The 53964-nt window shown below is 46.8% G+C and carries 74 protein-coding genes (2 of these 74 only partly in view); 50 read left to right on the forward strand and 24 right to left on the reverse strand.

All coding sequences use genetic code 11. The features are described 5' to 3' along the window. On the forward strand, positions 1 to 1191 hold the 3' portion of the coding sequence (locus LU290_RS04885) for an ABC1 kinase family protein (protein WP_277809421.1). Its footprint begins 99 nt before the window's first position; the window shows 1191 of its 1290 coding nt (coding positions 100-1290); its start codon lies off the left edge, out of view; its stop codon occupies positions 1189 to 1191. 5 nt (positions 1192 to 1196) lie between these two features. Here LU290_RS04885 and LU290_RS04890 read toward each other — a convergent pair whose 3' ends face one another. From LU290_RS04890 to LU290_RS04965, 18 genes are all read right to left on the reverse strand, one after another. After that, positions 1197 to 2606 (reverse strand): GTPase/DUF3482 domain-containing protein, encoded by a 1410-nt coding sequence (locus LU290_RS04890; protein ID WP_277809422.1) that lies wholly within the window; start codon positions 2604 to 2606, stop codon positions 1197 to 1199. Positions 2607 to 2738: 132 nt separating this feature from the next. Further along, positions 2739 to 2936 (reverse strand): helix-turn-helix transcriptional regulator, encoded by a 198-nt coding sequence (locus LU290_RS04895; protein ID WP_277809423.1) that lies wholly within the window; start codon positions 2934 to 2936, stop codon positions 2739 to 2741. Positions 2937 to 2949: 13 nt separating this feature from the next. Next, positions 2950 to 3357 (reverse strand): hypothetical protein, encoded by a 408-nt coding sequence (locus tag LU290_RS04900; RefSeq protein WP_277809424.1) that lies wholly within the window; start codon positions 3355 to 3357, stop codon positions 2950 to 2952. Next, entirely contained in the window at positions 3287 to 3517 is a 231-nt protein-coding gene (locus LU290_RS10660) for a DUF551 domain-containing protein (protein WP_370688555.1), read from the reverse strand. Before LU290_RS10660 ends, LU290_RS04900 begins: the two co-directional genes overlap by 71 nt. Positions 3518 to 3610: 93 nt before the next feature. Further along, entirely contained in the window at positions 3611 to 3841 is a 231-nt protein-coding gene (locus LU290_RS04905) for a helix-turn-helix domain-containing protein (protein WP_277809425.1), read from the reverse strand. After that, positions 3838 to 4827 carry a RecT family recombinase gene (locus LU290_RS04910; protein WP_277809426.1) on the reverse strand — a complete coding sequence of 330 codons (990 nt, stop codon included), beginning with the start codon at positions 4825 to 4827 and terminating at the stop codon, positions 3838 to 3840. Before LU290_RS04910 ends, LU290_RS04905 begins: the two co-directional genes overlap by 4 nt. Next, positions 4824 to 5099 (reverse strand): hypothetical protein, encoded by a 276-nt coding sequence (locus LU290_RS04915; RefSeq protein ID WP_277809427.1) that lies wholly within the window; start codon positions 5097 to 5099, stop codon positions 4824 to 4826. The genes LU290_RS04910 and LU290_RS04915 overlap by 4 nt, the downstream gene beginning before the upstream one ends. Before the next feature lie 10 nt (positions 5100 to 5109). Then, positions 5110 to 5913, reverse strand: coding sequence for a PD-(D/E)XK nuclease-like domain-containing protein (locus LU290_RS04920; RefSeq protein WP_277809428.1), 804 nt, complete (start codon positions 5911 to 5913; stop codon positions 5110 to 5112). A 10-nt stretch (positions 5914 to 5923) separates the two neighbouring features. After that, the gene (locus LU290_RS04925) at positions 5924 to 6160 is read right to left on the reverse strand and encodes a hypothetical protein (RefSeq protein ID WP_277809429.1); all 237 of its coding nucleotides are present in this window, start codon (positions 6158 to 6160) and stop codon (positions 5924 to 5926) included. Continuing rightward, positions 6157 to 6327, reverse strand: coding sequence for a hypothetical protein (locus tag LU290_RS04930; protein WP_277809430.1), 171 nt, complete (start codon positions 6325 to 6327; stop codon positions 6157 to 6159). The genes LU290_RS04925 and LU290_RS04930 overlap by 4 nt, the downstream gene beginning before the upstream one ends. 354 nt (positions 6328 to 6681) lie before the next feature. After that, positions 6682 to 6831 (reverse strand): hypothetical protein, encoded by a 150-nt coding sequence (locus LU290_RS04935; protein WP_277809431.1) that lies wholly within the window; start codon positions 6829 to 6831, stop codon positions 6682 to 6684. Positions 6832 to 6979: 148 nt separating this feature from the next. Continuing rightward, complete coding sequence (locus LU290_RS10665; protein ID WP_370688546.1) at positions 6980 to 7213, reverse strand: ImmA/IrrE family metallo-endopeptidase; 234 nt, start codon at positions 7211 to 7213, stop codon at positions 6980 to 6982. Continuing rightward, positions 7185 to 7529 carry a hypothetical protein gene (locus LU290_RS04940; protein ID WP_277809432.1) on the reverse strand — a complete coding sequence of 115 codons (345 nt, stop codon included), beginning with the start codon at positions 7527 to 7529 and terminating at the stop codon, positions 7185 to 7187. Before LU290_RS04940 ends, LU290_RS10665 begins: the two co-directional genes overlap by 29 nt. Further along, positions 7529 to 7879, reverse strand: coding sequence for a helix-turn-helix domain-containing protein (locus LU290_RS04945; protein ID WP_277809433.1), 351 nt, complete (start codon positions 7877 to 7879; stop codon positions 7529 to 7531). The genes LU290_RS04940 and LU290_RS04945 overlap by 1 nt, the downstream gene beginning before the upstream one ends. A gap of 136 nt (positions 7880 to 8015) precedes the next feature. After that, positions 8016 to 8630: a hypothetical protein gene (locus tag LU290_RS04950; protein ID WP_277809434.1), complete on the reverse strand. Its 615-nt coding sequence runs from the start codon at positions 8628 to 8630 to the stop codon at positions 8016 to 8018. Next, entirely contained in the window at positions 8627 to 9085 is a 459-nt protein-coding gene (locus LU290_RS04955; RefSeq protein ID WP_277809435.1) for a hypothetical protein, read from the reverse strand. The genes LU290_RS04950 and LU290_RS04955 overlap by 4 nt, the downstream gene beginning before the upstream one ends. Then, positions 9082 to 10140, reverse strand: coding sequence for a hypothetical protein (locus LU290_RS04960; protein ID WP_277809436.1), 1059 nt, complete (start codon positions 10138 to 10140; stop codon positions 9082 to 9084). Before LU290_RS04960 ends, LU290_RS04955 begins: the two co-directional genes overlap by 4 nt. A gap of 47 nt (positions 10141 to 10187) precedes the next feature. Further along, positions 10188 to 10934 (reverse strand): helix-turn-helix domain-containing protein, encoded by a 747-nt coding sequence (locus LU290_RS04965; RefSeq protein ID WP_277809437.1) that lies wholly within the window; start codon positions 10932 to 10934, stop codon positions 10188 to 10190. 155 nt (positions 10935 to 11089) lie between these two features. Here LU290_RS04965 and LU290_RS04970 point away from each other — a divergent pair, with 155 nt between their 5' ends. The 23 genes from LU290_RS04970 (at position 11090) to LU290_RS05080 (ending at position 25517) form a co-directional block, all read left to right on the forward strand. After that, positions 11090 to 11311: a Cro/CI family transcriptional regulator gene (locus LU290_RS04970; protein ID WP_253223501.1), complete on the forward strand. Its 222-nt coding sequence runs from the start codon at positions 11090 to 11092 to the stop codon at positions 11309 to 11311. A 2-nt stretch (positions 11312 to 11313) separates the two neighbouring features. After that, entirely contained in the window at positions 11314 to 11475 is a 162-nt protein-coding gene (locus tag LU290_RS04975) for a hypothetical protein (protein ID WP_277809438.1), read from the forward strand. Further along, a complete protein-coding gene (locus LU290_RS04980) occupies positions 11475 to 11978 on the forward strand; it encodes a DUF1376 domain-containing protein (protein WP_277809439.1) in 504 nt (167 codons plus the stop codon). The genes LU290_RS04975 and LU290_RS04980 overlap by 1 nt, the downstream gene beginning before the upstream one ends. Next, on the forward strand, positions 11975 to 13051 hold the full coding sequence (locus LU290_RS04985) for a DUF1376 domain-containing protein (RefSeq protein WP_277809440.1): 1077 nt from the start codon (positions 11975 to 11977) through the stop codon (positions 13049 to 13051). The genes LU290_RS04980 and LU290_RS04985 overlap by 4 nt, the downstream gene beginning before the upstream one ends. Beyond that, the gene (locus LU290_RS04990) at positions 13020 to 13622 is read left to right on the forward strand and encodes a hypothetical protein (RefSeq protein WP_277809441.1); all 603 of its coding nucleotides are present in this window, start codon (positions 13020 to 13022) and stop codon (positions 13620 to 13622) included. The genes LU290_RS04985 and LU290_RS04990 overlap by 32 nt, the downstream gene beginning before the upstream one ends. A 172-nt stretch (positions 13623 to 13794) precedes the next feature. Then, positions 13795 to 14205, forward strand: coding sequence for a hypothetical protein (locus tag LU290_RS04995; protein ID WP_277809442.1), 411 nt, complete (start codon positions 13795 to 13797; stop codon positions 14203 to 14205). Beyond that, positions 14205 to 14375: a hypothetical protein gene (locus tag LU290_RS05000; RefSeq protein ID WP_277809443.1), complete on the forward strand. Its 171-nt coding sequence runs from the start codon at positions 14205 to 14207 to the stop codon at positions 14373 to 14375. The genes LU290_RS04995 and LU290_RS05000 overlap by 1 nt, the downstream gene beginning before the upstream one ends. Next, positions 14359 to 14628 carry a DUF3310 domain-containing protein gene (locus tag LU290_RS05005; RefSeq protein ID WP_277809444.1) on the forward strand — a complete coding sequence of 90 codons (270 nt, stop codon included), beginning with the start codon at positions 14359 to 14361 and terminating at the stop codon, positions 14626 to 14628. Before LU290_RS05000 ends, LU290_RS05005 begins: the two co-directional genes overlap by 17 nt. 47 nt (positions 14629 to 14675) lie before the next feature. Further along, complete coding sequence (locus LU290_RS10700) at positions 14676 to 14984, forward strand: Mor transcription activator family protein (RefSeq protein WP_277809445.1); 309 nt, start codon at positions 14676 to 14678, stop codon at positions 14982 to 14984. A gap of 54 nt (positions 14985 to 15038) precedes the next feature. Further along, positions 15039 to 15548 (forward strand): phage protein Gp27 family protein, encoded by a 510-nt coding sequence (locus LU290_RS05015; RefSeq protein ID WP_277809446.1) that lies wholly within the window; start codon positions 15039 to 15041, stop codon positions 15546 to 15548. After that, positions 15545 to 16759: a terminase large subunit domain-containing protein gene (locus tag LU290_RS05020; RefSeq protein WP_277809447.1), complete on the forward strand. Its 1215-nt coding sequence runs from the start codon at positions 15545 to 15547 to the stop codon at positions 16757 to 16759. Before LU290_RS05015 ends, LU290_RS05020 begins: the two co-directional genes overlap by 4 nt. A 72-nt stretch (positions 16760 to 16831) precedes the next feature. Continuing rightward, positions 16832 to 18250, forward strand: a complete 1419-nt coding sequence (locus LU290_RS05025) for a DUF935 domain-containing protein (RefSeq protein ID WP_277809448.1) — start codon at positions 16832 to 16834, stop codon at positions 18248 to 18250. Position 18251: 1 nt separating this feature from the next. Continuing rightward, positions 18252 to 19499, forward strand: a complete 1248-nt coding sequence (locus LU290_RS05030; RefSeq protein ID WP_277809449.1) for a phage head morphogenesis protein — start codon at positions 18252 to 18254, stop codon at positions 19497 to 19499. Positions 19500 to 19598: 99 nt separating this feature from the next. Then, positions 19599 to 20081, forward strand: coding sequence for a phage virion morphogenesis protein (locus tag LU290_RS05035; RefSeq protein WP_277809450.1), 483 nt, complete (start codon positions 19599 to 19601; stop codon positions 20079 to 20081). An 86-nt stretch (positions 20082 to 20167) separates the two neighbouring features. Then, positions 20168 to 21139 (forward strand): hypothetical protein, encoded by a 972-nt coding sequence (locus tag LU290_RS05040; RefSeq protein ID WP_277809451.1) that lies wholly within the window; start codon positions 20168 to 20170, stop codon positions 21137 to 21139. A 39-nt stretch (positions 21140 to 21178) separates the two neighbouring features. Beyond that, positions 21179 to 21562: a hypothetical protein gene (locus LU290_RS05045; RefSeq protein WP_277809452.1), complete on the forward strand. Its 384-nt coding sequence runs from the start codon at positions 21179 to 21181 to the stop codon at positions 21560 to 21562. A gap of 15 nt (positions 21563 to 21577) precedes the next feature. Then, positions 21578 to 22105: a hypothetical protein gene (locus tag LU290_RS05050; protein WP_277809453.1), complete on the forward strand. Its 528-nt coding sequence runs from the start codon at positions 21578 to 21580 to the stop codon at positions 22103 to 22105. 9 nt (positions 22106 to 22114) lie between these two features. Continuing rightward, positions 22115 to 22438 carry a capsid cement protein gene (locus LU290_RS05055; protein ID WP_277809454.1) on the forward strand — a complete coding sequence of 108 codons (324 nt, stop codon included), beginning with the start codon at positions 22115 to 22117 and terminating at the stop codon, positions 22436 to 22438. A 13-nt stretch (positions 22439 to 22451) separates the two neighbouring features. Further along, positions 22452 to 22703, forward strand: a complete 252-nt coding sequence (locus LU290_RS05060) for a hypothetical protein (RefSeq protein ID WP_277809455.1) — start codon at positions 22452 to 22454, stop codon at positions 22701 to 22703. Position 22704: 1 nt separating this feature from the next. After that, positions 22705 to 23115, forward strand: coding sequence for a DUF1320 domain-containing protein (locus LU290_RS05065; RefSeq protein ID WP_277809456.1), 411 nt, complete (start codon positions 22705 to 22707; stop codon positions 23113 to 23115). Then, on the forward strand, positions 23100 to 23609 hold the full coding sequence (locus LU290_RS05070) for a Gp37 family protein (protein WP_277809457.1): 510 nt from the start codon (positions 23100 to 23102) through the stop codon (positions 23607 to 23609). The genes LU290_RS05065 and LU290_RS05070 overlap by 16 nt, the downstream gene beginning before the upstream one ends. Before the next feature lies 1 nt (position 23610). Further along, positions 23611 to 25005, forward strand: coding sequence for a phage tail sheath family protein (locus LU290_RS05075; RefSeq protein WP_277809458.1), 1395 nt, complete (start codon positions 23611 to 23613; stop codon positions 25003 to 25005). After that, a complete protein-coding gene (locus LU290_RS05080; RefSeq protein WP_277809459.1) occupies positions 25005 to 25517 on the forward strand; it encodes a phage major tail tube protein in 513 nt (170 codons plus the stop codon). Before LU290_RS05075 ends, LU290_RS05080 begins: the two co-directional genes overlap by 1 nt. 33 nt (positions 25518 to 25550) lie before the next feature. On the opposite strand, the gene LU290_RS05085 is transcribed toward LU290_RS05080, so the two are convergent. Together LU290_RS05085 and LU290_RS05090 are read right to left on the reverse strand one after the other, a co-directional pair. Then, complete coding sequence (locus LU290_RS05085; RefSeq protein WP_277809460.1) at positions 25551 to 26345, reverse strand: hypothetical protein; 795 nt, start codon at positions 26343 to 26345, stop codon at positions 25551 to 25553. Between the two features lie 3 nt (positions 26346 to 26348). Continuing rightward, entirely contained in the window at positions 26349 to 26564 is a 216-nt protein-coding gene (locus LU290_RS05090) for a hypothetical protein (RefSeq protein ID WP_277809461.1), read from the reverse strand. 192 nt (positions 26565 to 26756) lie between these two features. Between LU290_RS05090 and LU290_RS05095 the strand changes: the two genes are divergently transcribed. Then, positions 26757 to 27083, forward strand: a complete 327-nt coding sequence (locus LU290_RS05095) for a phage tail assembly protein (protein WP_277809462.1) — start codon at positions 26757 to 26759, stop codon at positions 27081 to 27083. 174 nt (positions 27084 to 27257) lie between these two features. On the opposite strand, the gene LU290_RS05100 is transcribed toward LU290_RS05095, so the two are convergent. After that, entirely contained in the window at positions 27258 to 27551 is a 294-nt protein-coding gene (locus tag LU290_RS05100; RefSeq protein ID WP_277809463.1) for a hypothetical protein, read from the reverse strand. Between the two features lie 47 nt (positions 27552 to 27598). On the opposite strand from LU290_RS05100, the gene LU290_RS05105 reads away from it, so the two are divergent. From LU290_RS05105 to LU290_RS05130, 6 genes are all read left to right on the forward strand, one after another. Beyond that, positions 27599 to 31003, forward strand: a complete 3405-nt coding sequence (locus tag LU290_RS05105; protein ID WP_277809464.1) for a phage tail tape measure protein — start codon at positions 27599 to 27601, stop codon at positions 31001 to 31003. Then, on the forward strand, positions 31003 to 31902 hold the full coding sequence (locus tag LU290_RS05110; RefSeq protein ID WP_277809465.1) for a phage tail protein: 900 nt from the start codon (positions 31003 to 31005) through the stop codon (positions 31900 to 31902). Before LU290_RS05105 ends, LU290_RS05110 begins: the two co-directional genes overlap by 1 nt. An 8-nt stretch (positions 31903 to 31910) precedes the next feature. Further along, entirely contained in the window at positions 31911 to 32126 is a 216-nt protein-coding gene (locus tag LU290_RS05115) for a tail protein X (RefSeq protein ID WP_277809466.1), read from the forward strand. Then, positions 32114 to 33193 carry a phage late control D family protein gene (locus LU290_RS05120; protein WP_277809467.1) on the forward strand — a complete coding sequence of 360 codons (1080 nt, stop codon included), beginning with the start codon at positions 32114 to 32116 and terminating at the stop codon, positions 33191 to 33193. The genes LU290_RS05115 and LU290_RS05120 overlap by 13 nt, the downstream gene beginning before the upstream one ends. After that, a complete protein-coding gene (locus LU290_RS05125; protein WP_277809468.1) occupies positions 33190 to 33771 on the forward strand; it encodes a phage baseplate assembly protein V in 582 nt (193 codons plus the stop codon). Before LU290_RS05120 ends, LU290_RS05125 begins: the two co-directional genes overlap by 4 nt. A 74-nt stretch (positions 33772 to 33845) precedes the next feature. Next, entirely contained in the window at positions 33846 to 35522 is a 1677-nt protein-coding gene (locus tag LU290_RS05130; RefSeq protein ID WP_277809469.1) for an SNIPE associated domain-containing protein, read from the forward strand. A 17-nt stretch (positions 35523 to 35539) separates the two neighbouring features. Here LU290_RS05130 and LU290_RS05135 read toward each other — a convergent pair whose 3' ends face one another. Further along, complete coding sequence (locus LU290_RS05135) at positions 35540 to 35776, reverse strand: excalibur calcium-binding domain-containing protein (RefSeq protein ID WP_277809470.1); 237 nt, start codon at positions 35774 to 35776, stop codon at positions 35540 to 35542. A 382-nt stretch (positions 35777 to 36158) separates the two neighbouring features. Here LU290_RS05135 and LU290_RS05140 point away from each other — a divergent pair, with 382 nt between their 5' ends. The 11 genes from LU290_RS05140 (at position 36159) to LU290_RS05190 (ending at position 43108) form a co-directional block, all read left to right on the forward strand. Continuing rightward, positions 36159 to 36920 (forward strand): KilA-N domain-containing protein, encoded by a 762-nt coding sequence (locus tag LU290_RS05140; RefSeq protein ID WP_277809471.1) that lies wholly within the window; start codon positions 36159 to 36161, stop codon positions 36918 to 36920. Between the two features lie 141 nt (positions 36921 to 37061). Further along, positions 37062 to 37406, forward strand: coding sequence for a GPW/gp25 family protein (locus tag LU290_RS05145; RefSeq protein WP_277809472.1), 345 nt, complete (start codon positions 37062 to 37064; stop codon positions 37404 to 37406). Further along, complete coding sequence (locus LU290_RS05150; protein ID WP_277809473.1) at positions 37406 to 38518, forward strand: baseplate assembly protein; 1113 nt, start codon at positions 37406 to 37408, stop codon at positions 38516 to 38518. Before LU290_RS05145 ends, LU290_RS05150 begins: the two co-directional genes overlap by 1 nt. Next, complete coding sequence (locus tag LU290_RS05155) at positions 38511 to 39065, forward strand: phage tail protein (protein WP_277809474.1); 555 nt, start codon at positions 38511 to 38513, stop codon at positions 39063 to 39065. Before LU290_RS05150 ends, LU290_RS05155 begins: the two co-directional genes overlap by 8 nt. A 13-nt stretch (positions 39066 to 39078) precedes the next feature. Continuing rightward, positions 39079 to 39210, forward strand: a complete 132-nt coding sequence (locus tag LU290_RS05160; protein ID WP_277809475.1) for a hypothetical protein — start codon at positions 39079 to 39081, stop codon at positions 39208 to 39210. Positions 39211 to 39222: 12 nt separating this feature from the next. Continuing rightward, positions 39223 to 41040, forward strand: a complete 1818-nt coding sequence (locus LU290_RS05165) for a phage tail protein (RefSeq protein WP_277809476.1) — start codon at positions 39223 to 39225, stop codon at positions 41038 to 41040. Positions 41041 to 41049: 9 nt separating this feature from the next. Continuing rightward, positions 41050 to 41769: a DUF4376 domain-containing protein gene (locus LU290_RS05170; protein WP_277809477.1), complete on the forward strand. Its 720-nt coding sequence runs from the start codon at positions 41050 to 41052 to the stop codon at positions 41767 to 41769. Further along, positions 41762 to 42202, forward strand: a complete 441-nt coding sequence (locus LU290_RS05175; protein ID WP_277809478.1) for an enoyl-CoA hydratase — start codon at positions 41762 to 41764, stop codon at positions 42200 to 42202. Before LU290_RS05170 ends, LU290_RS05175 begins: the two co-directional genes overlap by 8 nt. Positions 42203 to 42205: 3 nt before the next feature. Continuing rightward, positions 42206 to 42493, forward strand: coding sequence for a phage holin family protein (locus tag LU290_RS05180; RefSeq protein ID WP_277809479.1), 288 nt, complete (start codon positions 42206 to 42208; stop codon positions 42491 to 42493). Further along, positions 42490 to 42726 (forward strand): hypothetical protein, encoded by a 237-nt coding sequence (locus LU290_RS05185; RefSeq protein ID WP_277809480.1) that lies wholly within the window; start codon positions 42490 to 42492, stop codon positions 42724 to 42726. Before LU290_RS05180 ends, LU290_RS05185 begins: the two co-directional genes overlap by 4 nt. Then, a complete protein-coding gene (locus tag LU290_RS05190; RefSeq protein WP_277809481.1) occupies positions 42719 to 43108 on the forward strand; it encodes a TIGR02594 family protein in 390 nt (129 codons plus the stop codon). Before LU290_RS05185 ends, LU290_RS05190 begins: the two co-directional genes overlap by 8 nt. Before the next feature lie 149 nt (positions 43109 to 43257). On the opposite strand, the gene LU290_RS05195 is transcribed toward LU290_RS05190, so the two are convergent. After that, positions 43258 to 44499, reverse strand: a complete 1242-nt coding sequence (locus LU290_RS05195; RefSeq protein ID WP_277809482.1) for a tyrosine-type recombinase/integrase — start codon at positions 44497 to 44499, stop codon at positions 43258 to 43260. 380 nt (positions 44500 to 44879) lie between these two features. On the opposite strand from LU290_RS05195, the gene LU290_RS05200 reads away from it, so the two are divergent. From LU290_RS05200 to sodA, 5 genes are all read left to right on the forward strand, one after another. Further along, positions 44880 to 45476 (forward strand): 6-pyruvoyl trahydropterin synthase family protein, encoded by a 597-nt coding sequence (locus LU290_RS05200; protein WP_277809483.1) that lies wholly within the window; start codon positions 44880 to 44882, stop codon positions 45474 to 45476. Positions 45477 to 45502: 26 nt separating this feature from the next. Continuing rightward, entirely contained in the window at positions 45503 to 45943 is a 441-nt protein-coding gene (tsaE, locus tag LU290_RS05205; RefSeq protein WP_277809484.1) for a tRNA (adenosine(37)-N6)-threonylcarbamoyltransferase complex ATPase subunit type 1 TsaE, read from the forward strand. Then, positions 45936 to 46988, forward strand: a complete 1053-nt coding sequence (gene miaA / locus LU290_RS05210; protein WP_277809485.1) for a tRNA (adenosine(37)-N6)-dimethylallyltransferase MiaA — start codon at positions 45936 to 45938, stop codon at positions 46986 to 46988. The genes tsaE and miaA overlap by 8 nt, the downstream gene beginning before the upstream one ends. 69 nt (positions 46989 to 47057) lie before the next feature. Further along, positions 47058 to 47702, forward strand: coding sequence for an RNA chaperone Hfq (gene hfq / locus LU290_RS05215; protein ID WP_277809486.1), 645 nt, complete (start codon positions 47058 to 47060; stop codon positions 47700 to 47702). A gap of 213 nt (positions 47703 to 47915) precedes the next feature. Continuing rightward, complete coding sequence (gene sodA, locus LU290_RS05220) at positions 47916 to 48530, forward strand: superoxide dismutase [Mn] (protein ID WP_277809487.1); 615 nt, start codon at positions 47916 to 47918, stop codon at positions 48528 to 48530. Positions 48531 to 48676: 146 nt separating this feature from the next. On the opposite strand, the gene lon is transcribed toward sodA, so the two are convergent. Then, complete coding sequence (gene lon, locus LU290_RS05225) at positions 48677 to 51094, reverse strand: endopeptidase La (RefSeq protein WP_277809488.1); 2418 nt, start codon at positions 51092 to 51094, stop codon at positions 48677 to 48679. A gap of 312 nt (positions 51095 to 51406) precedes the next feature. Here lon and LU290_RS05230 point away from each other — a divergent pair, with 312 nt between their 5' ends. The 3 genes from LU290_RS05230 to ftsY form a co-directional block, all read left to right on the forward strand. Beyond that, positions 51407 to 52729: a Na+/H+ antiporter family protein gene (locus tag LU290_RS05230; protein ID WP_277809489.1), complete on the forward strand. Its 1323-nt coding sequence runs from the start codon at positions 51407 to 51409 to the stop codon at positions 52727 to 52729. Between the two features lie 302 nt (positions 52730 to 53031). Further along, complete coding sequence (locus LU290_RS05235) at positions 53032 to 53259, forward strand: hypothetical protein (protein ID WP_277809490.1); 228 nt, start codon at positions 53032 to 53034, stop codon at positions 53257 to 53259. Between the two features lie 109 nt (positions 53260 to 53368). Next, positions 53369 to 53964: the 5' portion of a signal recognition particle-docking protein FtsY gene (gene ftsY, locus LU290_RS05240; protein ID WP_277809491.1), read on the forward strand. 340 nt of this gene lie beyond the right edge of the window; the window shows 596 of its 936 coding nt (coding positions 1-596); its start codon is at positions 53369 to 53371; its stop codon lies beyond the right edge, outside the window.

Here is a 53964-nt window from a genome sequence, read left to right on the forward strand (position 1 = left end):
GTGGCAGGTCTGTCAGCACTTCGGGTAGCGACTGGCGAAAAAATGGATGCCGAACTTTTAAAAGAGTCGTTTGAGCAGATGGGGGTGACTTACATCAAGCTTGGGCAGTTTATTGCAAGTACACCGTCTATATTTCCCAAAGACTATGTTCTTGCATTCCAAGATTGTTTGGATGCGACGACGCCTGTGCCTTTTAATGAAATTTTGGCAGTGCTGCGTGAGGAGCTGGGGCAGGAGCGGGGGCTTGGAGATATTTTTGAGCACATTGACCCCAAGCCTTTGGCATCGGCAAGCATTGCGCAGGTACACCGAGCGACACTCATCGGCGGCAGGCAGGTGGCATTAAAAGTACAAAAACCCAATGTCGGCACGGTCATTCATACCGATCTTAGCGTGCTGCATGGCGGCTTTTGGTTGGCTGAAAAGCTGGTGCCGTCGATGAAGGCAGCGAATTTGGCACCGATTTTAGATGAAATTCGCTCACGCATGATGATGGAGACCGATTTTTTGGCGGAAAGTCGTCACATCGAGCGGTTTTTGGGCTTTTTAAAACAAACGGGCAATACCAAAATCACCGCACCCACCGTGCATCAAGCGCTGACCACCAAGCGTGTGCTGACGATGGATCTTTTGGTGGGTAAGTCGCTCATCGATGAGACGCTGGGGCTTGCCAAAGACGAGGCATCGGCACGCCAGACGATGAGTGATGTGCTTGACACTTGGTTTTTGTCGTTGATGATGACAGGTGAGTTTCATGCCGATTTGCACGCAGGAAATCTCATGATGCTTGATGATGGGCGCATTGCTTTCCTGGATTTTGGTTTGGTGGGGCAGATTGAGCCAAAGAGCTTGCAGGCGTGTTTTGCTTTGGTGCAAAGCTTGCAGGTCAATGATTATCAAGGCATGGCAAAAGCGATGGTTGAGATCGGTATGACGCATGATAAAGTGAGTATTGATCGGCTGGGTGAGGATTTGCACCGCATGCTTGGTAAGGTTGGCAAAGACAGTCAGCCTGAGAGCCTAAATGCCATGATGCTTGAACTTTCTGAGATTGGCAAGCGGCATGGCATTCATTTTCCTAGGGATTTTGCGCTGTTATTAAAGCAGCTGCTGTATTTTGACCGCTTTATGGTGACGCTCGCCCCAGAGATGGAGCTGTTTGAAGGCGAGCGATTAAAGATGGTGGGCTAGGTGTTTTATGTAGGATTTGCCAGTTTGGTTTGCAAATGGTCGAGCAGCAGGACGCTCAGTCTGTCGCTTAGCTCTTGGCGAAGCGACATATTGTCTTCATAGCGCCCCTCAAGACTAGAATAATGCGGACGGGCACGAGCTTTTTTGAGAGCGTTAGGCAGTTTGCCAGTTTGCCACGGTAGGGCGGTGTCGGTAGCGTCAGACTTGATGGCGTGCAGGCTTGCATGCCCACGGTGGCGCAAGGTGTGGTGCAGGTGCTGCGCTCGTGTGGCAAGCAAAGTCAAAGTGGCGTCATCAATGGTGAGTGTCTGTACGCCCATCGCCTTATCACGGATGGTACTTGTGTTTGGCAAAAGACCGCCAAGCACGCCGCCCAGCGCTGTGCCAAGCCCAAGACTTGCCCCAAGCGTCGCCATGTCGATGCCTGCGCCAATCACCATGCCAGTCACACTGCCTCCTGCGGTACGAATGCCATAGCGAGTCAGTAGCTCACCATCAAACAAATCTTGCTCTTTGCCAAGGATACTCACCTCATCGTCGTCAATGTGCGCATGATAAAACTGATACAAGTGTAAAAGCTTGCTTTGCATGATGTCCTCAGATTGTCTGACGGCGGTCTGCATGGCGCTTAAAGTTGGGGCGGGGTCTTCGTTTTCCTCGATTTTCTTACTAAAACTTGCCACATTCACCAAAAAATCAGCGATGATGGCGGTACCTACCTCCGCCATGTCCTGCCATGTCTCTTGGCGTTCATGGCGTAAAGTGATTAGACTTTGATGATCCATGCTAAGCGTCGCAAGATTTTGCCAAAGCGCCATCTCACCTTCAAAATCAAAAGCGACAGTGTCAAAAGCGTGCGTCACATGCAAAGCACGCCGAGACAGCATCTCACGCCATGTTGCCATATTCTCTTCGTTGCCTTTAATGAAGTTGAACACTGGCAGAACAGGCGTACCACTGCTTGCCAAGACCGCAAGCTCATCTTTATATTTGGACAATACAGGCTCTCTGGCGTCGATCACATACATGGCGATGTCCGCAGCGATGAGACTGCGAATTACTTTCGCCTCTTGACTAAAATCCTCACTTAGGCGTGGGTCGGACGACGCCACCGCCTGCAAAAAAACCTGCAAACGCTCGACACCATCAGCACGCCCGTCAGTATGATCCTGCAAAAAATCCATCACCCCTGTGGCATCTTCAAGACCGGGCGTGTCGTGCAGACCAATCAAAACCTTGCCGTGCTTATCAAGAATATTGACAGCTGCGACATGACGCGTGGTGGCAGATTCATTTTTAACCTCGCCAAATTCTGCGTCTCTCAATAAGGTGCGCATGAGTGAGGTTTTGCCGACATTGGTATGTCCAATAACCGATATTGTAACTAAGTATTTGTTTTTACTTGATTTATTCATTGAGATTTTTTCTTTATTTTAAATTATGTACACCATTATGTACACAAAATGGTGGGCTGCTGTGTTTTTAAATGAGTCATTGTGTTGCATTATAGCTTTTTGATGGACGAAAAAAAAGCCCATTTCTGGGCTTTATTTGTTGGTGTGTTTTAGCTCCCATTCGTGGACTTCTTGGGTTAAGTAGCGTTTGATGCCGCCGCCCATGCCACCGCCAAGCACATGCTTTGGGAATGGCTCGCCATGTGGATAATGCTTTTCCCAGCGGTGCAGGGTCATTTTGCTGATGCCAAAGATTTCACAAACTTCATTAGATGTTAAATACTTTTTCATAATCTAGCTCCATTTATGTTCTAATTCTCGCAAAACTGCGATAGCTGTCTGGGCTTAGCTGTGGGTTTTGCTCGTACAATTCATCCAAATGATTGACCACCACGCCGTAAATATCTCCAAAATTGCAGGGTTCGGTGCGATAGCCATCGACAAAAGTGCGATTGACCACCTTTTCTTTAATCACAATCTCAATGTGATACACGCGCTTGCCTTGTGGTGGCTTGTCTTGTTGCCAATCACCAAACCAAGTGCTACGGGAAAAGACTTCACGGGCGCTGACACCGTACAGGGGGAATTGACAATAGCCAAAGCGTTCTGTGCCAAGCTCTAATTGTAGTCTGATTTCATGGTCAAGCTTGCGCTGATAATTGCGCAGGCCTTGTTTGGCTTTTTTGGCAAGTTTTTGTTTGCGGAATTTCATGTGAGTAGCTCCGTGATGGGCTCATCTTTGGTGGACTAGGCAATGGCATCCAGTGGGTGACTATCAAATCAGTATATTTATCAAAAAGAAAACAATTCTCGCCAAAGATAAAATTATCAATAGAAATGCAACTACCAGTCCCCTTGGGTGTATAAACCATAACTTCTACTTCTTTTCTGTTAATCTCATGACGACTGAAAACAAAACCATCTTTTTTCTGTTGGCAATCTATCTTTAACACTAATCCAATCACTCATACCGCTTGCTCCTTTTGGCTGTGGATATAGTCAGGCTCAAGCCAATAGATGGCATGGCGTTTGCCGCTTTTGGCGGTGACCATCTGTGTTTTGACGGGGATGCCTTCTTTTTTGAGATCGGTGATGCGCTGAGACAGGGCAAAGCACCCAAACAGGTTGAGTGCTTTGATTGGGTCTAGCGTATCGCTTGCCATCAGATGGTCTAAAATCTGTGTGCGATAGCTCATTTCTGTTGCTCCATCAGTTGATTGAGATGATAATCCAAATGATTGTCCAAGCTCTCAAAGTCATCTGGCGATAGCTTGGCTTGGTTGTCATACACCATACGGCGAGCGGTCTCGGCTTCATCGAGCATCACCTGCGCGATGTCATCACGCATGGTCAGATATAGCTTGCGTGCCTTGAATGCATTGCCAAGGATCGTGCGCTCATCGTCATTGATTGCCCCTGTTTGGCGGTACTGACCGATGGTCTGTGCCAGTGCGTCTAGGCTTGTGATGTCATCGGCTGTGACGATTTGCTCGGCAAGCTTGGCGGTGTCCATCTGCTCAATCTGCGCGACAGGTGCAGTGGGTACGCTCACCTGTGCCACCGCTTGATTTACCATGGCATTGATGTCAGTCACGGTCGCATTGATGGGCTTTGGCTCTCGTGCGGTATCTGCCAGCTCATCAGGGGTATAAACGCCCAAGATGACATCAGGGCAGTGCAGGCGTGCCCAACGCTTGGCACCCAGATAGGCAAGCTGTTGGCGTGGGTCGGCAGTCCAAAGTGGCGAATTTCGCACTGTGCCCACCTGCGCCATGCTGATCGATAGCGTGGTCGGCTCGCTCTCGCCTTGCATGATGGCTGATACCACCACGCCGACATCATCGGATTTATCATCTTTGGATTTGACCTTTGACCAATCGCCAAAATACTCAAACTTAAGCCGCCCAACAATCGGTGCTTTGGCATTAATCACGGCAATGACCAGCTGTGCTTCATAGCCAAGTGTGCCATTGACCAGATGGGTCTTTTGGGCAACGGCATAAGGGTCCATGCCCCAACGGATTGACTGACCGATGATGGCAAAGCAATCGCCCACCTTGCCCTGTAGGTGCTTGGGGATGGTGCATGAGCCTGATGCCATAATCTCAGCTAGGCGGTGGCATTTGTCAAACAGTCCATCATCTAGGACGATTTGGTTTTGGGTGGTGGCAAGTTCGTTCATTGCGTAACTCCTAATTTATGTTCACGATAGGTTTGGATAAAGTGGCTGATGACAGCACCATCTGGGTGCATGATCATCAAGTCCATCTCACGGATGATGCCAGCCAGTTCATTGATGGCTTGGTTGCCTGTGCTGACTTCATCCTTTAGGTCTTGGATATGCAGGTTCATGGCGTGATTGGCGTTTTTAAGCTCTTCAATCATGCGATGGGCTAGGGTAAGCTGTTTTTTGAGCCCAGTGATAAATTGCTGTTGGGCGTGTTTTTTATTCATGACTTTCTCCTCATGCCCACTTCGGCAAATCAATCGCCATAATCTCACTGCCGTAAGCAGGGTAGCTGTCTGCATCACGGCAAGCCTTGAGCCGTGCCAGGGCGGTGTCTAGGTCGGCTTTGCCACGCTCTAGCATCTCATCGCTCGGTGTGTAGCTTGCCACCGCATAGGGTGCATCTCGCTCAACCACCAGCCAAATATAGGCAGGGCGTACGCCAAACTCGGCTTCATAGCCATCAAGATACATCGCCGCTGACAGATGATAGCCAAAATTGGTAATCGTACGCATAAACGCTGTTGGGCTGGCGTTGTCCGTGGTCTTTAGGTCCACAATCAAGCCATTTGGGAAAGCATCACACGGCTTAATCATAAAGTCAGGACGCACACGGCAATCAATACCTGTGGCAGGGTCGGTATAGAAAATCGACGCTTCGCAGGCTGTCTCATTGACCTTGAGTAGCTGTGCCACTCGGCTGGTCGCTAGGCTGTCCGTCATATTGATGGCGGTGTCCATCTGCTCGGCGGTGATGGCCGTCTTGTGACTGTTGTGCTCAAGCCAGGCTTCATAGTCTGCCTTACCTTGCTTGGTGCGGCGGTCAAACTTGGGCATGACGGTGTACTCATCATCGATCAGATGTGGCTCAAGCAGTAGCGTATGCACCAGTGAGCCCAATTTCATTGCTTCGGTCGGCTCTTTGGATGTCTCAAGGCTTGCCTTAAAGTGTGCTGGCGTGCGTAGCATATGCTTGAGCTGGCTTGATGAGACAGCAGGGTGGGCGTGGTATTCGGCGTTGGATAGGTGGTAATGGATCATGCGACTGCTCCTAAATGTGGAATACATCTTGAAAAAATACAAAATCTTGTAGATTGAGTAGCTTGGTGTAGTGTTCTCTAGTTTCTTTTTGATTGCAGATTAGATACTGAGGTTCACTACCGCACTTTAAGTCAATCAAGATTGAGTGAATGACTTTTTGCAATGTGATGGGTGTTACACTATATCGCACGATAAAAGTAACGATATCACGATCAATGTGGCGTTCACGAAGTTTGTTAGTTTTCATGGGTTTGGGTTCTCCTGTTGTAGGCGGATGGATTCTTGATAATACTGGCGTCCAAGCTCTTCTTGGATTTGCATCTCTTTGTCAAAGGCATGTAGACAGCCTTTCATCAGTAGCATCATGCCAAGTAAGCTAAGAATGAGTTGTACTGGGCGGATAGGGTTTTGCATGGCGTATCTCCTTAGTTAACCTGACACTGGCAACCAAAGCGATTGCCAGTAGCTGATTAGCTTATTTGCCTCCGTTTGTTGTCTATCACGGTGGGCTCGATAGGATCTATGCTGTTAAATAATTTGGGTCAGTTTCATTGGCTGATGGGCGTATTATACCATAGGTTTAATTTATGTAAACCCATTTTAGCCCAAAATATAAACTTTGGGTTTAAATATTTTATAAACCATTGGTTTTATTGAAATTTTGGAAATAAAAAAAACCGCCCAATCAAAGGGCGGTGAATTTGGGGGGGTAAAAAAACGACCTTGTATTCACAAGATCGTCCAAGCAGTGCTTGTATTACAGGTCAATCAACATCGCACTAAAAAGCACCATGCTTCATAACCGTAGTCGTGCGCATCCAGAACTTTGCCAGATGACCCTCGCACTTTTCGAGTGCGACAACAGACCCATTTAAAGCCTTTTGGGGCGGGCTTATTCGCCACATTTTTTAAGTTCATAACCGAACTCCTATTACAAAAATGTAACCGAAGTTGATTTATGACCCAAAAACTTGATACAATATTGACTCTCACATCATGTTGTATAGTTTTTTGAGCGTGCCGCTCGGTTACTTAACAGCACCCAAGCCGATAGCTTAGCAATAAGTTATCGGCTTTTGCATTCTTTATACCTTAGTGCTGCGCACTGGTAGCTGATATTGTATTTTTTCATTATTTCATCAATAGATAGCCCAACACACCCATCTAGAGGTGCTAATAACTCAGCAGCAAACTGGTTGGCTTGCCATTCACTGTCTTCGTAAGGTTTGTGTGCTGATGGGTTGCTGCGATTCAGAGTGGTTGCGACACCTTTATGCATGAACAAATGGCCAAAATTCATGAGCTATAGTAAATCTTGCACGACTGTCATTATTATACAAGGCGTCAAATACATCTTGTCTAATGTACATTACCATATCATCCGGTGATACAGACGCTTCCACATCTTTCATGTAGCCTTTTTCCTTTGGTTCAAAAGAAAAATCATAGGCTGTGGCTTTGGGCAAATCAATCTCAAGGCAATTTAATACATCAAAGGGTTTGTGTATGTCGTCTTGAAAATGCTGACGAACAAGACGGGCAAAGCCTCTAATCTCATGCTTGCTTCGTGGTTTGACACGCACGCCTTTATTGTATAAATGCAGATTATTTAACATTATACCTCCTTTAAAAACTGCATGATTTTTTTAATGTCTAGTGTTTGATTGTCTAGTTTCCGTGCAAACATTAATGCCAGCTCTGCCTCACAGTCATTGGCGGGCTTGATGACAATATCCTGATCAAGCGTACTTGCTACTGCAACAAGTTCATTGGCTTGTTGTGCGGATAGCCCAAGATAGTCAATAATTTTGTTTAGCAAATTGGCATTAATTGGCTTTTTGCCGGTCTCAATTGCTGACAAATAAGGTGCAGATACGCCAATATTTTCCGCCATGGTTTTTAGCATGATATTATGTTCAATGCGTAATATTCTAAGCATTTTACCAAATTCTGTAACGGTTGCCATAAAACAGCTCCTAATGATGATTGAGCAAGAAATAAATCTTGTCAGATATATATTATCCTATAGGATAATTATTTGTCAAGAAAAAATCTTAAAATATGTTAAATAAAAAACCACCCGCGGGGGTGGTTTGGTGGGCTTAGGCTTTGGGATTGTGTGAAAGATTTACCCAAAAGTGACGGATGTGGTAATCGTAACCAGAATAAATGTGGTTATGGGTGCTATCGAAGTATAGCTTGCGATTCGGAATGTTGGAACAATCAATTACAGGATCTTTAATGCTGCCAATATAGTCTCTCCAACCCTGTAGAGAATCAAGTGCGGTTTTGTGTGAATTCTGGTGATAGACGATAATTCCGCCTCTGTACTCGCAATCATTGCCACGGCTATAACGCGTGGTTAGTTGATTGAAGCCTTTATAAGTGTTCTCATCTCCTTTTTGGAGCTTGCATTCACCAAGCCATTTGAATTTTCCACATTGAATATTGATGTCCACATGGCCATTGTGATTGCTATCGTGACTAGCATTATACCCCATGGCCTTTAATGCTGTGACCAAGCAAGTGGTAATTTGATCTTCTCCAGCCTTATACCACTGGTTGGCATTTGATGTCAGCTCATAAAGTTGAAATTCAACATCTTTATTTAATTGGTCTGTAAACCCATCATAATCACCCTCACTAATAGCTTTTTTGCGGTTAAACAGGCTTTGTTCGAGTGGATCTGTTAGGTCAAATTGGAAGCTAATCATCAAGACATCACCTCTTGGCAAAAATCTTGAGAGATTTTAAAATAGCTAGTTACAGCATCCGAGAAAGTCTTAGCATCCACTTCCTGCTCGGTAATTGGGTGGATATATCGTGAGCCATCGATAATATATTGACTAAATTCCTGAAAGTCCATGGAGATGCTTTCATTTGATAAATCATTATGTACTTCAAACATCTGTTCTAGTACATTGATTTGTGGATCAGATAGTATATATAGTGTAAGCTTGAGAATACGAACACTGCTTTCATCATCGCCTTGTAGTTGGGCTATTTGCTTTAATCGATGATAATTAAGATAGAGCAGGGTGTTTGGACGTGCGTGATTTGCCAAAAAATCTAATATATTTCTTAGCGAAGAATATGTTTCAGACTCATGGGTGCAGCCATGTGTTTGACTGATTTTGTCAAGGTACAGCTGCACAATATCATGTTTTGTCATTTTTTCTTAGAGAAGGTGACGAGCTTATTTATTATATCACAAAATCCCTGATGGCTCTTGCATGAAATTTTGGCATAAGACACAACCAATATATCTTTTTGAAACTGCTGCCACGGCATACCAATGCTAACTTCATTTTCTTTCTGATATGCCTTATATATGTCATATACACTGACATCCGCAGCCTTAGCACCTGCCGTATGATAAGCAGTCTCTCGAGCATCTTCAATGCCATGTCTGACTTTTGCTCGATGTGATACACCTTCATCATCAGCAAATGCCATTTCTTTCACTTTGCCAACTGGCTCCTTGTATAGATTCTCAATACAGGGAAATAAGTCAATCCCCAGATCCTTGATTACTTGTCCTGCAGAATCATTATTGGTAGCATTTACTTCTGAGCGAATAATACGCACCAGTTTGGCAATTTGAGCTTGAAGATTTTCAACTGGTGATTTGCTTGCTAAATCTGCAGAAAGAATCAAGCGTTTGTTATTCTTGTCAAATATCAGCATGTCAAAAGCTGTAATTTCAATTGTCTTGTAAGCAATAACACGCTCAAAATCTTCATCCAAGTGTTCTGATTTAAGTGCATAAACACCAAGGTCAATCTTGACAGGTAGTACCCTTTCTGACTTATAAAGATAGAAATCGATGCCATCCTCTTGTATTTTTACACAGTTAAAATCCACCGTCTTGTCCATAATGGAGCTGTAGTCGTTATTGAATGGTGTGGACGCATTATTAATAGCAGAATGGATTTCATCCAAGTTTTCTAGATCTTCATAGATAAACGCAATCTTATCTCGATACAAGATAACTGACATCAAATCTTGTGCGATTTCAGAAGTGATTTTTGCAATAATGTCATTATTGATATCAGATTCGGATAGATTGTCAATCATGCGAATGGTATCATCCCATGAACGCTTGGTTGCCAATCCAGCTTTTTCTAATATGGGATTAATATCATTTCTTAGTGTATATCCGCGATTTTTATAGAAGTTAATCGCTTGTTTGATGAAAAATTTTCTATCTTCAAAGTTTGTCTGCATATCTCACCTCAATGTTTTATTAATATTGAAAATTGATAGTTAAGGAATCAATACTCCACCAACTTCCCAACCACCTTACCCACCAATCGGCATTCGCCCATCGGTAGCATCTTTTGTTCTGGCCAGTCAGGATTGAGTGGCTTTAGGTACATATCGGATTCGGTTTCACCAAGTACGAGCTGCTTAAATGTCGCTTCGGTGTCATCATTGCACTGCACCACGATCAAATCCCCGTCTTTGAGCGCAAGCGTTGAGATATTTGGCTCAACATAGATGATGTCATCAGGCTCAAACTTGGGCAGCATTGAGCGACCACGCACCTTGAGTGCAAAGCCGTCGGCTGATAAATTGCGTGGGCGTGGATAATAGCCCAAGGCATCATCTAGGGTCACAGGTGAAACTTCTGACCATGAGCCAGCCGCCACCCAGCTGATGAGTGGTACATCATTGGCAGGCATGGCAATGCGCACTGTATCGACAATGTCATGCGCCTGCTCATCGGTCAATATACCGCCAGTCTGTAGTGCGGCAATCTGCGCTTTTAGGTCATTAAGCACATCGGATTTATCGGCTTGGGGTGGGGTATCGGCGGTCATTGAGCCTTGGCCGGTCAAAAGCCAACCAACATTAACACCTGTTACTTGTGCGAATTGCTCAAGCGTATCTTTGCCAATCTGACCCTTTTTCCACTTGGATGCAGCTTGGGCGGATTTGCCCGCTTCGATGGCTGCTTTTGACCAAGATAAGCCTGAATGATCCAAAGCCTGCTGCATTCTTGAAACAAGATCTGACATGGTGTTAGTCCTCAAAATTTACTATACCTTAAGTATAATATTATACCAAAAGTATAGAAAAATAAAGCAACCAAAGGTATATTTATTCTTGACTTTTGTTTAAACTTAGGGTTTAATTAGCGATATTATTGGTTTAATCATATCAAGGTGAAAGAATGAATAAAAACCCAGTCCGAGATGTGGTCAAGCATTTCGGCGGTCGAGAGAAAGTTGCCAGCATTACGGGCGTTACCTATATGGCGGTGAAAAAGTGGGAAGAGCGTGGCTATTTCCCACGCACCGACTACACAGGTGAAACGACACACGCCCAAAAGCTTGCAACAGCCAGTCAAGGTGCATTCTCAGAAAGCGAACTGTTGCCGAAGTATCAAGGATGAATATGACCACCTTCAGCCGTCCAAAAGACCAGTCCTGCGTCCGTGAATCGGATGCATGGCTGGCACGCCATGGTAATGGTATGGATAGGATTGCAAAGCCAATCTCGCCTGCCATCAGTGCCGCCCATCACAAACGCCAACGCAGAAAACAAAAGGGGGCGTGATGCATTTTTATAATTTCAACATCAAAGACTATCGGGCAAAAACCGCCCATCTGTCACCAGTTGAGCACTACATCTATCGGTCGCTACTTGACTGGTACTATCTGACTGAAAAGCCATTCCCTTGTGATATCACCCATATCGCACGCAAACTGCTATTGTCCAGTGATGATGAAATGCAAGCACTGCAAAATGTGCTGGATGAGTTTTTTGTGTTCAAAACAGACGAACATGGAAAGAGTTGTTATCACAACAAGCGTATTGACCGAGAATTGGGTATAGGTGAGCGCATGCCATGGCATAAATGGAAATATGTCAGAATGAGAGTATTTCAACGAGATAATTTTACATGTGTTTATTGTGGCGTAAAAAATGTTCAGCTTGAGTGTGACCACATTCTTCCAATTTCAAAAGGTGGCTCGGATGATATTGACAACTTAGCCACCGCTTGCAAAAGTTGCAACTGTAGCAAAAACAACAAATTGTTGGAGGATTGGCTGAAATGACAACTATTCATTATATCAACCACAATTTTAGTGATTGGGACAGTCAAACCAAACACATGAGCCGACTTGAGCGCAGTATCTATCTAGATTTACGAACATTATATTTTAGTGATGCGAGTGCAAATAATGGCAAAATTGATGTAAGCGATTTTGAATTATTGTGCTATCGCCTGTCATGCCGTACCGAAGAAGAAATCAGCGCCCTAAAATTACTGCTCAAGGACAAATTTAAGAAGAATGGAAATTCTTACCGTCATGCTGATTGGGATAGACAAATCAAAGCAATTCAGTGGGAAATCAAGAAAGGTAACACTGGTAACACTGGTAACACTGGTAACACTGGTAACACTATTGGTAACGCATTGGGTAACGATGGTAACGGTGATGGTAACGCATTGGGTAACACAGGGAAACCACTGAGTAACGCAGAACGCACAGCAAAAGCCAAAGCTGAGCGCAAAAAACTACTATCTGATTTGGCTACTGCAGGTGTTGAAACGCCAGCAAATACACCAATTGCAGAACTAAGAGCATTGCACGAGCGACATTTTGCAAACACCGTCGGTAATAACGATGGTAACGCATTGGGTAACGATGGTAACGCTCAAAAACCGTCTAATAACCAAGAACCATTAACCAATAACCAAGATATAAATACACACACAAACGCGCGCGAGAAAATTTTTGAAAAAATCGGCGATTTGATGGCTTGGCAAGCACCACCCATCGAAGAAATGCAATCAGAGCTGATCAGATCAGGGATTAATCGCACGCTGAGCCAAGCTCAGTATGATACTGCCATTGGTGATTTTAAGGCGTACTACGAGCAGCAAGCACAGCTTGGCAAACCGCTCAATACCGATGCCATCCGCAAATCCAAGCTCAGGCAGTGGCTTGCTCGTGAAAAACCACAGGCACTGCCCACCAACCGCATGGATGAGCTACGAGCTTTGGCAATGATAGCACCAGTCAATGAATTTGGTGAGTTGCCATCTGAGCATGATTTGAATTTTTATCAATCAACCGTCAATGGGGTGAGTTATGAACAATCTGGTACCAATCAACAACACTGAGCATCTGACCGCCATGATCAAATCCATCGTACCACGCTCATTTGAAAAAACCTTTGATGGGCTTGCCATGCCCGAGATTGTCGCAGGATATCGCTTTTGTGTGCAGGGATTGACCCAAGCTCAGCTGAATGTCGGTCTTGATAAAATCAAGCAGATGGGCTATTGCCCTGATCCTGCCATGTTTGCCAAGTGGTGCAGGGGCTTGGATGGATTTGATAATGCCAATGCCATCGCCGATGGCTATGTCGATAAACACGCAGCATTGCACCGCCTAGAAAAATGGCTGGCCGACCCATCACAGCCGATCACTGTGGCCATCAAACAAGCCTATGATGCGACTTATCAGGCTTGGCGATATATTCATACTGCCAGTGACCGCACTAAGGCGGAATTGGCGTTTAAGGGCGAATATCAAGCCATCATCAGTCAGCTTGTGCGTGATGGCATCACCTGCCAAGAGTATCAAGCGCCCATCGCTATTACGGCGCAGGCGAGTCAAAAACCACACATCCCTGCAAGTGATGAGTTTGTCAATGAGATATTTGCAAAACTTAGAGGGCAGAGAAAATGAGACCTAGACAAGAAATTGATATCAAGCTTTGGCACAGCATCACAACATTGGATTATGACGATGTGATGTGCAAGCGAAATATGTACTACAGCGGTGTCAGAAATGATGAAACGAGAAAGGCTTGTAGCGTTTATAAATTTTATCGTGCAAGGCTAAAAGATGGAGATAGAACATGATTTACATTGGTATCGACCCTGGAACGAACACAGGCTTTGCCAAGTCATTTGATGGCGTGCTATACGAAGTCAAAACCTACAGCATCGTACAAGCGCTAGAAGCCGTCGCACACACTGCCAAATGGGCTAAGAGCCAAGACCAATCGCTTATCGTCTATATCGAAGATGCCAGACAGCGTAAATGGGTTACCAGTGGCCGTGAGAAGCTACAGGGCGTGGGTTCGGTCAAGCGTGACTGCGGTATCTGGGAAGAGTTCTGCGTGCATCACGACATCCAATTTGAGCTTATCGCACCCAAGAACAACAAAACCAAGCTGAGTGCTGATGCGTTCAAGCGATACACAGGCTGGGCACATCGCACCAGTGAGCACGCACGAGATGCGGCCATGCTGATCTGGGGGCGATGATGCGTTATTACTACAACCCTAAAACCTGCCAATACGCCAAGGTGCTGGGCGTGAATGACAGAACAGGCATCGCCACTGTCATCATCGATAACAAGAAAGATGAGATGGATTGGGATGAATTTATCAGTGAGTTTAAACAGTTGAGAGATAAAGATGAAAGAAGTAACTGAAATCAAAGATGACGAAATCATCTATCAATCTGCACCTGTGGCACACGACCCAATCAATCATCCTAAGCATTACACCAGTCAACCAAGTGGGATTGAAACCATCCAAATCACTCGCCACATGAACTTCAACCGTGGTAATGCGGTGAAGTATCTGATGCGCGCAGGACTCAAAGACCCTGCCAAAGAAGTGGAAGACTTACAAAAAGCGGCGTGGTATATCCAAGACGAAATCAAACGGCTAAGCCAAGAATAAAAGGGGGTGTTATGACCGGTAAATACAGCCAACAAGGCAATCAGTGCATGGATGACATCAGAAGCTATGGAGCGATAGCGATGATGGATGCACTGGGCATTGATGCTGCCATCGCAGAGCAGGTGGCTAATGAGATCGCTTATCGATTGTCCGAGCATTGGGATGGGTCGATGATTTATATCACCAAAACACCCTGTGGCAGGCGCGTCAGCGAGATCATGAGATCATACAGGCATTTACAGGGCATAATCAGCATGAGCTGGCTAAGCAGTTTGGTTTGTCCTTGCAATATATTTATACAGTGCTGGCTAGGGCAAGAAAACAGCAGCAGCCCAATCTTTTTTAAAGTTGTTTAAAAGACAGAATGGGGAATTTGGGATACAGTGGGTTTGGATGATTTTTGGTGAGTTATGGCACAAAAAACAGCAATTGATCAGCTCAGTGATGAGCACAGACAGCAACTGAACGAACGGCTAATTAGCGAAGGCTTTTTTGGATATCAAGCCTTGGCAGATTGGCTCAATTCGCTTGGCTATCAAATCAGTCGCTCCAGTGCTCAAAGATACAGCAAAAAGCTTGAACGCAAGGTGCAAGCCATCGAAGATGCGCTATTGACCGCCAAAATCATCAACGAGCAAGTGGGTGATGACAAGGATTTGCTGTCTGAAGCGACGGTGCGATTTGTGCAGTCTGAGATTTTCCAGGGTTTGATGGCGCTTGATGTGCCGCCCGAAGAGGCACTGCCGTTGTGTTTTAAATCTGCCAAAGCGGTGAGCGAGCTTGCCAAAGCCAGCCGTGATACCAAGAAATTTCAGCAGGATATGGCTCGTTTGCAGGCAGAGCTTGAAGAAGACCCGAACAACGATAAGCCAACGCTTGCCACTGTCTTTGACCATATCAAGCAGGTGTATGGGCTGTGATTTTATACCCGTACCAAAAACGCTGGCTGAATGATGAGAGCCGTTTTAAGGTGGGGATGTTTGCACGGCAAACGGGCAAAACCTTCACCACCACATTAGAAATCGTGCTGGATTGTATGCAGGCGGAGCTAGGCGGCAAAAAGGCACGCTGGGTGATTCTGTCTCGTGGTGAGCGCCAAGCCAAAGAAGCCATCAATGAAGGGGTAAAGCGGCATTTAGAAGCGCTTGGCATTGCTTGTCAGATTATGGAAGTGCCATTTAGCCCAACCATCAATGCGCTTGAAGTCATCTTGCCAAATGGCTCAAAGATTACTGCACTGCCTGCCAATCCTGATACGGCTCGTGGCTTTAGTGCGAACGTGTTCTTGGATGAGTTTGCCTTTCACGCCGATAGCCGTGAGATTTGGAAGGCGCTTTTCCCTGTGATATCGGCAGGGTGGAAGCTAAGAGTGGTGAGTACGCCCAATGGCAAGGGCAATAAGTTTTATGAGCTGATGACCGATGACAATCCGCAGTGGTCCAAGCATACGGTGGATATCTATCAAGCGTTGGCGGATGGTTTGCCACGACAAATTGATGAATTAAAGCAAGGCTTAAATGATAGTGATGCTTGGCAACAAGAGTTTGAGCTGGAGTGGCTGGATGAAGCGTCGGCTTGGCTGTCTTATGAGCTCATCGACAGCGTGGAGCATATCGATGCTGGTAAGCCTGAGCTGTACAGTGGCAATCCGTGCTATGTGGGCGTGGATATTGGCGCTCGCAATGACTTATTTGTCATCTGGGTCATCGAAGAAGTGGGTGATGTGTATTGGACGCGAGAGCTGATCACACGGCGTAGGATTAGCTTTGCTGAGCAAGATGACTTGCTTGATGATGTCTTTAATCGTTATCGGGTCATCCGCTGCTGTATCGATAAGACAGGTATGGGCGAAAAGCCTGTCGAAGATGCGCAAAAACGCTATGGCAGCACCCGTGTCGAAGGGGTGATGTTTACCCTATCATCCAAGCTTGCGATGGCAACAATCGGCAAACAGGCCTTTGAAGATCGTAAAATTCGCATACCGCAAGGCGATGGCGAACTTCGAGAAGATTTGCATAAGCTCAAAAAACAAAGCTCTGCCACAGGTGCGCCACGATTTGTCGCAGAGTCAGATAGTAGCGGTCACGCCGATAGGACATGGGCGTGTTTTTTTGGCATTGAATGCCGCTAGTAATGATACAGGGCAGGTGCGTGTCGGCAGCCGTCCTGTGCGTCGAAATAGCCGACTTACCCAAGGATTTTTATGAAACCAAAAGCATCCGTATTAACAGGACATATTGCCAACTTAGAGTACAATTTTTTGGGTCAGTACTTCGGTGCTTTGCCCAATCCTGATTTGATTTTACAAAAGCTTGGTCGGTCTGTGAGCGCCTATCGTGAGCTACTTATCGATCCGATCGTGGCAGGGGCGGTACGCAGACGCAAGGCGGCGGTATCTCGGATGAGCTGGCGCATTGATGGTGATGATGACAAACAAGTCAGTCTGCTAACAGACGCCTTAGAAGCGCTTGATGTGCCATCATTGATTGAAACTATGATGGACGCGGTGCTGTTTGGCTATCAGCCGATGGAAGTGATTTGGTCGCTTGATCGGTATTGGTTACCGACGGCGGTGATTGCCAAGCCACAAGAGTGGTTCGGCTTTGATGTTGATGGTGCGCTGATTTATCTCAAAGACAGCAAGCAGCTGCCCGTCCCTGAGTTTAAATTCATCTGCCCTAGGCATGGCGCAAGCTTTACCAATCCTTATGGTACAGCCGAGCTATCTAGCGTGTATTGGGCGACTATCTTTAAGCGGGGCGGATTGAAGTTTTGGGCGGAGTTTGCTGAGAAATTTGGTTCACCGTGGATTATTGGCCGTGAACCACGCAGTAATACCGATGAAGACATCATCCGCCTACTGGATGCACTGGAGAATCTGATGGGTAATGCGGTGGCCACCATCCCTGATGATAGTAGTGTCGAGATCAAGGAAGCTACTGGCAAGACAGGCTCATCACAGGTCTATGATGACTTTATCCGCTATTGTCGCAGTGAAATCAATATCGCACTGCTGGGTCAAGACCAGTCCACCGAAAAAGACTCCACCCACGCATCAGCGACCGCAGGGCTTGAAGTCACAAGCGACATCCGTGATGCTGACTGTCGCATCGTGTCACAGGCGTTCAATGCACTGCTTGAGATGATTGATACGCTAAACTTTGGCGCTGGTACACCGCCGAAGTTTGTGCTGTATGAAGAAGCGCTGGGCAGTCGAGAATTGGCTGAGCGAGATCAGATCCTAGGCAATCTTGGCGTGTCATTCACCGATGTGTACTTTGAGCGAGCCTATAATCTATCTGCCGATGAGTTTCGCTTAGCGCCTGTACCGACCAAATCGGCAGAATTTGCCGAAAATGCAAGCCTGCCAGCAGATTTATCCGACCGTCTAAGCTTAGGGATGCCAAGCGATGATGCGCTGCAAGCACAGCTTAGTGCCATGCTGACAGAGTTTGGTGAGCTTGATGGTGCGCTGGATAATGAAACGCTGCTGCTTGAGCGTTTGGCGGCACTATATCCTGCGATGACTATTGATGAATTACAAGACAAGCTGACGCAGATGCTGTGGATTGCTGACACCTTATCACGCTTACAAGTGATGGATGAAGTGCAAGGGGTGTAAGATGGATAAACTTAGCAACCAAGACATCAAAGCATTGTTTGATCTGCCGCCTAGCGATGCCATCGCTCATCTAAAAGCCAAAGGCTTGCACATCGGCTGGGATTATCAAGATACGCACGCCATCGCACACGCTCGCAGCTTCACCATCGCCAAGATGACATCGCTTGAGCTGTTATCCACCACCAAAAAAGCCATTGAGCAGGCGATGGGTGATGGCATAGGCTACAAGGGCTTTGAACAAAGCATCAAGCCTGAATTGCAAAAGCAGGGGTGGTGGGGCAAAAAAGTGGCAACCAATCCCCAAGGGCGTGACGAACTTGTGCAACTTGGTAGCTTACGCCGCCTTAAGACCATCTACCACACCAACCGTCGCACGGCAGTGATGACAGCAAGATATGCAGCGATGAAAGAAGTCAGCGATACGCATCCTTATTGGCAGTATTCGGCGGTGCTAGACAGTCGCACTCGTGCCAGTCATGCGGCGCGTCATGGCGTAGTGTATCGGCATGATGACCCATTTTGGGCGCATTCGTTTCCGCCTAATGGCTATGGCTGTCGCTGCACGGTCAAGGCAGTGCGTGAATCGATGGTCGATACGGTGAGTGTCAGCGATGCCAATACCCAAAGCTTGGCTGATGATGGCTTTTTTCCTGCACCACTGGCCAGTCATTTGTTTGACAAGCTGTGGTATGACAAGGCAAGGGAGGTCTTTGGACAGCCAAAGGCACTATCGGTGATCGCTCAAGATATGGCAGACCCTGTGCGAGTGGCAGGGTTCTTGGCGTGGGTCAGACAGTTGCAAAATAGTAAGCAGTTACGGGGCAAAACTTATGGTGTAGGCTTGCTATCGGAAGCATCTTTATCAAGATTGGCAATGGAGTATGGTGTGAATAGCCAAGAGCTATCACCCGTGGTCGGATTAAAAGATACTGTTGTTGCTCGTAAAAAATATGATAGACATACCAAAAGTGGTGATGCCTTAGACATGACTGCACTGACAAAAATCATTTCAGACTTTGGCAAACCTGACCGTCAGCTATGGGATAGTAAAAACAAAACCATACTGCTTATTTATAAGACAATACAAGGCAAAACCATCAAACTGGCAGTCAAGCTAGATAAATCAGAAACACTCGTGGTCAGTGGCTATTATGTGGATGAAAGAGATATCGATGGGGGGTTGCGGGTGGATTTTATCAAAAAGTCCAATAAAAAAACCTTGCTGTTTCGCCTGAATCGAACAGGTTAAAGTCGCAGTTAGGAAAAATCCTAAGCTCACCACCCAGACTCCACGCCTGACCCCACAGCAAGGTATGCTTCATTATACCAAACTTAGGACAATTTGCAAATGCTGACCATTACCATCGATGATGCTGATGCCCTGAAAGGGCTCAATACCCTAATCAACAATGCCAAAGACAGCCATCGCATGATGAAGTCACTGGCAGAAGAACTAAAGACACTGACCACCGAGAACTTTGAATCGCAAAGCTTTGGCGGTCAAGGCTGGCAACCCAAAGCCTTTGGCAAGGGGCGTACGCTACAAGACACAGGCGAGCTGTCCGACAGCATCAGCACCAAAGCCACCAGTACCACCGCTCAAGTCGGCACCAATGTGGTGTATGCGCGCATTCATCACTTCGGTGGCACCATTCATGCCAAAAAAGCACCGTTTTTGATGTTCAAAACGCCATCGGGCTTTGCACGGGTGAAGTCTGTTACCATTCCATCACGGCCGTTTTTACCGGTATCGCCATCAGGACAGCTGCAGTCTGGTGCTGATAAGCGACTCATTGATACGGCTTTAGAAGCGCTGAAAAAGGGGCTGTAACTTCATCTCTTAAACGACTTTAAAAGACAAGACGAATTATTTATCCCACAATGGCTTATGTTTGTAAAAACTTAGGCCATTTTTTTATGCAAATCGAAATCTTTCGAGCAGGTAAACGCCTAGACGCCCACGGCAATGAGTTTGACATCACGGTGGAAAACTTACAGCAAGTGGTTGATAGCTACAACCCTGCCTATCATGAAGCGCCGATTGTCATCGGACACCCTAAGATGAACACCCCTGCATATGCGTGGGTGGAGTCGGTGAGCCTTGATGGCGAGACGCTCAAAGCGACACTCAAGCAGATTGACCCTGAATTTGGTGAGCTCGTCAAATCGGGTAAATACAAAAAAGTTTCAGCGTCATTTTATACCCCTGATAGCCCAAGCAATCCTGTCAAAGGCTCGTGGAGTCTGCGTCATGTGGGCTTTTTGGGTGCGATGCCACCTGCGGTCAAGGGGCTAAAAGAGCCGATCTTTGGCGATGATGAGACAGGCGTCATTGACTTTACTGAAGAGCCACAAGCGGATAAGCCATCGGATGAGCCTTCGCCAAGCGATGATGGCAAGCCTGATGCACAACCAAACCCACAACCAAACCATCCAATTAAAGGAGAAGATGTCATGACTGATGATGACAAAAAAGAACTGGAGGCCTTGCGTGCTGAAAATGCTCGCCTAAAAGCCGAAAAACTCACCGCTATGATGCAGGCTAAGCAAGCAGATAATGCCAGCTTCGCTGAAAAGCTCATCACCGATGGCAAGCTTGCCCCTGTGGTCAAGGATAAGGCATTGGATTTGCTCAATTCGGCATTGAGCGAAGATATGGCAAAACAAGGCAATCCTGAATTTAACGAAAATGACGGCATGGTGGCTAAGGTGAAGGACTTTTTGGCGGCACTGCCTACAGTCGTTGACATGGGCGAATTTGCCAAAGGTGCAACCGCTGGGGGTAATCGTGGCGGTCACTCTGGTGGTCTAAGCCATCATGAGCGAGCCTGCGCCCTAATGAAAGCGGAAAACATCAGCTATGAAGAAGCGGCACGATTGACCGCTTAGTCTGTGGCAATGATTAGAGTTTATTAATTTGGAGTAACCATGAGCTTACATCTCAAAAATCTACGAGAAAAAGACGAAGTCTTGAGCAAACTTGCCCAAGGCTATATGCAGGCAAACTACATCGGCGAGCAGGTGATGCCAGTCGTTTATACCGACAAAGAGGGCTTTAAGGTACCTGTATTTGGCAAAGGTGCGTATGTTGAATACGAAACCGAGCGCGCGGTGGGTGCAGCATCCAATGTCATCACCATGGATGGCCATAGCTATCTGCCTGTGGTACTAGACGAGCATGATTTGGCGGTGGGTGTGGATTATCGTGAAGCACACGAAAGCCTATTTGACATCAAAGCCAAAGCCGCTCGCCGTGCCACCACAGGCGTACAGCTACGCCAAGAAGTCGATATTGCACGCCTTGTGCAGTAATCTAGTGTCTATGCGGTGGGGCATACCAAAGATGCGACATCAGCCAAATGGAGCAGCGACGATACGGATGTACAAATCGATATCGACAACGCCAAAGAAGCGGTACGAGCCGCCTGTGGTGTCGCACCAAAAACCCTAGTGCTGGGCGGTGCGGTGTACTCAAAGCTACGCCAAAATGCCAAATTGCGTGCTTTGGTGAGCGATACCAAAAACAAGCCGCTGCTGCCGCTTGAGCTACTAAAAGAACTGCTAGAGCTAGATCACATCATCGTCGGTAATGCCGTCTCAAGTCCTGATGGGGTGCGAGCAACCACGGATATCTGGGGGAATTTTGCCAGTCTTATCGTGCGTCCTGACCAAGTATCTAGCGGTAATGACGAAGGTGTGCCAAGCTTTGGTTATACATTCCGCCGCCGTGGTATGCCAATGGTTGACCGCTATACCGAACTGGGCGGTAAGGTCGAATATGTCCGCTATACCGACATCCGCAAATCAGCTGTGGTGGGCTCAAACTGTGGCTATCTATTTACCAATGTTATCTAAGGGGGAGTTATGGCAAGTCCAACCAAAAACCAAACACTGACCACCACCGTCAAAACCACTGGCAAAATCATCAAAAATCGCTTTGTAACCGTACAAGGTTCGCAAGCGACCAGTGCTGATGGTGTACTAGGTGTCTCGATGTATGATGCCAATGAAAACCAAGCCCTAGCGGTAGAAGTGCTTGGCATTACGCTCATCCAAGCAGGGGGCAGTATCAGCGTGGGAGCAACCATCACGGCTGATGCTCAAGGCTGTGCTGTGGCAGGGTCGGGCAGTTTTATCGCACTAAGCGGTGGTGAAACTGGCGATCTGATCAAAGTACTACTACGCTAATTAAGGAGTTATTATGAAAGTCAAAACCACTATTGCACTCATCATCGATAATCAGCGTATCGAAGCAGGCAGTACCATCGATATCGATGATGCGACTTATCCAAGTATCGCTGCCTATGTGACGGTGCTTGAGTCTGATGCGCCAGTGGCAGAAGTGCGAGCTATCGAAGCCGAACCAGTGGAAGCCGAAGCTGAACCTGTCGAAGTCGAGACTGAACCTGTCGCAGAAGTAACCGAAGACAAACCAAAACGCAAACGAGCCTAAGATGTATCTGAGTCGTGATGATATGGTGGCACTGTGTAGTCTATCTGAGCTGATCCAGCTGTCTAAGGATGAGATGGGCTCACACTATGACTATCAAGCCACCGAGCCTGATTGGGTGCTGATTGATCGTGCCATCGAGTACGCCTGCCAAGTGGCGGACGGCTATCTGTCTGGTCGCTATGCGCTACCGCTCAAGCAGACACCGACGCTACTGATGCACTGGTGTGCTGACATCGCACGCTATCATCTGCACAAAAGACGCATCAATGCCAGTGAGCTGCCAAAGCCACTGCAAGCATCTTATGATGATGCCATCAAACTACTTAGCCAAGTACGAGATGGCAAGCTACACGATGAGCGGGGCGCATATCAGGTACGCTCTCGTGGCAAGGCTGATTGGAGTGGCTACTGATGCTATTGGCGATATTAAACGATCTGCGAGCGCATCTGCGAGCAAGCTTAAGCGACATTGAAGTGGATTTGTTCCCTGATCATCCTGCGTCTTATCGCTTCATCCACCCAAAGGCGGCGGTACTCATCGGCTATATCGGGGCGGATTATGATAAGCCACACGATACGCACGCCATCGTGCAGACTCGTCGGCTGAATTTTAGCATCACCATCTTTGGGCGTGGCGTGCATCACGATGCAGGCGCTATCGCAAAGATGGAGCGAGTGCGCTTAGCGTTGGCAGGCCATCGCCCAGTGCATTGCAATAAGATACATCTGGTCAGTGAGTGCTACTTATCCCAAGATGGCGGCGCTTGGCAATATGAGCTTAAAATCAGCACCGAAACCCAAAGCGTCGAAGCGGTGCAGGCGGATAATCGCCCACGGCTGACCCAAGTGCATGAACGCCGACAAGGCGAAGCACTCAACCCAAACTTAACCAAACTAGGAGAATGATATGGCAGCAGCCTTTCATCATGGTACCGAGACCATCCGTATCGACGGTGGCTCAAGTCCTGTCTATACCGTCAATGGTGCAATCACCGCCATCATCGGCACAGCGCCTATTGGTGCGGTCAATGAGATTATTCTGGCACAAACCAAAAAAGATTTCGCTAAATTTGGTGGTGAGCTGACCGCCAAAGGCTTTAGCATCCCAGATGCCGCACACATCTGGACTCGTTATGGATCAGGTCTTGCTTATGTCATCAATGTCTGCGACCCAGATAAGCATAAAACCCAAGTGTCTGATGAAGTGCTGGTGGTCGATGACAATACTTTGACTGCAGCCACCGTCTATCCTGCCATCCAAACGCTACAAATCACTGATAATGCAGCAACGCTCAACGATGGCGTGGATTATACCGCTAATCTATTGACCGGTGAAATCACCTTTAAAAACCGTCCAACCGCACCGACGGCAACTTATACCTATACCGACCCGACCAAAGTGACAGAAAGCGACATTTTGGGTGGCTTTGTCTCAAGTACAGGTAAACGCACAGGCTTGGAGCTTTTGACCGAAGGCTTTGGTAAATTTGGGGCGGATGCTAAGATTTTGGTGATGCCTGAATTTGATCAGACAGCCACCGCAGCATCAGCGCTCATCAGCATGGCGGATAAACTAAACGCCATCGCCTATGTCCAAGCACCAAAAGGTACCAGCCTATCGGCAGCGCTACAAGGTCGTGGTCCAAGCGGTGAGATTAATTTCAACACCTTATCCGACCGTGCGATGCTGTGCTATCCGCATGTTGTGGGTATTCTTGGTGCAGAAAGCTTGGCGGTGCATCTGGCTGGTCTGCGCATGCAGGTGGATGTCGAAAAAGGCTACTGGCATTCGACTTCTAACCATGAGCTACAAGGCGTCATCGGTATGGAAGTGGGGCTGACAGCACGCATCGATGACCCACAATCAGAGACCAGCCGCCTAAATGAAAAGGGCATCACCACGGTATTTAACAGCTATGGCACAGGCTTTCGAGCGTGGGGCAACCGCTTGGCGTGTTTCCCAACCACAAGCCACATCAAAAACTTTGAAGTGGCACAACGCACAGGCGATATCATTGATGAATCGATTCGTCAGTTTGAACTGCAATACATCGACCGTCCAATCGATGATGCGCTGATTGACAGTCTCATCGAAGGCATCCGCACTTATCTTGGGACGCTCAAATCCATCGTCGGCTATTCGGTGAGCCTAGATTATGATTATGACTTGGTCGATGCCTTTAGCAAAGGGCAAGTGCCAATCGTCTATGACCACACCCCAAAACTGCCAGCTGAACGCATCACCAACACCAGTGTGATGACGCGTAAGTATCTGGTCAACTTGGCTAAAGGAGTGAACTGATGCAAGTTAATGTGATTTATAATGCCAATGTCTATATCAACGGCAACAATCTGTTGGGTCAAGCCCAAGAAATCAAGCTGCCTGATGTGGAAATTTCCCAAGATGAATATAAGGGTCTTGGTCTGGTCGGCACGATTAAACTGCCATCAGGCGTAGAAGCACTCGAAGGGGAAATCACTTGGAACAGCTTTTATGAAGATGCGTTTAAGATGGCATATCATCCGTTCAAGGCGGTGCAAATCATGGTGCGTGCCGATATCCAAAAGCACGACGCACAAGGCTTGGCGGCAGAAGTTCCACTGGTGACCATTCTGACGGGTAATTTCAGCAAAAATCCACTGGGTAGCTATAAGCCCAAAGAACGTGCTGAATTTGCCAGCACCTTTCAGGCGCATGAAGTGCGTCAGCTGATCGATGGTAAAGAAGTGCTGTATTTTAATGCCTTTAAGAACGAGTATCGTGTCAATGGCACAGATGCACTGGCAAACTTCCGCCGAGTGGTTGGGGCGTAACTGACCGATAACTAAAGAAAAAGCCGATCTTAATTAGATTGGCTTTTTTTGTTCATCATCGGCTGCATGATTAAAATCATCAAACATATCATGATTAAAATATGAAATGCTTTCAATTTCGCTCATTTTGATGCTGATGAGAAAGTCTGAGAGGGTGTGCTGTACGGCGTTTTCGCCATGAATGGCATCGAGTAGCCCATGTTTTTGGTACACAGTACTGTAATTGCAATCAAAGCTAATCTTGAGCGTATCTTTGTCACGATAACCACTAAGCTGTGGAATAATGGCTAGATTGTCAAAGTTCAACTGTTCAAACTGCTCGCTGTACACAGTTCCGATGTACACTTTGCGTGATTTTAGAGATATTTTGACAGGTATTTGACGGTCCATAGCAGTCAAAATAACATTAAGTGTGCTGTCGTAAGTTTTGATCGTCTCTATGTCTTTACGCTTGTTTGCGGGTGTGGCATCACTGGGTGAGAAAAATGTAAAAACCACTAAAAGCAGTAAGGGCTTGAGATGGCGAATGCCAAGATATTCTGCCATAAATTGGGATCTTAGCCAGTCATAGGTGTTATCTTGCCAGCTGGTATCATAACCAATCAAGGCGGCAATTTTGTCAAGTATCGCCAAAAAGCCCAGAGAAATCAGTAGGAGGATGGTAAGAAAGCAGGCGGTCTGAATAATCCAAGAAATACCCACTCGACCTAAGATGGCATAGGACTCCCAACCTGTACTGCGTTTTAATAAGGCTTTTTGAGCAGGAAGGGCATCGATATAACGATGCCCAATGATTAATATCCAAAATACAAATAAGACAGCTAGCACTGGTTAGCTCTTTTGATTGACTTTGATGGTGGCAAAAAAAGCGATTTGATCGGCAAGCTTTTGGCGAGCGTGTGGATTGCTATAATCGACACGAGCGACACCATCTTTATCAATCATCAAAAAGCCGTTTTCGCTTTTAGCAGGATTGTTGCGGTCTTTGAACGCATGAAATCGGTCGGTGACAAGCCATCGCCATAACGCCTTTAGATGCTGCAACATACAAACTCCGATTTTTTTAAGCGACCTATGTGGTCATGGATACCTTTATGGTAGCGATTCAGCCGGTAAATGTCAATAGTTGTGCCAAGCTGTCAATCTGTATTTTTAAACCACTTTAAAAGACAAGCCCTGCATTATCCGCCTACAATGCACCTAGAATCAACCTAGGTGCATTTTTATTAGGAGCATACCATGACAACTGCACACAACCCAACCCACACCATCCAAGAACAGCTTGGCAGTCATATCAGCATTCAGCTTGATTATCCGATCACTGACGGACATGGTAAGCAGATCACCGAAATCACCATTCGCCGCCCAAAGGTGAAGGATTTACGCAAAGTTGCACATGAGTCAAAAGGTCGCGAAGATACGCCTAGCATTGAGATGGAAATTTCTATGCTAAGCCGACTAACCGATCTTTTGCCTGAAGATTTGGATGCTTTGGATATGGCGGACTATACCAAAATTCAAGAAAAAGCACAGGAAATGATGGGAAAGCCGACATCGCAAGCCTAGATAATGCACTGGCGGACTTGGCTTGGTGGTTTGGTTTTTAACCATCCGAGCTTGAAAATCTGACTGTGGCGGATGTGGAGCGCTGGCTTGCCCAAGCCAATCGGCAAATCAAAGCTGGCTATCAAAAAACCGCCTTGTAAGGGGCGGTTTTGGTTATGTGGGCTAAGTGCTGACTCAGGACTCTTTAATAAAGCAAGCCAAGATGCTAAAAATGATAGCAAGGCAAGCACCAACCAGTCCACCAAGAGCGGCACCGCCAAGTGAAAACATACCTATGAATAACATCGCAAGGGGTAAGCCAACAACAAAGCCAACCAAGCTTGATGTCAGCACGGGTATATAGTCAATGCCAAGAGAGCCGATGACATAAATAGCCATGGCAACAGCTCCAAATTTGGCACCAAGACCGATGAGAAACTCTGCTGAGTTTAGGGTGGAGTGATACAGAAATTGGCGGATGATTGGCACGGAATTCTCCTTATCATATAACAGTATCATAATATAGAGTGAAGTTTATGGCAAGTGATTTAGTAGTTGCTCTCACGATTACCGCTGCACTGGGTGCAGGTTTCCATGCGGCATTTAGTCAAGCGGAAAAGGTAGGCAAGAAACTGGGTGATGGCTTAAAACAAGCAAGCAAAGATAATTTTAAGCTTGGTGAACAAATTGAAAAAATGACCAAAAAACAGTCAGGGTTGTTGGAAAAAATCAACAGTTCTGGCGGTGCTAGTCAAAGAAAGCTTGATGGTATGTATCGCCGATATTCACAAATGGGCACGGCAATTGCTAAGCTAAAACAAAAACAAGAACAATATACAAACGCCATCAGCAAATCCGAAAAAGCCCAAAAGAATCTCAATGATGCGATTAATAGAAGAGATAGTTTGCGTGCACAGCGTGATGCTACCAAGTCTGACCTGATGGATTCAGCGGCAACCACGATGGCGATTGCTGCACCTATTGGCAAGGCTGTCAAAACCTTTATGGAAGGAGAAGATGCTGCGGCAAATCTAAAAATCGCCATGATGAAAGCGGATGGGACTTTTGGGGAATTTGACAAAATCAGTAAAATTGCTGATGAACTTGGCAATACCTTACCAGGTACAAGCAAAGATTTCTATGCATTGGCTCAATCTCTGAAACAGCAAGGTCTGTCAGATCAAGCATTGACAGGTGGTGCGTTCAAAACAGCAGCTGAACTTAATGTGTTGTTTGATATGGATCAGGCAACAGGTGGTGAGTTCTTGGCTAAGTTTATGGAATCGCATGGCTTGAAAGAGCATGAGCTTGGTGCAGCGGCTGATGCATTGCAGCGTGCAAGATATGCATCAGGTCTTGACCCAAGGCAGATGCTAGATGCAATGAAATACTATGCTCCGACGGCAAATACACTTGGATTGACAGGGCTTGATAACACCAAAAAGATTCTTGCCATGGAAACGATGGCGGCTAAAAAAGGCATGGAAGGTTCAGTTTTTGGTATGGCATTTGAAGATTTTATGGGCATGCTAAGTAAAGGTCCAAAAATGATTGAGTCTGCCAAAAAGGGCATGAAGGCTGAATCTCGACGAATGCTAGAAGAATCTGGCGTCAAAATGGAATTTTATGACGAAAAAGGAACGCTTAAAAGTATTGATAATATCATGACGGAGCTTGATAAGCTTGAAAAGGTGCGTGAAAAATTTGGTGATGAAGGCGTGCTTGCCGTTACTAAAGATTTGTTTGGGGATTCAGGCGGTCGTTTGGCGGCTATTTTGTCAGAAAATGGCAAAGAAGGCTTGGCAAAAACCCTGAAAGAAATGGAGGAACAGGCGTCACTCCAAGAGCGAATTAATGTTAAAACCAGAACACTCAGTTCAATTTTAGAATCATTGCAAGGTGTTTGGTCAACGGCAGTAGGGGCATTTGGTGAAGCGTTTGCTGATGACATAAAATCCGCATCCAAATGGGCAATGGATTTTATTGATAATTCTATCACACCTTGGATTAAAGAAAATCAAACCTTGGTTAAAACGATTTCTTTGGTAGTTTTGGGTATTTCAGCAGTTGCAACCGCAGGACTTGCCTTAAAATTCGTGTTCTTGGGTTTGGCAGCAGCAATAAATACCGTACTCATGCCATTTAAGATATTTAAAGCAGCCAAAGCCGCTCACGAGTTGGCTGTGCTCAATGGTAAAACCACGTTACTGACTCGTGCTGTCGGTATGCTAAAAGGGGCGTTTGCATGGCTTAAAGGCTTATCTTTTGGCAAGCTATTCGGCTTTTTAAAATCCATCCCCTTAAACCCGCTCAAAGCCCTGCCAATGCTATTTGGTGCGGCTAAAGGGGCGATTTTTGGCATCGTGGGAGCGCTTAAGGCATTTACGATGGCAGCACTCACCAGTCCGATTACTTGGCTTGTGGTGGGGGCACTGCTGCTTTATAAATTTTGGAATCCCATCAAAGCCTTTTTTGCAGGGATTTGGGATAGTATCAGTGCCGCTGCTGCGCCGATTATGCCGATATTTAGTGCTATTGGCAATGCGATTAAGCCTGCCTTGGATTGGCTTGGGCAGTTTTTTAATCTGACTCAAGTGGGCGAAGGCAACGTACGCAGTCTAGGGCAGACAGTGGGCGGATTTTTAGTTGGTGCATTTATGGCATTGACCGCACCCATTCGTACCGTCTGGCAAGTTGCCAAATTTGTCTGGGATAGTCTAACAGGCTTATTCAGCGGTGAGATCAGCGTCGGTGATATTTTTGGGGGCTTTAGCCGTGCGTGGGAAGGCTTTCTCACCAAAATCGAAGGGTGGAAAGCCAAGGCATCTGAGCTGTGGAATAGCTTTACCAGTCTATTCAAAGGTGGTGGTGATAAAGCGGTCGGTGGAGCTGTCGGCGGTGCAGGTGGCGGTGGCTTTTGGTCGTCATTGACTAGTGGTCTAGAATCTGCACGCCAAACCATCAGTGAAAAGGCAGGCGGTCTGTGGGACAGTGCCAAAGCCAAATTTGACGAAGCCAAAGGCACGCTCACCACCAAAGCGTCTGAAATCTGGTCATCTGTCACCAATGTACTCAATGGGGCAAATGGGGTCAATATCGGCGCTATCATCGCTCAGACGGTGAGTGGTGCGGTGTCTGCCATCAGCGGTGCAGCAACCACCATCAGCGGTGTGCTATCGGCGATGGTGCAGGGCATGAGCGGGGCGTTTGTGGCGATTTTCCCTGTGATTAGCACGGCTTTTAGCGGTATGGCTGCGGTGGCATCGGCAGGGGTGGCGAGCCTAACTGCGGTGGTGATGGCAGGCTTTGCAGTGATGCGTGTACAGGTGGCGAGTGGCTGGCAGTCGCTCGGTGCTGCAATGAGCGGCAATCCAATGCTGGTACGCCTACAGATGGCAATGGGGCAATGTATCGCCTATCTGGGCGGTGTCCAAGGGCGATTCTATGCCATCGGTCTGAATATCTCGCAGGGCTTGGCTCGGGGGATTGAGTCGGGGATTGGGCGTGTGCGAGCAGCAACGGTCAAACTGGCACAAGAAGTGGATAAAACCACTCGATTGCAGATGAAAATCAAATCGCCTAGCCGTGTGATGATGGCGCTAGGTGGCTTTGTGTCAGCAGGTTTGGCGGTGGGTATCGCCAAAGGGGGTAGCAAGCCTATCCAAGCCATCGGCCGTGTCGCAAAAGGCGTCACCGCAGGCCTTGGCGAAAAAATGGGCGATCTATCCGCTGTGGTATCGACCACGACCAGCGCTCATCAAGCACGCATGGCAGGCGTGGGCAATGGTGCCAATGGTAATATCACCATCTATTATCAGCCGACCATCACCGCTGATGGTCAAAATCGCCATGGCATCGAGCAGCTGCTCAAGCTGTCACAGCGTGAGTTTGAAAAAATGTTCCAAAAAATGATGCAAGACAGACAACGGAGAGCCTACTGATGTATGCAATGCTGGGTGAAATTCCTTTCGAGATGACTGACGGCTTTACGGCGCTATCACTGCGCCATGAAGCGCGCTTTGCTTATCATGATGTCATCGCCGCCAAGCCACGCACCCAAAGCCTAGGGCATAAGCTCGATAAGCTTGAGTTTGAGCTCAGATTGCACTGGCGTCTGGGTGATGTCGGTGGTCAATATGCTGCCTTGGTACAAGCACAAAAATCACAGCAAGCACAAGCACTGGTGACAGGCTCTGGGCAGATGATGGGATTTTTTTGTATCAATCAGCTGTCTGTCACGGCCACGGCAACCAACGATACCGGTGATGTCATCGCCATGGATATCAGTGTCGATCTGACCGAATATGCCGGTGATTCCAATGCACCCAATGATGCACCAGCCATCGTATCAGCGGACTCTGCGCCACTGCTGTCTATGCGTGATGACAGTATCAACGCGCCGATAGACATCGAGACAGCGAGCATGATGGCAGATGTCGGTGCATGGCGGCGCACGGGTGGTCTGTTAGATGGGATATTGACACGGCTGGACTTGCTCAAGCAGACCAATGACCCTTTGGTCATCTCGGGTATCTTATCCGATGTCATCAAAGATGGCAGTGCGGCGGTGGGCTTACTGGGTAATCTGTCCATGCTGTCAGCGTATCAGTCATCACTGCTTGGGGCAGCTGGCATGGGCGAACGCATCAGCAGTGCCATGTCATCGGTGAATCTTGCCATCGGTGCTGCCAAAGGTGGGGATATCATGGGTGTGCGCCAAGCCATCTATGATGCCCAAGGCACGATGGGCGCTGCACAAAAGGTGGTCAGTGGCATCACCGCCAAGATCGCCGCCAAAAAACCACTGAAGCTACCACGACTGCCACGATTGTCACGATAGGGGGATAGATGAACCAAAGCGTACTCAAGCACATCACCAGTGATGGCGAGCGGTGGGATAGCATCGCCCATCGCTACTATGGTCAAGCAGGCATGATGGGACTGCTGATTGATGCCAATCCGCATCTGCCTATCACTGAAGTATTCACCGCAGGGCAGACGGTGTTTGTCCCTATCATCAAACAGCCCACCAATAAGAGCAGATTACCCCCATGGATGCAGTAACCCAACGCGTGTATCAGCCATTATTTACGCTGATTTATGAACAAAAAGACATCACCCATGCCATCACACCGTATCTGATTGACCTAAGTTATCGGGATTTTCTCGATGGCCAAGCTGATGAAGTGGAAGTCAGCCTAGAAGATACCGATAGGGCTTGGCTGTATGACTGGTACCCTGATGCTGGAGATGGCATTGAGCTGTCACTGGCTGATGAGATGGGGCAGATGCTGCCCATGGGACGATTTGAGATTACCGAGATCGAATACCGCTATCCGCCATCGGTCATCAGCATCAAAGCACTGTCAGCAGGACCGAGCAAAGCACGGCGTACCAATCAGCCCAAGCCCTACACCAAGACCACCTTGGCAGCCATCATCCGTGAAGTGGCAGGTCGGCTCAATCTATCCATCACAGGGCAAATCCGTGATGTCAAGATTGACAGCGTGACGCAGTATCAAGAGCGGGATATGGAGTTTTTGGCACGCCTGGCAGCGACTTTTGGGCATAGTTTTAAGATGGTCAATGAGACCTTGGTATTTTATGACAATCAAGCGCTGGGCGATCGGGATGCTGTGGCTCGCATCGATAAGACAGCGGTGATTGAGATGTCATTTAAGGATCTGATCAAAGATGTGCCCAATGAAGTCACGGTCAGCAGTCACAACACCAAGGATAACACCACCAAGACCGCTAAAAAGACAGTCAAACCCAAGCGTGGCAAGGGCAAAAAAGCCACCACCGATACCCTAAAAATCACCGCACCCAATAACGCCACCCAAGATGAAGTCAATGCGATGGCGGATGCACACGCCAAAAAGAGCGAAGATGAACAAATCGCAGCTGAAATCAGCCTAACGGGCAACCCGCTACTGGTGGCAGGACAGGTGGTGATGCTTGAACAGATGGGAAAATTTAGCAGTAAATATCTCATCAAAGAAGCCAAGCATGAGCTGTCGGTATCTGGCTATACCACAGACATCGAGCTTAGAATGCTTGAGTATATCGACCCGATGATGAGTCAAACCACCCAATCGCCAAATGATGAGCCAAGTACGGAGTCAGTATGAATTATCAAGATAATAATTTCACCGCAAGCCTACAATACGGCAAAGTGTCCGCCATCGATGCCACCACGCACAGTGTCAAGGTGGATCTGCCTGCGCTTGAGAGCATGACCACACACTGGCTACCAGTGATTACGCTTGGGGCGTATGCCAATCAGTTCTATGCACTGCCTGACATCGGCACGCTCGTGGTGTGTCTGATGAATGCCACAGGCGATGGCGGTGTGGTACTCGGTGGCATCTACAGCGACATCGATACACCACCGGCCAATAGCGAAAATATCTGGATGAAAAAGTTCAAGAATGGCACCATTATCAGCCATGACCGTACTAGCGGTGCGGTGGTGGTGCAGACCAGTGGTGCGGTGACTGTCACAGCAAGCAGTGTCACCGTCAATGCACCAGCCATCACGCTCAATGGTGATGTCACTGTCACTGGCGCGATGAGCGTCTTAGGGGCGGTCAGCGTCGCACAGACTGTCAGTGCCACAGGGGGTGTGACTGGGGCAGGCGTGAGTCTATCGACGCATACGCATGGTGGCGTGGAGAGTGGCAGTAAGCGCACGAGTGGGCCTGCTTAGGTCTTGAAACTGCATAATTTGCATTTTCGCTAAAAAAAGTTACAATAATGCAATATTTACAGTTGAGAGCTGACATGGAATTAATCTATCCTTTGGTTCTGATATCAATTTGGTTTGTTACTGCTCATACACTAAAGAAGCGTGGAAAATCTTTTGCTATTAGAAATATTATTGCATTCTTTCTGTCCGTTGTTGTTTCGACAGCGACCATAATGGCATTGGGTGCTGTTGGGGCATCCATTTCTGTTGTTTTAATCTTAATGATTCTTGGCTTATTGCTCGTGATTGGTAGCGAAAAGAATCTGCAGGATGAAAAGTTAAAAGCGGAAAATGAGCGCCTTCAACAAGAATATGAGCGAGCAAAACCATATTTGCAGATTGCAGATGCAGAATTAGAGGCGAAAAACATTCTCACTCAGGCTCAAGAAGATGCCAGTCAAATTAAGCAAAATGCAGAGATGTTGGCAGAAAAGTTGGGTTTGGATGCAAAGTCGGAGTATGAAGCTGCCAAACATGAAGCGGAGGCTTACAAAAATGAGCAATTTGCAAGAGTGGATCAAGAGATTTTGGATTTGGCTGGCAGTAAGGAGTCTTTACAAGATCAAATCATAGAATCTAAGGAATTATTAATCGCCATAGAAAACCAAATTAATGGCTATGGTGATGAATGGGTTGTGCCACCGCCGTCATTTATTGATGAGCTTGCCGAAGAATATAGCTTTAAGGAGGTTGGGGAACTTCTTAAGAATTTGCGCCACGAAACACGCATGATGATTAAAACAGACATGGCAGCAGATTGTGATTATGTGGAACCGCAACGCCGAGAAACGGCAATGAGATTTGTCATTGATGCCTATAACGGTAAGATTGATACCATTCTTGCTAAAGCAAAAACAGAGAATTATGGTGTACTTAAGCAACAAATGCAGGACGCTTTTATCTTGGTTAATTCTAACGGCAGGGCTTTTAGAAATGCCAGAATCACCAGGTCATTCCATCTAAAACGCCAAAAAGAGTTGGAATATATTATCGCCATTAACCAAATCAAATTGGCAGAAAGGGAAGAGCAGCGCCGCATCCGAGAGCAGATCCGCGAAGAAGAAAAAGCTGCTCGTGAATATGAAAGAGCGATAAAAGAAGCCAAACGCGAAGAAGAAATTATCGCAAAAGCCATCGCCAAAAAACAAGCGGAAATGGAAGCGGCAAATGCCATTGAACGCGCTGCATTGGAATCACAGCTTGCAGAATTGCATGCCAAGTATATCGAAGCTGAAGCCAAAAACCAAAGAGCGTTATCAATGGCACAGCAGACCAAATCAGGGCATGTGTATGTCATTAGTAATATCGGATCTTTTGGTGAAGATGTATTCAAGATTGGTATGACTCGCAGGCTTGAGCCACATGATCGTATTCGTGAGCTTGGCGATGCCAGTGTGCCCTTTGCTTTTGATGTTCATGCAATGATTTATAGCGATAATGCGCCAGCGCTGGAATATGAGTTGCATAAATTAATGCAAGATAATCAAGTAAATAAAGTTAACTCAAGAAAAGAGTTCTTTCGGGTGCCGCTAAGTGAAATCAAGGCGCACATCCAAAGAATGGGTCTTGAGGTTCATTGGACTTTGACTGCTGAAGCTGCAGAATATAGACAAACTCAAGCAATGGAAAGAATGGGTGTGAAAGCCAATATTCTTGATAGTGCTGAAGGATTGGATGACCAAAAAAGCATCAAGCAAAAACGCCTAGCGTAATTCACTAGGCGTTTTTTTCATTTCTTTTTCTTGGTTGGGCAACCTTTACCACTGCCACCTGGTAGGCAGTCGCAGGCTCTGCCATCACCATCACGGTCTAGGCTTTTCCAGCCTGTTTGACCTGACTTCTTGAGTTTGTCATGATGGGCTTGTGCTTCTTGGTGCGTCTTGAAATCTGAACACTTTTTGGCAGCAAAAGCAGGCTGTGCGATGGCAAGTAGGGCGATCGGGAGTAGGATGTGAGATAGTTTCATGATGGTGTCCTTTATTCAGCGACTGGTGATACCATTATATGATAACAATAAGCAATAATAATGTAACATTATATGCGCATAGATTCAAGGGGTGATGGATTTATTATTCAATATCTTTACATGAAGGGGGTTTTATTGTATATTAATTATAGAGCCTCGAAAACTCTGTGTAAGCGTTATCCACAAGCGTCATCTGTGGCATTTTTATGTCTAAAAAGACAACTCTTTGCATATCCTTAGTTAATCTGTTTAAGATTATGCCGAGAGGGCGATAGTCATACAATACCGAAAGGAAAAGCTATCCGCCGTGCTTACAGCGGTTTCGAGCCTCTTGGCACCCTATTTAGGGTAACTTTAATCGAAAAAATGTAAGGGGTTCTTCATGAACTTAATCATCTCTAATCAAGCTATTTCTACATACAACGGCTTATTTTCTCTTAATGATTTGCATAAAGTGAGTGGTGGTGCAAGCAAGCATCAACCATCAAACTTCATGCGCAACGCCGAAACACAAGAACTGATTAAAGAAATTGAACTCGAAAAATCAAACTCATCAAATTTGATGAGTAGTGCTAACTGTGCAAATTTGCACAGTTTAAAAATTAAACAAATTGCAGTTATCGCAATGGAAGGCAAAAAAGGTGGCACATATGTTTGTCGTGAACTTGTTTATCGCTATGCCATGTGGATAAGTGCCAAATTCTCTTTGATGGTCATCCGTGCATTTGATGCATTAAATACAGGAGCTATTCCTGCGTTGGCACACCACACCATCAGCATTGAACAACAAGCCCAAATCCAAAAAGCGGTCAAAGCCAAGTGCCAGAGCAATAAATTACACTATCAAGCCTTGTATCACCATTTGTATGATAAATTTGGTGTCAAAAGCTATAAGGATATATTAGCGGTGGACTTTGAGCAGGCATTGGCATTTATTTATGAATATGCATTTTGCCACAATCGCAATATTAATTTTGCATATAACTGCACCAGTGAAAGCATCTATCAGAATATCAAATCGCAAGAACAGCTCGATCATATGCTGACACTGATGCAATCGATGGTGAATAGCATTGGCGAGATGCAAGCTCGGCTCAAAAAGCAAGACCATCTGCTCAGATCCAGTCAGCAACTGCTAAAATAATCCCTTGTCGGTCACAAAATACCCTGCTCATCTGATGGTGAGTGGGGTATTGGTGCTTGTTTTTCGTTTTCTTAAACTCCTTTAAAAGACACCCATCCCAAACCCTGCCACAATAGCCCAAAATACCAAGTTGGGCACTTTATGAGCAACTCTCGACACTGGCAACTGTCCGCTGACGGCACGACACACCGTGACGCTGATGACATCGCTCGCTGTATCCAAATCATACTCACCACTCGCCGTGGCTCTGATGTCACTCGTCCTACCTTTGGCTCGGGTCATCTGGACTATATCGATGCGCCCACCGATGTGCTGATCCCTAATATGGTGCGTGAAATTCACCTAGCCATCGGTACTTGGGAGAAACGCGCCGTCATCAAAGACATTTATTTCACAGGTCAAGCACCGCATCTGACGATGAGTATCGAATGGGTGGTGGCTGACCAAGTGGCAGGTGAGATTTATAAGACACAACTGGAGCTGTAATGCCGACTCGCACTGAGATTAAGGTGGTGGATGATGATATTGAGACCATCACCAGTGACATCATCAAAGACTATGAAGCACGCACAGGTAAGGTGCTACAGCCTGCGCATATCGAACGGCTGATCATCAATACCTTTGCCTATCGTGAGATGCTACTGCGTAAACAGGTCAATGAAGCCTATCGCCAGCAGCATATCCGCTATGCCACAGGCTTGATGCTCGATGTGGCAGGCGATGACTTTGGTACGCCACGCCTACAAGCGACGGCTGCTACGGTGACACTACAATTCACCCGTGAAAAAGACTATCCAAAGACAGTACACATCGATGCAGGCACACAGGTGGCGGTGGGTAATCTGACCTTTTCGACCACGGATGCCATCGCCTTGACCGATGATATCCTTGTCAATGTCACTGCCGTCTGCGATACGGCGGGTGAAGTGGGCAATGGCTATCAAATCGGTCAAATCAGCCGTCTTATTAAACCGATGCGTGCCACCGTGCGTAATATCAACGCATCATCACATGGCTCTGATATCGAAAATGATGAGAAATATCGTGAGCGGATTTTGCTTGCCTTTGAGCGGTTCAGTAACGCAGGCCCAAAAGATGCCTATGCTTATCATGCACGCCGTGTCCCACCGCAGATTATCGATGTGCATGTGGATAATGCACGCACGACGAATGGGCGAGCGATCGGCGGTACGGTCGTGGTATCGCTATTTACTCGTACCATGCCACCGTCATCGGCACTGATAAGCCAAGTCACTGCGGCACTCAATGATCAAAAGGTGCGCCCACTGTGCGATACCGTGACTGTGGCAGCTGCCAAGGTGATCGACTACACGCTGAATGCCGAGCTGACTATCTTTGTCGGTGAGAATGCGGACGCCATCATTGCCGCTGCCAAAATGGCGTTTGATGCGTACATCACCACACAAAGAGCAAGGCTGGGCGTGGATATCGTACCGCTAAACATCGCTCGTGTGCTACAGGTGGCAGGCGTGTACGATGTCAAGCTGATCAGCCCAAGCCACATCATCGTACCACCGAATAGCGTAGCAGTCCCAAAGAGTATCAGCATCACGGTCAGGGAGCAGGCAGATGGTTGATTATGCTGAAGTCATCGAAAAAGAGCCATTGTTTCGTGCATTGGCTGATATTGGGCTAAGGCTAGGCGAGTTGGATGTTGATGCACTGTTGCCACGGCTGATTGACTTTGTGCCTGATAGTCACTTGCCACTGTTGGCAGAATCCATGAGCGTGATGGGCTTTGATGGCTGGTATCTGGCCGAAAATGATGACGCACGGCGCACACTAATTACCCATGCTTATGAATTGCACCGCTACAAGGGCACAAGCTATGCCATCAGACAGCTGTTTTATCGGCTTGGTTTTGGGGAAGTGGATATCGATGAAGGGCTAACCGCTCGCAGCTATCAGCTCAACTACGCCATTCCTGATAATGAAAAGTGGGCGCATTATGCGGTGCGACTATCCACCCCTGTGACCAATGAGCAGGCATCACGCATCCGTCAGATGCTCGACGCCTTTGCACCTGCTCGCTGTGTGTTGGCAGTACTCGACTATAAGGCAGCACCGATTCGATATAACAATAAAGCAAAATATGATGGTTCATATAACCATGGTTCAGCGTAATAAGGTTTAAGATATGGCAAATTTAAGCGAACAAAGCATCTGGGAAACCGGTGTTTATCAAATTGAAGAAAACGACCCTGTGCATGGTGGGGCGAATGGCATCACCAACCGACCAACCAAACAACTGGCGAACCGCACGGTATGACTCAAGAATGAATTGGCATCATCAGTGCAAGCCATCAATGCCAATCTAGCTAATCTATCCACCAACAAAGCGGATAAAACGCTTAATTTGGTAGCAGGCAACGGCTTAACCGGTGGCGGTACACTACAAGCCAGCCGTACCGTAGCACTTGGCACGCCAAGCCAAATCACGGCAAGCACAACAAACAGCGTCACAGCGACAAGCCACACGCACGCCATCGATAAAGCAAGTACTACAGTAGCTGGCGTTGTGCAACTTAATGACACGCTAACAAGTACAGCCACCAATCAAGCTTTGACGGCTGCGCAAGGCAAGGTGTTAAAGGATGGTTTGGATGGCTTAACCACATCTAAAGCCGACAAAACCACAAACCTAACAGCTGGTAACGGCTTGACCGGTGGTGGCAATCTGTCCGCCAGCCGTACCGTAGCACTTGGCACGCCAAGCCAAATCACAGCGACAAGCACCAATGGTGTTACAGCAACCAGCCACACCCATGCTATTGATAAAGCAAGTACAACAAGACAAGGCGTTGTACAGCTCAATGATACGCTTGCAAGCACGGCAGCAGATCAGGCATTGACGACCAATCAGAGTAAGGTGCTGAATGACAAGATTGACAACAAAGATAGTCTTAAGACGATCAATTATTTGGACGATAAAAGCTCTAATTATCAGCTGACTGGCTTCTATCGCGGCAATTCACAACCGATTGACGGTATTAATACTTCATCTCTTGAGATATACATTACACACCCTAGCTTCCCTGGTAATGTGTACGCACGTGGAATTGGATTTGATTATGGATCAAGCTTTGATCTATATAGCCATGCGTGGAGTCCGCAGGGCGTGCATCTTGGCCGAAAAAAGATTTTGACCGAAGAAAATGGCGTGCAAAAATCTGGCGATGTAATGACGGGTGTGCTAACGCTTAATAATCAAAGATGGCCGAGAGTAGTACTTGCATCAAGTAATGGTCCACAAGCGCTGCTGCTTGAAAGTGGCGGTACGGATGGTACGCATTGTCTGGCTGTTAGACCACATGAAAGCGGTGAGGCTGTAGGTAGCAATATCGCAAGATTTAACCTGCCGACAGTTACAGGTACCAAAACCATAGCGGTCGAAGACGGCAATATTGCCACCGCCACCAAACTCCAAACCGCCCGAACCATCAATGGCGTGGCGTTTGATGGTACGCAAAATATCACGATTCATGATAATACCAAGCTTGCCAGCAATGCCAACGCCGTCAGCGCATCACGCCTAGCGACAGCACGCACGATCAGCCTAACTGGTGCGGTGACCGGCTCGGTAAGATTTGACGGTTCGGCGAATGTGAGTATTGACACAGCTGATGATAACAGTATCGGTTTGGTTGCCTTTTTTGCGATGACATCCGCCCCAAATGGCTGGCTTAAAGCGAATGGTGCCGCTGTATCGCGCACAACATACGCCAAATTATTCGCCAAAATCGGCACAACATTTGGTGCAGGTGATGGGCGTACGACATTTAATTTGCCTGATTTGCGAGGTGAGTTTATTCGTGGCTTTGATGATGCTCGTGGTATTGATACCGAGCGAACTTTTGGCAGTATGCAGAGTGACGCCATTCGCAATATTACAGGATCGATGTCATTTATAGAGATGATGAGCAATGATGCAGCGACTGGCGTATTTAGTAAAACTAACGTTTCTTACGCACCAAGATCATACCGAAACAGTGGTGGCGGTAATCATTATACGATGGAGTTTAATGCAGCAACACAAGTACCAACTGCCAACGAAAACCGCCCACGCAATATCGCATTATTAGCTTGTATCAAATTTTAAGGAGTGATGATGACTTATCCAGCCACCAAATCCGTCGTACAACTTGACAAAGATGGTCTTTATATTGGACAGACCATTGCTGATTTATCGCCATTAGAATCGGATGAAGGTGTTTATTTATTGCCAACCAATGCTATTGATGTTGCACCGCCAGAGCTGACTGATAGTCAATCAGCAAAATGGACAGGTAGTGATTGGCAATACTTACCCGACTATCGTGGTCAAACCGCCTATCGCACTACCGATGGCACGAGTGTCATCATTGACCAAGTCGGTGCGTTAGCAGATGATCTAACGCTACTTAAGCCAATGCCACACGGCACATGGAACGGCACGGCTTGGGTTGTGACTGCCGAAAAACAAGCCGAGCTCAAAACCCAAGCTCAAGCCCAAACCTGGGAACAGATCAAAGCTCATCGATACACCGTCACCCGTGGCGGTGTATATCTTAAATCTGTGGATAAATGGTTTCATACGGACGATAGCTCTCGCACGCAGTACCTTGCTCTGCAAATCTTACCCGAGCCGCCCAAAGATTTGCTGTGGAAAACGATGGATAACGAATTTGTGCCGATGACCAAGACACTACTTACCGAGATTGCGATGACAATGCTGATCGAAGAACAAGCCGACTTCGCCAATGCTGAACGCCACCGCTTAGCGATGATGCAAGCAGATGATCCCTTGGCGTATGACTATAGCACGGGATGGAGTCGCACGCATGGATAAAGTCTATTTAGCCTGCTATCACGGCCGTGCATCCAAGCGCTGGCACCGTGTCTGTGATGCGATTACCAAGTTTTTCACCCGTGGCAAATACAGCCACTGCGAAATCGCCGTCCATCTACACGGCAACCGCTACAAATGCTACTCGTCGTCCTATCGTGACGGCGGTGTGCGTGTCAAAGTGATGGCATTGGATGATAGCAAGTGGGATTTGGCACCGCTTGACGTCACGCCCAAGCAAGTGCGTCAGTATTTTGGGGCTACTCGTGGTGCTGGCTATGACCTGATCGGAGCACCTGGCTGTGTCGCAGGGCTAAGACAGCATCCGTATAAGTATTTTTGTTCTGAGTGGTGCTTTAATGCCATCCATGAAAGCGATCAAGGGTGGCGATTTAGTCCAGTTCAGCTTTATGAAATTTGTAACAAAAGGGGGTAAATAGTGGATGAATTATGGCAACACTTAACTGCCGTATGGGTGCATACCAAATTTGCAATCTTGGCATTTGCGATGGCGATGCTGATGTCTATGCTACGCACCAAGCACAGCACGGGGCGGGCTGACATCATCGAAGCCATCATGTGCGGGCTACTGGCTGTCGGTATCTGGTCATTTCTTGAGTGGTGGAGCATCCCACAATCAGTGGCGGTGGGCATCGCCAGTGGCATTGGCTATTTTGGTACGCATTGGTTCGGCGATTATGTGAAGGGCAAACTGGAGAAAAAATGAAAAAATACAGACGAATTAAGCAGTCACCGTGGCTGTATCTGTCGGTCAAATTGCCGATGATGGGCGTATTTTTGATGCTGGTGGTGATTCCTGCGCTACAAGTGGCGGTGGATTTTACCATCATTCCGCCCAAATACCACGGCTTTGTCACAGGTACGCTGATGGCTGTATTAAGTTATGTTGGCAAATTAATCTATCAACCTGAACTGCATAAGGGGGCAGACGATGAGTGAACTAAACTGGGTAGCCAAAGCCCGAAGCATGATTGGCACAGCCGAAAAAGTTGGCAAGGCTGAGAATCCTAAGATTGTCGAGATGTGGCAAGTAGGCTTTACTGCGACCAATCAAGCTGGTAGGCTCAAAGAAGCGGTATGGCGCACCGAAAATACGCCGTGGTGCGGTGGCTTTGTGGCGTGGGTAATGGCCAAGTCCAATCTTGCGCACCGTATCCCAAAATCATTCCCGCTTGCTCGTAGCTGGGCAAATGCAGGCACCAAATTATCAAAACCTGCTTATGGCTGTGTCGTGGTATTTAGCCGTGGCAACATGGGTCATGTTGGCTTTGTCGTGGGCAAAGATGCCAAAGGCAATCTGATGGTGCTTGGTGGCAATTAAGGCAATGCGGTCAATATCAAGCCCTTTGCTGTCTCTCGTGTATTGGCTTATCGTTGGTGTGGCACGCAAAGCCAGCCTGCACCACATCGCTATAAGTTGCCAGTGCTTAGGAGTGATGGCAGGGTAAGTACGAATGAGGCTTAAGTGTATCAGTAATATTGAGACAGTTGGCGGATGCGAGCTTTTTTGTGCTTATCACCAAGTGCAGTTTGCTTTAATTCTGCCAATTTGTCAAGCCATTGTCCATAGGCGGCTGTCTGTTGCGGCAGGTAGTTGTAATGGTCATACACTTGTTGCATATTACCAACGGTGTGACCAATCATAATCTCAGCAATGTCACGACTGGTAAAAGCACTGAAATTGGTCCGTGCAGTTCTACGCAGGTCATGAAATGTAAAGTGTGGCAACTGCACGCCACAATGGCGGTCAATCCAATGTATCAGACCTGTGGTGATGTCTAAAAATGCGTTTTGTTCTAACATTTCACCACGACGGTCGAATAGGTATTCGCTGCGTGAAATGGCGATGGCTTCGTCAATCAAAGCTTGCATGGGCGGCAGAATAGGGCGCATTAACGGTTGTTGGGTAATATGACCCACTTTATGATTCTCAGGTGGGACTGTCCAAACACCGTCTTGAAAATCAGTGATTTTGGCTCGGCGAAGTTCGATGCCGCGACAACCAAACATCAAAGCAAGTTCAGTTGCTAAGCGGTTGCGATAGCTGATTTTTGAGCCATATAATGCTTTGTAAAATAGGATAATTTCATCATCACTTAAATATCGCTTGCGCTTAACACGGACTAAATTAAAATCACTCAATTCAAGGTCGGCAAGGATATTGTGCGTGACGATTTCACGTTTTTTTGCCCATTTAAGCATTTGCTTGGTATTGGTGAGTATGCGCTCAGCAATACCGGGGGTTTTATCAGCAATAGATTCAATGATTAAAATATATTGCTGCAAGGTAATATCATTAATCGGCAGTGAGCCAATGATTGGAAAGACATAGAGTTCAAAGCTGCGCTTGATATCGGATGCTTGTTTTTTGGTGATGACTGCCGATTTATCATACCACTGCAAAAAACATTCATAAAAAGTATCGGCGTCAATATAAGCCTGCTTGGCGATTTGTTCTTCAAGCTTGGGGTCTTTGCCGTGCAAAAGCTGTGCTTTGGCGTTCAGCGCCTTTTCTCTGGCGTGTTTGAGCGACATGAGCGGATAGACGCCCAAATCAAACCGCTTTAATTTACCATCAAAGCGATAGCGCAGCTGAAAGACGATTTTGCCTTTGGGTGAAATGCGCACGCTCATGCCCTCACGGTCGGTAATTTCGGTGACCTTTTCGCGCGCCTTGCCGTTATTTGCTTTTAACCAAGCTTCTGTCAGCATCCTAAACCTCCAAAAATATGTACACAAATATGTACACAGAATGACTGGCTTATTATGTGATATTTTGTGATGATTTGTCCAGTAAAAAATGCAAAAAATCTTGAAAAATAAGGGCTTTAAAGTCTTTTTAAGTCATGGGGTGTGATACTGTGTTTTGGTGGTGGGTGTTGGTATGTCCGATGATGGAGATGACAAGAGGTGCTGTTTTCATGATGTTCTGGTTTGAGGTGAATTTGTGTCATTATAAGCGATTTTTTGCAGAAAAAAGTAAGAATTTTGCCATAATTGCATGATTTGCACGCATCATCGGACTGTATTTATCCTTCATAAAATATGCTATAATAAAAAGTTATCCTAATATTTAAATTGAACACACCGCCATGCGTATCCGTAAATTATTCAAATTTGAAAATGCCCACATCGTCCGCAATTGTAGCTCCGACCGCTGTAAATATTCCATTCATGGACACAGCTATCAAGTGGAGCTGATTTTACAGGCCAACGCCCTTGACAATGGGCAGATGGTCTATGATTTTGGGCTATTAAAGGGTAATATCAAAGACATCATCGACAGCTTTGACCACGCCATCACTTTTTGGAATAAAGATGACCCTGAATACATCAAGGCTTGTAAGACTTTTTCGGCTCGCTGGGTGAGCTTGCCTGTGTCGCCGTCCGCTGAGCAGTTTAGTCGTGTGATCTTTTTTTGGGCGAGCGAAATTTTGAAACAAACGCAAATGCAAAATGGCGAGCAGGGCGTGTCAGTCTATTCGGTCATCGTCCATGAAACTGCGACAGGATACGCCCAATGTTTTTATGAAGATATTGTCAATGAACAAATGGGCTTATTAACTTTAAACGATTTTGAATTTAGTGATGATGTCAAAAAAGAATGGGGCGATCCTTTGTTATTTGACAAATTAAAAAATGGCGAGAAATTTTATAATCCTGTCGTTGATTTGCAAGTAAAACCTTAAATTTAAAAATATTTTTAATTAAAACAATGAACCAAAAACAATTTATCCTAACTTCTGAATCCGACACCGCCACACTTGCCCAAAAAATCGCCGAGCTTAACCCAGTAGGGAGCATTTGGCTGTCAGGCGATTTGGGGGCGGGCAAGACGACTTTTACTCGTTATTTTTTGCGGGCATTGGGGCATACAGGGGCGGTAAAAAGTCCAACTTTTACCCTAGTTGAGCCATATTTGATAAACAATAAGCCCATTTATCATTCGGATTTGTATCGGCTCAATGACCCAGAAGAATTAGAACTGATGGGATTTTTTGAATATTTTGATGAGCCAAATTCGCTGGTCATCATTGAATGGGCAAGCCGTGCGACCAGCATTTTGCCAAAGCCTGACATTTTGATTGAGTTTAAAAAATTGGACAATGACGACAGAATGGCTGTCCTCACAGGAATTGAGCTTGCCCATGCTTAACGACAAAAAGCTTAATTATAAACATCTGCCTGACAATGCTGTGGTTTGTCTGATTGCCCCTACTGCCAGTGGCAAGACTGATTTGGCGTTCAAATTGTACGATACAGGGCGGTTTGAGTTGGTTTCGGTGGACAGTGCCTTGATTTATCAGGACATGAACATTGGCACGGCAAAGCCTACACCCAGTGAGCTTGAGCGTTTTCCGCACCATTTGGTGGATATCATTGAGCCTACGCAGACTTATAATGTGGCAAGCTTTGCGTCCGACACCGAGCGTCTGATTGACAGCATTCATCAAAGGGGAAAAATTCCGCTACTCGTCGGTGGGACGATGATGTACTACATGGCACTTCTTGACGGTCTGTCTGCCGTGCCTGACACCGACCCTGCCATTCGTGAGCAAGTGATGGCGTGGCTTGATCAGAAGGGCATTGGCGAGCTGTATGCATATCTGCAAACGCACGACCCAAAAATCTGCCAAAGGCTCAAAATCTCTGACACCCAAAGAATCACTCGTGCGGTGGAAGTGCAGTTGCAAACTGGTACGCCGATGAGCGTCTGGCAAGCGACCCCCAAAGTTGCCCCTGCCCAAAACCCCAGCCAGCATTGGATTGGGCTGTCGGTAGAGCCAGAGCGTGCGTGGCTACACGAGCGGATCGAAAGGCGACTGGATATCATGTGGGAGCATGGTTTTGTTGATGAAGTGGTCAATCTGCTCAAAAAATACCCAGATTTGACCCCGCAAATGCCGTCCATGCGGTGCGTGGGCTATCGGCAAGTGTTGGAGTTTTTGGCACTGAGCGGTCATGAAGTGATGGATATTTCTGCGGCTTGGCAAGACTTTGCAAAAAATTTACAAAAAGAGTCGCCAAATAGCGTGCAAATGGCTTGTCAAGACATGAAAAATAAGGCATTATATGCAACAAGACAGCTTGCCAAACGCCAATCCACTTGGCAGCGTAGCCTAGCTCGTCTTGATGGCACGATTTCATCATTGATTGTGCCATTTTCTAGCATACAAGAAGTACAAGAGCAGTTATTATAAGAAGTTAGCCTGCTCATGCGCTGTATTTTAAACTGTGTTTTTGATCAGTTTGGTTTTTGGAGAATTTTTATGTCAAAAGGGCAAAGTTTGCAAGATCCGTTTTTGAACGCACTGCGTAAAGACCGCATTCCTGTGTCTATTTTTTTGGTTAATGGCATCAAACTACAAGGACAAATTGAGTCGTTTGACCAGTATGTCGTTCTTTTGAAAAATACCGTCAGTCAAATGGTGTATAAGCACGCCATCTCTACCGTCGTCCCCACTCGCAACCCACGCACGGACGGCGCACCAAATTCGTCATCACAAGGTGGATACAATGGCGCATCGCTTGGTGTGATGTCATCTGGCAGCTACCCATCAGCAGGCATGGCAACTGGCGCAAACCAAGGCTTTGAGCGTGGTTCAAGCCAAGGTTTTGAGCGTCAAAGCGGCTTTGGCTCTCGTCCTGTCGGCGGTTTTACACGCACACCACCTAATGATAATTTTGGCGGTCGTGGCGGCTTTGAGCGTGGTGGCTATCCACAAGGTGGCGGCATGAATCAAGGCTTTGACCGCAATATGAACCAAGGCTTTGACAGAAACTTTGACCGTGCGGCGTTCGAAGAGCGTGGCTTTGATGGCAAAACTTTTGAGAAAAAAGAAAATCACAGCCTTGGTGGATTTAATGACAAAGGCTTTGATGACAAATTTGGCAATGATGAGTTTCATGGCTGATGATTGCTTGATTTGTTGATTTTTAAACCATCGATCGATTCGGTGGTTTTTTATTTGCCATCGCTGTGTGAATGAGATGTTGCGCTTTTGTTTGATTTTAAAAACTTTTGGATTTTTACTTGATTTTATCCCCCAAAGTCCTTATATTAGTTGAAGTAGTAATCACTACTGGCATGCATCATGCATTCATTTATAATCAAAAGGAATACCATCATGGCATTTACACTACCAGAATTGGGCTACGCCTACGACGCGCTAGAGCCACACTTTGACAAAGAAACCATGGAAATCCACCACTCTCGCCATCATCAAGCGTATGTGAATAACGCAAACGCTGCCCTAGAAGGCACCGAATGGGCGGACAAATCAGCTGAAGAAGTGATCGCCAATCTTGACAAAATCCCAAGCGACAAGCAAACTGCGGTGCGCAACAATGCAGGCGGTCATGCCAACCACAGCCTATTTTGGACCATTCTAAAAACTGGCACCGAGCTTAAAGGCTCACTAAAAGAAGCCATCGAGCGTGATTTTGGTTCGGTAGATGCGTTCAAAGAAGAATTTGAAAAAGCAGCGCAAACTCGCTTTGGCTCAGGCTGGGCGTGGCTGGTTAAGCAAGGTGACAAGCTTGCTGTGGTTTCTACCGCCAACCAAGACAGCCCATTGATGGGCAAAGCGGTGGCAGGCTGTGAAGGTACACCGATCATCGGTCTGGATGTGTGGGAGCACGCTTATTATCTAAAATACCAAAACAAACGCCCAGACTACATCAAGGCATTCTGGGATGTGGTAAACTGGGATCAAGCACAAGCCAACTTTGATGCGGCATGATGGCTTACAAGTAGCTTGATTTTAAAAACACTCAAAACACAGTTTTGGGTGTTTTTTTCATTGCGTTTTTTTAGATATTTAAAATGACAATTCAGACAAAAAAATAAGACCGTAAAAACGGTCTTATTGATTGAGTGATACAAAGACTAGCTTCTTAGACCCTGCTCATCTGCCGATACTTTTAGTACAGGCTTTAATGGCATGAGCGGCGTGACTAAGGCAGCGCTTAGCACTTCATCGATGGTCTCAACTGCTTGAATGGTCAGACCTTCTTTGACATTGTCGGGAATGTCTGCCAAGTCTTTCTCGTTGGATTTTGGAATCAAGACATGCTTGATGCCACCACGGTGCGCCGCCAAGAGCTTTTCTTTGAGTCCGCCGATGCGCAGTACCTTACCACGCAAAGTCACCTCACCTGTCATGGCAATGTCTGGTCGGATGGCGATGCCTGTCAGTGCTGAGACCAAAGCTGTGGTCAGCGCAATACCAGCAGAAGGACCATCTTTGGGCGTTGCACCTTCTGGCATGTGCACATGAATGTCGGTCTCTTTGATTTTGTCATAGCTGATGCCAAAACGCTCGCCACTTGCCCTAGCCACGCTCATGGCAGCACGGATAGACTCTTTCATGACATCGCCTAGCGAGCCTGTAAAGATCAGCTCGCCTTTGCCGGGCATGGTAGCAGTCTCGATGGTGAGTAGCTCGCCACCGACCGAAGTCCATGCCAAACCTGTGATGCGACCGACTTCTGGCTCTTTTTCAGCCAGTCCGTAGTCGTAGGGCTTAACACCCAGATAGTCACTGATGTTGTCATCTGTCACGCTGATGGGTTCGATGACGGTGTCTTTTTTTGGTTTGATCCCATAAGTCTCAACTTGTGAGCGCACGGCTTTACGGCTGATTTTGTTGATTTCACGCTCCAAATTACGCACGCCAGCCTCTCGGGTGTAGTGGCGGATGATGCTGATGATGGCATCCTCTGTGATGTCTAGCTCATCTTTGCTAAGACCGTTTTGTTCGAGTGCTTTTGGCGTCAGATAATTTTGGGCGATCGAGCGTTTTTCGTCCTCAGTGTAGCCAGGCAGACGAATCACCTCCATACGATCAAGCAGGGCAGGTGGAATGTTCATGCTGTTGGCGGTGCAAATGAACATCACCTCTGACAAATCCAAATCAAGGTCAAGATAATGGTCGTTAAAACTGCTGTTCTGTGATGGGTCTAGCACTTCAAGCAGGGCAGATGCAGGATCGCCACGAAAATCTTGTGCCATTTTGTCAATTTCATCAAGCAAAAACAGCGGGTTTTTCACTTCGACCTTAGCAAGGCTTTGCACGATTTTGCCGGGCATGGCACCGATATAAGTGCGGCGATGACCACGAATCTCAGCCTCATCACGCAGCCCACCCAGCGCCATACGCACAAATTTGCGTCCTGTGGCACGAGCGATGGACTCGCCCAAGCTTGTCTTACCCACACCTGGGGGACCAACCAAGCACAGAATCGGACCACGCATCTTTTTGACACGAGACTGCACCGCTAAGTATTCTAAAATGTGATCTTTGACATCGTCGAGTCCATAGTGGTCTTTGTCTAGGGTGTTTTTGGCTTTTTGTAGATTGATGGAAACTTTGCTTGCTTTGTGCCAAGGGGTGTCCAAAATCCACTCAACATAGCCACGCACCACGCTCGCCTCCGATGAGTTTGACGGCATTTGTTTGAGCCTTTTAAACTCGCTTTCGGCTTTTTTGCGTACTTCATCAGGCAGGTCTGCTTCTTTAAGACGCTTTTCAAGCTCGCCATCTTCTTCGTCAGCGCCATCGTTCAAGTCCGACAGCTCAGATTTGATCGCTTTCATTTTTTCATTCAAAAAGTACTCACGCTGATTATTTTCCATCTGCTTGCGGACGGTGTCTTGCAGTTCGTGTTCTAGGCTGCGCTCGGCTTTATTGTTGGTAAAAAACTCCGTCAAGGCGGTGTAATATGCCATGATGTCGTCATTTTCAAGGATATTTTGCTTGTCTTCAAGCTTCATGGACACACGAGTGGCGACGAAGTAGATGAGTTCAAGCAAATCATCGATGCGGCTAGCGACTCGGGCAATCTCACGCCCATTGCGTAAAGTCGTCTCGGCATAATCCACAAAAAAATCAAGCAAAACAGCACGGTGCGCCTCGCTTTCATCGCTTGATAAGGGGTTGGTGATGGGCGCCTCATCAAAAGTGGCAATCAGCGTCTCGTCGATGTCATCGATCTTGGCACGATACAAGCCTTCCATCAGCACTTTTAGGCAGTTGTCATCATTGTCATGCGGCATGGTGCTGATGATGCGACACACCGTGCCATGCTCATAAAGATTGGCGGTGTCGATGTCTTCGGACAGTGAGTCTTTTTGTGATACGACCAAGATTTTTTCATTAAAATGATCTTGGGCGTTTTTGATGGCAGCGATCGACTGCTCTCGACCCACAAATAAGGCGATCTGCATGTGCGGATAGACGACCACATCACGCACCGCCAAAAGTGGTAGGGTATTTTGAGAATGATCTAGGACTTCATCAGTCATGAAGGGCTCCTTTGTCAGTTTGTTTTTGTGTGGATGGTTTATGGTGGTCTTTGCCAAAAAATGCAAGTCTTAGGCATGATTTTTTGTCAAATCACGCTCGACTCAAAGAAGTTTTAAGGATATTTAAGGATAATTGTTAAAGACAAGCTTAAAGTGGTGCGTTTATATGTTTTGTGGGAAAATTTATAAGAATTATTTGCCAAAAAAAAGACAGTGTTTGACGATTGTTATCGGCTGATTGGCATGGCTTGGCAGAAATTTTGGCAAAAATGGGCTATAATGATACAAATTTTGTACTTTTGAGAAATAATCATGAATGCAGTATTGATTGCGGTGGTCATCATGGTTGGGCTGTCTTTGGCTCGTGTCCATGTGGTGTTGAGCCTCATTATTGGGGCGGTGGCGGGTGGTTTGGTGGCGGGCTTGACAGTCGCCGACACGCTGACAGCTTTTCAAGATGGTCTGAAAAATGGCGCTCAAATTGCGCTGTCTTATGCGATTTTGGGGGCATTTGCGATGGCGATCGCTCACTCTGGTGCGCCCAAACTACTGGCAGATGCGATGACCGTCCGGCTCAATCAAGCCTCAGCGACTCGCTCGGTCAAGTGGCTGCTGTTTGCTGTGGTCTGTGTGATGGCGATATTTAGCCAAAATCTCATTCCCATTCACATTGCCTTCATTCCACTCATCATTCCGCCACTACTTTTGCTATTTAACCGCTTACAGGTGGACAGACGGCTTTTGGCGTGTCTGATGACCTTTGGTCTGGTGAATACTTATATGTTCATCCCTTATGGTTTTGGCGACATTTTTTTAAATCAAATCATCCTAAAAAACATCAACGACGCTGGCATGGATACGACAGGTGCATCCATCATGCAGATCATGATAATTCCTGCGCTGGGTATGCTGATTGGGCTTTTATTGGCGGTGTTTGTCAGCTATCGTAAGCCCCGTGTTTATCAAAACATCGAAGTGGCGAAAGCTGCCGATGCTCTGATGACTTCTGACAAACCCAGTCATTATCGTGCTTGGGTGGCGCTGGTGGCGATTATTGCGGCGTTTTTGGTGCATTTATACACCGACTCTTTGCTGATGGGGTCGATTGCAGGTTTTGCCATATTCATGGCGTCAGGCGTGGTGAAGTGGCGTGAGGCTGACAGCGTGTTTAATGACGGCATTAAGATGATGGCGATGATTGGCTTTATCATGATCAGCGCTCAGGGGTTTGCCGAGGTGATGAAAGCGACAGGGCAGATTGATGCGCTGGTGGTGGGGGCGATGGAAGTCTTTGGGGGCAATCAAGCCGTAGCGGCGTTTGTGATGCTCATCATTGGGCTTGTGGTGACGCTTGGCATTGGCTCGTCTTTTTCAACCGTGCCGATTTTGGCGGCGATTTATGTGCCTTTGTGCATGGCACTGGGGTTTAGCATGCCTGCGACCATTGCGCTTGTTGCTACCGCAGGTGTGCTGGGTGATGCAGGTTCGCCAGCGTCCGATTCGACTTTGGGACCCACCATGGGGCTGAATATGGACGGACAGCACGACCACATCAAAGATTCGGTTTTGCCTACTTTTATCCACTATAATATCCCGCTCATCATCTTTGGCTGGATTGCGGCGATGGTGCTATAAGGACGAATCGTCTATTAAAAACGGCTGTCTTATGGCTATTTTAATATGACTATTTTAATGAATCATCAGAGGGCATTGGCTTTCTGATGATTTTTATTTTTTTTGTGATACAGTGGCGACTGTGATTGCCATGCCTTGAAAATGCGCCAAATCGACCTTATTTATGCCAAGATTTGCATCAAGCTTTTAAGCCAAATCCCTGCCAAATGAAATCTCAATCAGTCAGAGCGGCAAAGTGACTGATTGATACTTATTGATAAAATTATGATATAATACAAAAGAATAATACAGCGAGATAAAACATGACTTTTAAAGACAGCAGCATCCATGCCAAGCCTGATACCACCATCGATGCAGACTCAACGCCAGAGGAAGTGCGAGACGAGGCACAAAAAGAAGACTACGAAGACTTCGTATCGCTGAGCAGCGAGCCTGTCTTGACCAATGACGAAGAAGACGCCAGTCACCAGATCATCGAGCAAGACACGCAAGATCAAGAGGTGGTCGTGCCTGTCATGCCGCTTGTGTGATGAAGTTTTGATTAACTTTTGCAATCAAGATGGTGAGCATGTGTCTGTGCGCATTTTTATGATAATTTGACAGATAATTTGATAATTGACAATCAACCGTGAGTGAATAATGAGCGAAAATCAAGGCTGGTTTAGCCGCATGAAACAAGGACTGTCGAAGTCTAGCAAAAACCTAACTGAAGGTTTAATGAATGTGCTGGTCGGCGGTAAAGAAATCGACGATGAGCTGCTCGAAGAGGTGGAAGATCAGCTGTTGGTGGCGGACATTGGTGTGGACGCTACCAACCGCATCATCAAAAGTCTCACCGAGCAGACAGCACGAGGCGACTTGATTTACTCGCATTCGCTGTACAAAGCGCTTAAAAAAGAGCTTGTGGACATTCTTGCGCCAAAAGTGCATCCTTTGCACATCGACACGAGCAAAAAGCCTTTTGTGATATTGATGGTGGGGGTGAATGGCGTAGGCAAAACCACAACCATCGGCAAGCTTGCCAAACGACTGCAAAATGAAGGCAAATCTGTCATGCTGGCAGCAGGCGATACTTTCCGTGCGGCGGCCACTGAGCAGCTGCAAATCTGGGGTGAGAGAAATGGCATTCCTGTGGTGGCGCAAGGTCATGGCTCGGACAGCGCATCGGTCATCTTTGATGCCATGCAGTCTGCCAAAGCACGAGGTATTGATGTGCTGATCGCCGATACCGCAGG

This window comes from Moraxella nasibovis (genome assembly GCF_029581575.1).
In the GTDB taxonomy this organism is placed as follows: Bacteria; Pseudomonadota; Gammaproteobacteria; order Pseudomonadales; family Moraxellaceae; genus Moraxella; species Moraxella nasibovis.

What these genes read in the sequence shown, in the direction of transcription:
- LU290_RS04890 (WP_277809422.1), bottom strand. Translation starts at nt 2,606, where the DNA reads ATGAATAAATCAAGTAAAAACAAATACTTAGTTACAATATCGGTTATT.
- LU290_RS04895 (WP_277809423.1), bottom strand. Translation starts at nt 2,936, where the DNA reads ATGAAAAAGTATTTAACATCTAATGAAGTTTGTGAAATCTTTGGCATC.
- LU290_RS04900 (WP_277809424.1), bottom strand. Translation starts at nt 3,357, where the DNA reads ATGAAATTCCGCAAACAAAAACTTGCCAAAAAAGCCAAACAAGGCCTG.
- LU290_RS10660 (WP_370688555.1), bottom strand. Translation starts at nt 3,517, where the DNA reads ATGGTTTATACACCCAAGGGGACTGGTAGTTGCATTTCTATTGATAAT.
- LU290_RS04905 (WP_277809425.1), bottom strand. Translation starts at nt 3,841, where the DNA reads ATGAGCTATCGCACACAGATTTTAGACCATCTGATGGCAAGCGATACG.
- LU290_RS04910 (WP_277809426.1), bottom strand. Translation starts at nt 4,827, where the DNA reads ATGAACGAACTTGCCACCACCCAAAACCAAATCGTCCTAGATGATGGA.
- LU290_RS04915 (WP_277809427.1), bottom strand. Translation starts at nt 5,099, where the DNA reads ATGAATAAAAAACACGCCCAACAGCAATTTATCACTGGGCTCAAAAAA.
- LU290_RS04920 (WP_277809428.1), bottom strand. Translation starts at nt 5,913, where the DNA reads ATGATCCATTACCACCTATCCAACGCCGAATACCACGCCCACCCTGCT.
- LU290_RS04925 (WP_277809429.1), bottom strand. Translation starts at nt 6,160, where the DNA reads ATGAAAACTAACAAACTTCGTGAACGCCACATTGATCGTGATATCGTT.
- LU290_RS04930 (WP_277809430.1), bottom strand. Translation starts at nt 6,327, where the DNA reads ATGCAAAACCCTATCCGCCCAGTACAACTCATTCTTAGCTTACTTGGC.
- LU290_RS04935 (WP_277809431.1), bottom strand. Translation starts at nt 6,831, where the DNA reads ATGAACTTAAAAAATGTGGCGAATAAGCCCGCCCCAAAAGGCTTTAAA.
- LU290_RS10665 (WP_370688546.1), bottom strand. Translation starts at nt 7,213, where the DNA reads ATGAATTTTGGCCATTTGTTCATGCATAAAGGTGTCGCAACCACTCTG.
- LU290_RS04940 (WP_277809432.1), bottom strand. Translation starts at nt 7,529, where the DNA reads ATGTTAAATAATCTGCATTTATACAATAAAGGCGTGCGTGTCAAACCA.
- LU290_RS04945 (WP_277809433.1), bottom strand. Translation starts at nt 7,879, where the DNA reads ATGGCAACCGTTACAGAATTTGGTAAAATGCTTAGAATATTACGCATT.
- LU290_RS04955 (WP_277809435.1), bottom strand. Translation starts at nt 9,085, where the DNA reads ATGACAAAACATGATATTGTGCAGCTGTACCTTGACAAAATCAGTCAA.
- LU290_RS04960 (WP_277809436.1), bottom strand. Translation starts at nt 10,140, where the DNA reads ATGCAGACAAACTTTGAAGATAGAAAATTTTTCATCAAACAAGCGATT.
- LU290_RS04965 (WP_277809437.1), bottom strand. Translation starts at nt 10,934, where the DNA reads ATGTCAGATCTTGTTTCAAGAATGCAGCAGGCTTTGGATCATTCAGGC.
- LU290_RS04970 (WP_253223501.1), top strand. Translation starts at nt 11,090, where the DNA reads ATGAATAAAAACCCAGTCCGAGATGTGGTCAAGCATTTCGGCGGTCGA.
- LU290_RS04975 (WP_277809438.1), top strand. Translation starts at nt 11,314, where the DNA reads ATGACCACCTTCAGCCGTCCAAAAGACCAGTCCTGCGTCCGTGAATCG.
- LU290_RS04980 (WP_277809439.1), top strand. Translation starts at nt 11,475, where the DNA reads ATGCATTTTTATAATTTCAACATCAAAGACTATCGGGCAAAAACCGCC.
- LU290_RS04985 (WP_277809440.1), top strand. Translation starts at nt 11,975, where the DNA reads ATGACAACTATTCATTATATCAACCACAATTTTAGTGATTGGGACAGT.
- LU290_RS04990 (WP_277809441.1), top strand. Translation starts at nt 13,020, where the DNA reads ATGAACAATCTGGTACCAATCAACAACACTGAGCATCTGACCGCCATG.
- LU290_RS04995 (WP_277809442.1), top strand. Translation starts at nt 13,795, where the DNA reads ATGATTTACATTGGTATCGACCCTGGAACGAACACAGGCTTTGCCAAG.
- LU290_RS05000 (WP_277809443.1), top strand. Translation starts at nt 14,205, where the DNA reads ATGCGTTATTACTACAACCCTAAAACCTGCCAATACGCCAAGGTGCTG.
- LU290_RS05005 (WP_277809444.1), top strand. Translation starts at nt 14,359, where the DNA reads ATGAAAGAAGTAACTGAAATCAAAGATGACGAAATCATCTATCAATCT.
- LU290_RS10700 (WP_277809445.1), top strand. Translation starts at nt 14,676, where the DNA reads ATGGATGACATCAGAAGCTATGGAGCGATAGCGATGATGGATGCACTG.
- LU290_RS05015 (WP_277809446.1), top strand. Translation starts at nt 15,039, where the DNA reads ATGGCACAAAAAACAGCAATTGATCAGCTCAGTGATGAGCACAGACAG.
- LU290_RS05025 (WP_277809448.1), top strand. Translation starts at nt 16,832, where the DNA reads ATGAAACCAAAAGCATCCGTATTAACAGGACATATTGCCAACTTAGAG.
- LU290_RS05030 (WP_277809449.1), top strand. Translation starts at nt 18,252, where the DNA reads ATGGATAAACTTAGCAACCAAGACATCAAAGCATTGTTTGATCTGCCG.
- LU290_RS05035 (WP_277809450.1), top strand. Translation starts at nt 19,599, where the DNA reads ATGCTGACCATTACCATCGATGATGCTGATGCCCTGAAAGGGCTCAAT.
- LU290_RS05040 (WP_277809451.1), top strand. Translation starts at nt 20,168, where the DNA reads ATGCAAATCGAAATCTTTCGAGCAGGTAAACGCCTAGACGCCCACGGC.
- LU290_RS05045 (WP_277809452.1), top strand. Translation starts at nt 21,179, where the DNA reads ATGAGCTTACATCTCAAAAATCTACGAGAAAAAGACGAAGTCTTGAGC.
- LU290_RS05055 (WP_277809454.1), top strand. Translation starts at nt 22,115, where the DNA reads ATGGCAAGTCCAACCAAAAACCAAACACTGACCACCACCGTCAAAACC.
- LU290_RS05060 (WP_277809455.1), top strand. Translation starts at nt 22,452, where the DNA reads ATGAAAGTCAAAACCACTATTGCACTCATCATCGATAATCAGCGTATC.
- LU290_RS05065 (WP_277809456.1), top strand. Translation starts at nt 22,705, where the DNA reads ATGTATCTGAGTCGTGATGATATGGTGGCACTGTGTAGTCTATCTGAG.
- LU290_RS05075 (WP_277809458.1), top strand. Translation starts at nt 23,611, where the DNA reads ATGGCAGCAGCCTTTCATCATGGTACCGAGACCATCCGTATCGACGGT.
- LU290_RS05080 (WP_277809459.1), top strand. Translation starts at nt 25,005, where the DNA reads ATGCAAGTTAATGTGATTTATAATGCCAATGTCTATATCAACGGCAAC.
- LU290_RS05090 (WP_277809461.1), bottom strand. Translation starts at nt 26,564, where the DNA reads ATGTTGCAGCATCTAAAGGCGTTATGGCGATGGCTTGTCACCGACCGA.
- LU290_RS05095 (WP_277809462.1), top strand. Translation starts at nt 26,757, where the DNA reads ATGACAACTGCACACAACCCAACCCACACCATCCAAGAACAGCTTGGC.
- LU290_RS05105 (WP_277809464.1), top strand. Translation starts at nt 27,599, where the DNA reads ATGGCAAGTGATTTAGTAGTTGCTCTCACGATTACCGCTGCACTGGGT.
- LU290_RS05110 (WP_277809465.1), top strand. Translation starts at nt 31,003, where the DNA reads ATGTATGCAATGCTGGGTGAAATTCCTTTCGAGATGACTGACGGCTTT.
- LU290_RS05115 (WP_277809466.1), top strand. Translation starts at nt 31,911, where the DNA reads ATGAACCAAAGCGTACTCAAGCACATCACCAGTGATGGCGAGCGGTGG.
- LU290_RS05120 (WP_277809467.1), top strand. Translation starts at nt 32,114, where the DNA reads ATGGATGCAGTAACCCAACGCGTGTATCAGCCATTATTTACGCTGATT.
- LU290_RS05125 (WP_277809468.1), top strand. Translation starts at nt 33,190, where the DNA reads ATGAATTATCAAGATAATAATTTCACCGCAAGCCTACAATACGGCAAA.
- LU290_RS05130 (WP_277809469.1), top strand. Translation starts at nt 33,846, where the DNA reads ATGGAATTAATCTATCCTTTGGTTCTGATATCAATTTGGTTTGTTACT.
- LU290_RS05135 (WP_277809470.1), bottom strand. Translation starts at nt 35,776, where the DNA reads ATGAAACTATCTCACATCCTACTCCCGATCGCCCTACTTGCCATCGCA.
- LU290_RS05140 (WP_277809471.1), top strand. Translation starts at nt 36,159, where the DNA reads ATGAACTTAATCATCTCTAATCAAGCTATTTCTACATACAACGGCTTA.
- LU290_RS05145 (WP_277809472.1), top strand. Translation starts at nt 37,062, where the DNA reads ATGAGCAACTCTCGACACTGGCAACTGTCCGCTGACGGCACGACACAC.
- LU290_RS05150 (WP_277809473.1), top strand. Translation starts at nt 37,406, where the DNA reads ATGCCGACTCGCACTGAGATTAAGGTGGTGGATGATGATATTGAGACC.
- LU290_RS05155 (WP_277809474.1), top strand. Translation starts at nt 38,511, where the DNA reads ATGGTTGATTATGCTGAAGTCATCGAAAAAGAGCCATTGTTTCGTGCA.
- LU290_RS05160 (WP_277809475.1), top strand. Translation starts at nt 39,079, where the DNA reads ATGGCAAATTTAAGCGAACAAAGCATCTGGGAAACCGGTGTTTATCAA.
- LU290_RS05170 (WP_277809477.1), top strand. Translation starts at nt 41,050, where the DNA reads ATGACTTATCCAGCCACCAAATCCGTCGTACAACTTGACAAAGATGGT.
- LU290_RS05175 (WP_277809478.1), top strand. Translation starts at nt 41,762, where the DNA reads ATGGATAAAGTCTATTTAGCCTGCTATCACGGCCGTGCATCCAAGCGC.
- LU290_RS05185 (WP_277809480.1), top strand. Translation starts at nt 42,490, where the DNA reads ATGAAAAAATACAGACGAATTAAGCAGTCACCGTGGCTGTATCTGTCG.
- LU290_RS05190 (WP_277809481.1), top strand. Translation starts at nt 42,719, where the DNA reads ATGAGTGAACTAAACTGGGTAGCCAAAGCCCGAAGCATGATTGGCACA.
- LU290_RS05195 (WP_277809482.1), bottom strand. Translation starts at nt 44,499, where the DNA reads ATGCTGACAGAAGCTTGGTTAAAAGCAAATAACGGCAAGGCGCGCGAA.
- LU290_RS05200 (WP_277809483.1), top strand. Translation starts at nt 44,880, where the DNA reads ATGCGTATCCGTAAATTATTCAAATTTGAAAATGCCCACATCGTCCGC.
- tsaE (WP_277809484.1), top strand. Translation starts at nt 45,503, where the DNA reads ATGAACCAAAAACAATTTATCCTAACTTCTGAATCCGACACCGCCACA.
- miaA (WP_277809485.1), top strand. Translation starts at nt 45,936, where the DNA reads ATGCTTAACGACAAAAAGCTTAATTATAAACATCTGCCTGACAATGCT.
- hfq (WP_277809486.1), top strand. Translation starts at nt 47,058, where the DNA reads ATGTCAAAAGGGCAAAGTTTGCAAGATCCGTTTTTGAACGCACTGCGT.
- sodA (WP_277809487.1), top strand. Translation starts at nt 47,916, where the DNA reads ATGGCATTTACACTACCAGAATTGGGCTACGCCTACGACGCGCTAGAG.
- lon (WP_277809488.1), bottom strand. Translation starts at nt 51,094, where the DNA reads ATGACTGATGAAGTCCTAGATCATTCTCAAAATACCCTACCACTTTTG.
- LU290_RS05230 (WP_277809489.1), top strand. Translation starts at nt 51,407, where the DNA reads ATGAATGCAGTATTGATTGCGGTGGTCATCATGGTTGGGCTGTCTTTG.
- LU290_RS05235 (WP_277809490.1), top strand. Translation starts at nt 53,032, where the DNA reads ATGACTTTTAAAGACAGCAGCATCCATGCCAAGCCTGATACCACCATC.